Genomic DNA, 57,671 nt, shown 5'->3' with positions numbered 1-57,671 from the left:
GTCAACTACCGGGACCCGGTCCGGCCCGAGACCTGCCGCGAAGCCGTCGACCTGGCCGAGACGCTGCTGCCCGCCACCCCGGGGGTCACTCGCGCGGTCGTCCTCGTCACCGACCCCGCTCAGCTCGCCCTGTGGCGCTCACTGCTGACCGGAAGCGAACCCACCTCGGCCGCCCCGGTGGCGCTGCGCCGGCATGACCACCGCAGCCTGCGCGGCTGGGCCCAGCGCGTGGAGATGTTCCACACGGAGGACCGCCTGGACCGTCTCCACGAACTGACCGGTGGCTGGCCGCTTCTGGTGGACCGGGCCCACCGCCTGCACGAGGAACTGGGCGACCCCGACGAGGTTTTGCGCCGCCTGGCCGGCCTCCGCGCGGACCGGGCCGAGGCCCGCGCATTCGCTGAGGCGACCGGCGTGTACGCGGAGCCGCTGCTGGCCGCCGGGTACCGGGCCCTCGACGACGAGTTCAAGGACGGCCTCTTCGACATTGAGGGTGCGGTGACCGCTGTCGCGCTCAAGATCGATGACGAGGACGAGGCGCGGTGGATCGTCAACTGCCTAAAAATTTTGCAGGTGTTCGACCGTGAGGACACCCAGCTGCGCCTGGAACCGGTGCTCCGGGAATGCGTGGCGCTGGGCGGGTGAAAGAGCCGGTACGTGAACCGTGACCGGGCATGGCCGTGGCGATCACGGGCGTGCCGGTCGCGGTTCCGCAGTGGGCGGAGAACCTGTTCCGCCCACTGGTGCGGGCATATCAAGAGGTTGCGCGGTCTACCAGGGTTCCAAGAGCTGCCGGGACGGGTCGGTGTCGGGCCACCTCGCGAGCCCGTGAGTTCAGGCCCATAAGCCGGCCGGTCGTCCGGTCGACGAAGAAGACGAACGCCTTGGCCGTGTCGGCGAAGTTCGCCGCCGGGAGGCTGTGACCGCGATACGGAGGGTGCCGGCTGCCGTGTCGAGGGTGAGAGCGAGGCCGGAAGTCCCGGCCTCGCTCCCGGCCGTGCAGGGCCGCGTTGGCGGCGAGCTCGGCGATGAGCTGCTTCGCTTGTTCGGTGGCGGCGGGTGACACCTCCCCTGAGCGGAGCTCCTCGGAGGCGAGCAGCTGGCCAGGCGGGCGCCGCGGCGGGTGGAGGACAGCAGATGGGTGAACGTCCGGAGGGTGACGGGAGCTTGGGGTGCGGTGCTGTCTATGACGTGCCCGTAAGCTGACGCACCGTGGGCCCCATATCTGGATCAGGCACGCGCGTGCCCGTCACGCTGACCGCGGCGTCCATGCGCAGGTCGGCCACCGGGGCTCGCCACCCCAATGGGGCTCATGTCGTGGAAACCGCTTCGGTCTCTTCTCCTTCGCTCTCGCCACCGGCCGCGACGAGCCGCTTGTTGCGGCGGACGGAGGACCAGAAGGAGGCGCCGATCAGGACGACGCCGATCAGGCCGGTGATGATCTCGTTGATCTCGTACTGGATGGTGACCAGGAGGACGGCGGCGAGGGCGCCGATGGCGTAGTGGGCGCCGTGCTCCAAGTAGACGTAGTCGTCGAGGGTGCCCTGGCGGACCAGGTAGACGGTCAGGGACCGGACGTACATGGCGCCGATGCCGAGGCCGAGGGCCATCAGGACGATGTCGTTGGTGATGGCGAAGGCGCCGATGACGCCGTCGAAGGAGAACGACGCGTCCAGGACCTCCAGGTAGAGGAACATGAAGAACGCGGCCTTGCCCGCCAGCTTCACGGCCGACTTGGGCTTGCCCGCGCGTTCTGCCGCCTCTTCCGCCTCTTCCGCCTCGTGCTCGCGCTCCTCCTCTTCCTCGAGCTTGTCCTCGAAGAAGCCGGAGAGACCGCCGACGATCAGGTAGGTGATCAGACCGGTGATGCCGGAGAGCAGGACCGTCTCCGCCTTGTCGGCATGGGCGCCGCCGTGCTGGTGGGCGTGGGCGCCGAAGGTGATCGCGGAGACGAGCAGCACGATCAGAGCGATGCAGACCGACAGCATGTCGACCTTGCCGAGCTTGGCCAGCGGACGCTCCAGCCAGGCCAGCCACTTGATGTCACGGTCCTCGAAGATGAAGTCCAGGAAGATCATCAGGAGGAACATGCCGCCGAAGGCGGCGATCGACGGGTGGGCGTCCGTCACCAGTTGCTGGTAGCGGTCCTTGTTGGTGAGCGCGAGGTCGACGGCCTCGATCGGTCCGAGCGAGGCGCTGATGGCGACGATGACGACCGGGAAGACCAGGCGCATGCCGAAGACGGCGATGAGGATGCCGATGGTGAGGAAGATCTTCTGCCAGAAGGCATTCATCTTCTTCAGGATCCCGGCGTTGACCACCGCGTTGTCGAAGGACAGCGAGATCTCCAGGACGGACAGGATCGCCACGACGCCGAAGGCGGCCCACCCCCCGTAGAAGACCGCGGCCACCAGGCCGAGCGCGGTGACCGCGAACGACCAGCCGAAGGTTTTCAGAAGCACCGGTCAGTTCACCGTGCCCTCGGGGAGGAGGGCGATGCCGTCGTCGTCGGCGTGCAGGACGTCGCCGGGACGGAAGGTGACGCCGCCGAAGGCGACGGGCACGTCGACGGTTCCGGCGCCTTCCTTGGCGCTTTTTCGGGGGATGGTGCCCAGCGCCTTGATGCCGAGGCGGAGTCCGGCGAGGGCGGCGCTGTCGCGGACGGCGCCGTGGAGGACCAGGCCGGCCCAGCCGTTGTCCTGGGCGGCTCCGGCGATGAGGTCGCCGACCATGGCGGTGCGCAGGGAGCCGCCGCCGTCGACGACCAGGACGGCGCCTTCACCGGGCGTGCGCAGCAGGTCGCGCAGCAGGCCGTTGTCCTCGTGGCAGGAGACGGTGCGGACCGGCCCGGCGAAAGTCCGGTGGGCGCCGAACTGGCGGAACTGCAGGTCGCAGACGCGCAGGTCGGTGCCGTACCGGTCGACGAGGTCGGCGGTGGGGACGGGGGTGACCATCATGGGCTCCTTCTTCGCTGGGTGGCTGCCGTGCTCGCGGCTCATCCGGCCGTCAGGGGGATGGGGGCGCGAGCACGGCAGCCTGCTCGGGGGTGAGGGGGCGGGTGGTGTGTCCGCGCAGGAGGAGGTGCAGCTTGGCGGTCTCCTCCAGTTCCTCGATGGCGTCGGCGGCCTGCTCCATGGACGGACCGGCGATGACAGGCCCGTGGTTGGCGAGGAGGAGGGCGTGGTGGGTGCGTGCCGTCCGTTCGGCGAGCGGTTCCAGGCTCCCGTCGCCGGGGGCGTGATAGGGGAGCAGGGGGAGGGTGCCGACGCGCATGGCGTAGTAGGCGGTGAGCGGGGGCAGCGCGTTGGCGGGGTCGACACCGTCGAGGCAGGAGACAGCGGCGGCGTGGGTGGAGTGCAGATGGACGACGGCGTTGGCGGCGGGCCGTGCCCGGTAGAAGGCGGCGTGCAGGAATGCCTCCTTGGTCGGCCGTGGTCCGTCGAGGTGCTCGCCGCGCAGGTCCGTGCGAGACAGTTCGCCTTCCTCGACCGTGCCGAGGCTGGAACCGGTGGGGGTGAGCAGCAGGGTGCCGTCGGCCAGGCGGACGGACAGGTTGCCGGTGGAGCCGTGAGTGAGGCCGCGGGTGAACAGGGAGCGGGCGGTGCGGACGACGAGTGTGCGGGCGGCCGACTCGTCCGGGTAGGGGGTCACTTGGCCTCCGTGAGGGCGCGGGTGAACAGGTCGGGGGCGCCGAAGTTGCCGGACTTGAGCATGAGGGCGAGGTCACCGCTGTTGGTGGTGGCGTAGGTCCAGGGCACGCCGGGGTCGGCTTCCTCGCCGACGAGGACGGCGCGGACACCGAGGGCGGTGGTGACGGCGCCGGAGGTTTCCCCGCCCGCGACGAGCATGCGGCGGACGCCGCGTTCGACGAGGTGGGAGGCGAGGGTGCCGAGGAGTTCCTCGACCTGTGCGGCGGCCTCGGCGACACCGAGCTGGGCCTGGACGGCGGCCAGTTCCTCGGGGGAGGCGGAGGCGTAGACGAGCACCGGCAGTGCCGGATCCTGCTCGGCGTACCAGGCCAGGGCCTCGCCGGTGATGTCGCGGCCGGTGGCGGCGGCGAGGACGTCGAGGTGGAGGGAGGGCAGGCCGGCGGCGTAGAACTGGCCGATCTGCTCCAGCGTGCGGGCCGAGCAGCTGCCGGCCAGGACGGCGGCCCGTCCCTCGGACGGCTTCGGTTCGACGGATGACGGTCCGGTGGCGGGGTAGGCGTGCCCGAGTCCTTCGGCGAGACCGGCGGCACCGGCGACCACCGGCAGTTCGAGTGTGGCGGCACCGAGCACGGCGAGGTCGTCGTCGGTGAGGGCGTCGGCCACGACGTGCCGGACACCGGCCTGTTGGTGCGCAGTGATCGCCTCGCGGACGGCCTCGACCCCGCGCCGCACCGTGGCCCAGTCGACCAGGCCCACCGGGTAACGGGTCTGTGCGGACAGCAGGCGCACCAGCGCGGAGTCCGTCATCGGGTTGAGCGGGTGGTGACGCAGCGGTGAGTCGGACAGCAACTGGTCGTGGACGAACAGGTGGCCCTGGTAGACCGTGCGGCCGTTGGGCGGGGAGGCCGGGCAGTGCACGGTGACGACGCCTCCAGCGGCGTCAAGGAGCGCGTCGGAGACTGGACCGATGTTGCCCTGCGGGGTGGAGTCGAAGGTGGAGCAGTACTTGAAGTACACCTGGGCCGCGCCCTTGTCCCACAGCCAGCGCTGGGCGGTGAGGGAGTCGGCGACGGCCTCGTCGGCGGGCGTGGAGCGGGATTTCAGGGCGACCACGGCCGCGTCGCAGTCGGCCGGCAGGGTGGTGGTGTCGTCTGGGGTGCCGAAGACCAGGGCGGTGCGCAGGCCGGCCCGCCGGAAGGCGGCGGCGACATCGGTGCCGCCGGTGAAGTCGTCGGCTATGCAGCCGATGCGCAGGGTCATGGTCGGGCTCTCTCCTGGCTGTGCGTCGTGCGGCTTATGGGGCCCGGGGCGGGCGGCGTGAAACCCGCCCCGGACGACCGGGGGGGGGTTGCTACCGGGCAGCACCGATGGCCTTGATGACGGCGGCGGTGAACTCGGTGGTGGAGGCGGAGCCGCCGAGGTCGCGGGTGGAGGTGCCGGCGGCGATCGCGTCGGCCACGCCCTGCTCGATGATCTTTGCGACGGCGGCGAGCTTGTCGTCGCCGTGCTTGGCGCCGAGCCACTCGAAGAGCATGGCGCCGGAGAGGATCATGGCGACGGGGTTGGCGATGTTCTGCCCGGCGATGTCGGGGGCCGAGCCGTGGGACGCCTGGGCCATGGCGGTGGTGGCGGAGGAGTTGATCGAGGGCGCGGTGCCCAGCGAGCCCGAGATCTCGCCGGCTAGGTCGGAGAGGATGTCGCCGAACATGTTCTCGGTGACGATGACGTCGAAGTCCTGGGCCCGGCGCACCAGGTGGACGGTCATGGCGTCGATGTGGAAGTCGTCCACGGCGACGTCCGGGTAGTCCTTGGCGACTTCCTGGCACACCGTGCGGAACAGGCCGGTGGTGAGCTTGAGGACGTTGGCCTTGTGGACGATGGTGAGCTTCTTGCGGCGTGAGCGGGCCAGGTCGAAGGCGACGCGGGCGACGCGCTCGGTGGCCTCGCGGGTGATGATGCCGAGCATGATCGCGGTGTCCGGGGTGGGCATGAACTCCCCGGTGCCCGCGTAGGTGTTGCGGTCGGCGTAGAAGCCCTCGGTGTTCTCGCGGACGATGACGAGGTCGGCGTTGTCGCAGACGGCCTTCGCGCCCGGGAAGCTCTTGGCCGGGCGGATGTTGGCGAAGAGCTGGAAGTGCTTGCGCAGAGTGCCCGAGGGGTTGAGCGCAGACTTGTGCGGCTCCGGATAGGAGACCGAGTCGTGCGGGCCGAGGTACCAGCCGTCCAGGCTGGCGAGGGCGTCCTTGGTCTCCTCGGGAACGGGGGTGCCGTGGGTCTCGATGGCCGAGGCACCGAGCGGCAGGGTCACCCAGTCGACCGAGACACCGGCGGCTTCGGCTGCCGCGGTGGCGATCTCGACGGAGGACGGAACGATCTCGGGGCCGATGCCGTCGCCCTCGAGGATGCCGAGGCGGTAGGTCTTGCTGCTCATGGTGCGGGTTCCTCTCAGAACAGGGGGGTGGGGCGGGTCAGAAATGTGCGTTCGCGGCGTCGGTGAGCGCGGTCCAGGAGCGGGCGGCGGCCTTGGGGCTGTCGCCGTCCTGGGTGTGTTCCAGGGTCAGCCAGCCGGTGAAGCCCCCCTCGCGTAGTGCGTTGAACAGGGCGGGGAGGCGGGGATCACCGATGGTCAGCGGGCCTCGGGTGGAGGGCGAGGCGAGTTGCAGGCAGCCGGTGACGGCGGCGAGTTCGGTGACCGCCCGGACCACGTCGACACCTTCGGCATCGAGGTGGTGGGTGTCCAGTACCAGTCCGGCCGGGGCGTCAAGGGAGTCGATGAAGGCGAGGGCTTCCCCGGGGGCGTGCCACAGCGAGGTGTTGGCTCGCGACTGGGGCTCCAGCAGGAGCCGGCTGCCGCGGTCTGCCGCCTCCTCGGCCAGCTGCTGTACGGCGCGTTCGGCCCACAGGCGCTGCATGTCCTCCAGCCCCGGCAGGAAGGTGCCGCGGGTCTGCCCGAGGGTGACTGGCACACCCAGCTCGCCGGCGAGACGGGCCGCGCCCAGCAGGCGGAACAGGGCGTGACGGCGTACGTCGGGCGACGGGTCGGTCAGCGTCAGCCGGTCCTGTGCGCAGACCGGGCCGGTGCCGATACCCAGCACCTTCAGGCCGGCCGCCTCCACCGTGCGGGTCAGTTCCTCGGCGGCGTGCGCGCCGGTCTCGCGGACCTGCACCTCCACCCCGTCGTAGCCCAGCTCGGCGAGTTGGCGGACTGCTTCGGCCGGCGGCGCGGCGAAGCCGAGCGGCATCGGCGCGGAGCAGTCGTGACCGGAGACGGTGTAGGCCAGCGGCCACGGCAGCCCCGTACTCATGACGCGACCGCCGGTGCTCCTGCCGGAACGAGCAGGCCGCGCAGTTCGCGTGCGGCGGCGCCCGCGCCGTCCAGCACCGGCACGCCCAATAGGTCGGCCAGGACGTCGCGGGCCGGGGTGAGCGAGTACTGCGCCAGCAGCACAACGTCGGCGTCGGCGCCCCCGGCTGCGCGCAGGGCGTCCGCCAGATGCCGGGCGGCCTCCCCGGGGTGTGCCCCGGCGGCTTCCTCGCTCAGGGCGGTCACGATGTCGACCGGCCGGTCCGGGCGTACGGCTGGGACGAGCGCTTCGAGCTGGGCGACGGCCGCCGGTACGGCAGGCGGCGTCGAGGCGACGACGGCGATACGGCTGTACGGGCCGGCCAGGGCGGCCTTGAACATCGCCTCGTCGGACTTCAGGACGGGCGCCTTCCACAGGGTACGGGCGGTGTCCACGACTTCGCCGTAGGAGGAGCAGGTCAGCAGCAGGGCCTGGGCGCCGCCGTCCATCACGTGGCCGATCAGGCGGAGCATGCGCCGGCGCAGGGCGCCGGTGAGTTCGCCGGCCACGCGGGCGTCGTCCAGGAGACGGTCGTCCAGCACGTTCCAGACCGTGGCCTGCGGGAACTCTTGCGCGAACGCCTCTTCGGCGATGCGGTGCGCGGGCGGCACGGCGTGGATCATGGCGACCAGAGTCTGGGGTTCGATCACCGGGGTTCTTACCTCTTCCGGTAGGCGGGGACCGGCAAGGGTCCCGACCGCGGGCCTGCCTCCGGCCGACCTGGGACATGTTTCCCGATGGCGGGGGCGCGGGCCCGATATGGGGGACGGCGGCGTGGTGTCGCGGTGCCGTGCCGTCACTGTAGGCCGAACCGGTCAACCGGTCAACCGGTTGTTTCGATGCGAAGCCCGCGAGCGCCGGCATCCGGGGCCGGCTGCTCGCGGTTTCCCGTTACGCCTCGCGCTGTTCGAGTGCCTTCATCAGGCGGCGGGACGCGCCCTCCATGTGCCGGGCCATCGCCGCGCGGGCGGCTTCGGTGTCACCCTTCGCGACCGCCTCGAAGATCGGCACGTGGTCCGCATAGGCCACCTCGCGGGACCGCACGGCGCCCGTACGCTCGACCCAGCCGCGCTGGATCATCGCCCGCATTCCCTTGAGCATGTCGCGCAGCACCGTGTTGCCGGCCAGATCGCCGAGGGCGGCGTGAAAGGCCGTGTCCGCCTCGGCGAACTCGTCGTCCGGGCACTCCCGCATCGCCGTCAGCCGGGCCCGCAGCAGCTCGACGCCCGCCTCGTCGCGCGCCTGCGCGGCCAGCCCCGCCACGATCACCTCCAGCTCCGCCCGGGCCTGCACCATGTCGCGGGCGCCCCGCTCACCCAGGACCAGGCCCAGCTCGAACAGGCGGTAGAGCACGTCGGAGTCGGTGCCGCGGAAGTACGTCCCGCTGGACTGCCGGATCTCCAGCAGGCCGAGGAAGCCGAGCGACTTGATCGCCTCACGCACCGTGGGCCGGTTCACCCCCAGCATCTCGGTGAGCTGCCGCTCGGAGGGGATGCGGTCGCCGGGCTGGACCTCGCCGGACATCAGGTAGTCGATCAGGCGGCGGGAGACCTCGGCGGCCAGCGGCTCGCGCGGCTCGACCGTGATCCTGGCGAGTTCGGCCATCGATTTCCTCACTTCGGTATTGACGCGATGGCCAGATTCTAGTTACCTACCGGCAATCCGGTAAACCGGTTATCCGGAAGTAGGCGAGCCAATCCGCCATCCTTGAGCGCCCGGGTATCCCGGTCGTCCCAGCCATGCCGGGCGCACTGCTCACAACCGCATCGGGCCATCGCCCGCCGCGGCCGTGCGCCGGCCGAATCGCCGTACAGGAGCCCGCAGCCCCGTGACCGATCCGACGCACGAGCCGAGCAAGACACCGCGTGCGCTTCCGGTCGCCGCCTGAACCGACCCGCACCGACCCCACGCGCCGTCCTGCGCCGCCGTCCGACCGGCGGCTCTCAGCCCTGCCCCAAGGAGCAACGATGCTCGCCGTCCTCGGCTTCGCCACCCTGGGCAGCTTCATGCTGCTCGTGATGCGGAAATACCTCTCCGCGTTCACCGCCATCATGCTCACCCCGATCGCCGCCGCCGTCATCGCGGGCAAGGGCACGAAGCTCGGCGACATGATCATGAACGGCCTGGACACCGTCGCGCCCACCGCGGCGCTCCTGCTGTTCGCCGTCCTCTACTTCGGCCTGATGATGGAGTGCAAGCTCTTCGAGCCGATCGTCCAGGCCATCGTCCGGGCTTCCAAGGGCGACCCGGTTCGGATCGTGGTCGGCACCGCCGTGCTCTCCCTCCTGGTCGCCCTCGACGGCGACGGCACCACCAGCTACATGATCGTCTGTTCCGCGTTCCTGCCCATCTACCGGCGCCTGGGTATGAACCCCCTCATCCTGGCGACGCTGGCGGCCATGGCGCTGGGCACCATCTCCGGCACCACCCCCTGGGGCGGCGCGGCCACCCGCGGCATCAGCGTCCTGCACCTGAGCGCCACCGAGTACTTCGTCCACATGATCGGCCCCATGGCCCTCACCAGCCTGGCCATCATCGCCGTCGCCTACTGGCTCGGTCTGCGCGAGCGCCACAAGATCGACGGTGAGAAGCTCGCCGCCTACAAGCTGGAGATCGCCTCCGGCGAGGCGTTCGAGCCGGTCAAGGCGGACTGGCGCATGTGGTTCAACGCGGCGCTCACCCTGCTGCTGATGGTGCTCCTCATCGCCGAGGTCGCCGACCTCCTGGTGCTGTTCATGGTGGCGTTCGTGATCGCCCTGCTCGTCAACATCCGCGCCATCGGGGACCAGCAGGAACTCATCAAGCGGCAGGCCGCCAACGCCGTGCCGGTGATGATCCTCGTCCTGGCCGCCGGCGTCTTCACCGGCATCATGACCGACTCCGGCATGATCAAGGCCATGGCCGACGCGGCCCTCTCGATCGTCCCGGAGGGCTGGGGCGACATCATCCCGCTGTTCACCGCGGTCCTCGCGCTGCCGCTCGGCTTCTTCATGTCGAACGACGGCTACTGGTTCGGCGTCGTCCCCGTGCTCGCGGAGTCCGCCGCGCACTACGGCATCCCCGCCAACGAGATCGCCCGGGCCGGCGCCATCGGCCAGATCCTCCACATGATGGGCCCCACCAGCGCCCCGCTGTGGGTCCTCCTCGGACTGGTCAAGGCCGAGCTGGGCGACTTCCAGCGGCACGCCCTGCGCTGGGGCGTCCTCGTCTCCGTCGCCTACATCCTCTTCGCCGTCATCACCGGCGCCATCAGCGTCACCTGAGCCGCACCCTGTGCCTTGCGTCCTCGTGCCCGGTGGGCCGCACCCCATGTCGGTGCGGCCCACCGGGTTCGTGCCGGGGCCCGATGGTTCGTCACCCTTGACGAGCAGGGCGACGGCGGACGCCACCATGACGATCACCAGGAGACCGGCGACGCGTCGGACCCGCGCCTGCCCTTCGTGGTCCTTCGGGGGCATCGAGAAGTCCGGTCCGGGCCCCCGAGCACCTCATGGAGAACACCATGCACCACCACGACACCGACGCTCCCTGCTTCCGCCACTTCGAGCCCGCGGTCCTGCGCCCGGCCGAACTGTCCTCCTTCAGCCGAGGCGGCGGCGCCCGCACCGTCCCGCTGGTCACCCAGGCGGTCGGCGCCGAGGTCTTCCTCACCGGCCAGACCCTCTTCGACGGCGGCGCCGGCATCGCGCTGCACACCCACAACTGCCCAGAGAGTGTCACCATCCTCGAAGGCGACGCCCTCGTGGAGATCGACGGCACCGAGCACCACCTCACCCGCTTCGACGCGACCTACGTCCCCGCGGGCACGCCCCACCGTTTCCGCAACGCCTCCGCCACCGAGCCGATGCGCATCCTGTGGATCTACGGGTCGGTCGACGCCACGCGCACCATCGTGGAGACAGGCGTCACCGTACGGGTCGACGCCGAGCACGACAGGGCCGCCGCGACAGGCTGAGACCGACCCAACTCAGATCCGTGAGTTCATCCACGCATGGCTCAGGGAGACCGACTGGGTCGACAGTCAGACGGTTTCCGGATAGAGCAGGCAGTCGTCGGGACGAATGAGGAGGTTGATCTCCCGGCCTGTGTGCTGGATGGGGCTTTCGGCGTGGACGCGCAGGTCGCCGAGGCTGAGTTCATACTCGAAACGGGCACCGGTGTACGAGCACTGCTCGATCCTCGCTCGCAGGACGTTCACGCCACCGTCGTGCGGGGCGTCCACGCGGTCGGTGAGCGTGATGCGTTCGGAGCGCAGGCCCACGGTGGCGGACGTCCCCGCGGAGCCGGTGCCGGTTACCTTCAGGCGTTGGCCCGTCGTGCCCAATTGGACCTGGACGCTTCCTTCCTCTGCGGAGTCGACGCGGCCCTCCAGGAGGTTGCAGCGGCCGATGAAGCCGGCGACCTCGGGAGTGGCGGGGGTCTCGTAGATCTCGGTGGGGGTGCCGACCTGCTGGAGGCGGCCGTGCATGAACACGGCGATGCGGTCGGACAGGGACATGGCCTCGACTTGGTCGTGGGTGACGTAGACGGTGGTGATGCCGACCTCGCGCTGGAGGCCCTTGAGCCAGAGGCGGGCCTGGTTGCGCATCTTGGCGTCGAGGTTGGAGAGCGGTTCGTCCAGGAGCAGGACGCCGGGGGAGTAGACGATGCCTCGGGCGAGGGCGACGCGCTGCTGCTGTCCGCCGGAAAGCTGGTGCGGATAGCGGTCGCGCAGGTGGACCATGTCGACCTTGGTGAGGGCGTCGTCGATGAGGCGGCGCTGCTCGGCCTTGGGAACTTTACGGAGCTTGAGGGGCAGTGCGAGGTTGTCGGCGATCGTCATGTGCGGCCAGAGCGCGTACGACTGGAAGACCAGTCCGAGGTTGCGGCCCTCCGGGGGGACGGTGTGGCGCGGGGTGCCGTCGAAGAAGACCTGGTCGCCGACGCGGATGGTGCCCGAGTCGGGGGTCTCCAGGCCCGCGACGCACGACAGCGTGGTGGACTTGCCGCAGCCCGACGGGCCGAGCAGGGTGAAGAATTCCCCGTCGGCGACGGTGAAGTCGATGTCCTCCAGGACGGTGGTGCCGTGGAATGACTTCTTGATGTTCTCGACGACCAGCTCAGGCATGCTTCTTCCCCTTCAGGAGGAGACCGGCGAGGCCGGCGACGACGGCGGTGACGGCGATCTGGAGGGTGGCGAGGGCGGCGACGGAGCCGGTCTCGCCCTGGGTCCACAGGTCGATGGCGGTGGTGCCGATGACCTGTGACTCGGCTCCGGCGAGGAACATGGCGGGGGCGTACTCGCGGATCATCTGGGTCCAGATGAGCAGGAACGAGGCGAGCATCGCGGGCACGAGGAGACGGAGCATGATGCGGGAGACCGTGCGCCACCAGTCGGCGCCGGCGACGCGTGCGGCGTTGTCGAGTTCGGCCCCGAGCTGCATGGTCGCCGGGGAGATCGCGCCGTACGCCGACGGGAGCGCTCTGATGCCGAAGGCGATGATCAGCGCGAAGAGCGTGCCGCGCACCGCGTCGCCGCCGGGTATCCAGGTGAAGGCCCAGAACAGGCCGATGCCGACGATCAGGCCCGGGACCGCGTGCGGTGACTGCGCTGTCGTCTCCAGGAGACGGGCGAAGCGGAAGTCGGAGCGGCGTGCCACGAGGACGACCACCGTGCCGAACAGGGTCACGGCCACCGCCCCCACGAAGGCCACGGTGATGCTGTTGACGATCGACTCGGTGTACGGCGAGTAGTCGAAGATCAGACGGAAGTTGTCCAGGGTGAGCAGGTCGAACGGGTTCACCAGCGGAGTGAGCAGCGAGGTGAACGCGCGCAGGATCAGCGCGAGCATCGGCAGCAGCGCGCCGAAGACGACGTACAGACCGACGAAGGCGAAGCCCAGCCATTTCCAGGCACCGATGTCGAGCAGTTCGGAACGGGTCGCCTTGCCGCGCACCGACACGAACCGCTGGGCGTGCTTGAGCAGCCGCGTCTGGAACACGACCAGGGCGATGGTGGTGAGCAGCATGAAGGTGGACGCCGCGCCCAGCAGGCCGTAGTCCGGGTTGATCGAGTCGATGCCCTGCTCGTAGAGGAAGTTGGAGAAGAGGGTGATGCCGGCGGGCTCGCCCAGGATGAGCGGGATGGACAGGGTCTCGATCGCGGTGCCGAAGATCAGCAGACCCGCGTAGAGCATCGGCGGGCGCAGCATCGGCACCACGACCGAGCGCAGGACGCGTAGAGGTCCCGCGCCGACGCTCCGGGCCGCGTTCTCCAGCGAGGTGTCGGAGGCGGCCAGGGCATTGGCGCAGAACAGGTAGGCGATGGGGACCTGGGCGACGGCCTCGACGAAGGCCATGCCGGGCAGTGAGTACAGGTTCCAGGGCACCCAGCCGAAGCCCTCGCGCACCGCGCTGGTCAGGAAGCCGGCCGGGCCGTAGACGACGATCCAGCCGAAGGCCAGGACGAGCGGGGAGATGTAGATGGGCCAGCGCAGCACCTGCCCGAACAGGCGGGCGGCGGGGAAGCGGATGCGTTCCAGCAGGATCGCCATCGGCACCGCGATGGCGAGCGCGAACACGGTCGTCAGGACAGCGAAGAGCAGCGTGTCGAGGATGATCGAACCGAAGCCCGCCTGGGTGAACAGGTGGGTGTAGTTCGAGAGGGTGAAGGCGCCGCCTGCGGCATACAGGGGCTGGTTGCGGACCGACTGGTAGAGGATCGGTACGACGGGGGCGAGGACGAGCACGGCGGTGACGAGGAACGTCAGCCAGTGGATGGTGACTTCACGTCCGGCGCCGAACAGGCGTCGGTATCGGGGCGTGCCGAGCTCGCCCGCGCGTGGGGCGCGGGACTGGGCTGGTGGCGCCGGGGGTGTCTGGATGGCCATGGCGACTCCGTACGAACGAACGGGGTGGGGGCAGAGGCATCGGGCGGGGACGGCTCAGCCGGCCGCCTTCTGCCAGCGCGCGACGTACGCCTGCTGCACGCGCTCCGGCACCCGCACGGGCCGGTAGAGGTGGACGCGCTCTGCGCCGAGCCTGCGTCGCATGTCCTGGAGGCTGTCCATGACGTCCTGGCGCACGTCCGGCCGGTAGGGCACCAGGCCGCCCTCGGCGACCGCCGCCTGCCCTTCGGCGGAGAGCAGGAAGTCGAGGAAGAGGCGGGCCGCGTTGGGGTGCGGGGCGGTCTTCACGATGGACAGCGCGCGCGGCATGACGACGGTGCCCTCGGCGTAGTAGCTCCAGCCCAGCAGGCCCCCGCTGTGCTCGGCGGCCGGGACGGCGACGCCGCCGCTGAGATTGATGGAGAAGTCGTACTCGCCGGAGACGACCTTCTCCACGAGCGTGCCGGAGGAGTGGTCGGCGTGGGCGAACGGCAGCAGCCGCCGGAACGTGTCCCAGCCGCCCGCGACGTTCGAGGTGTAGCCCTGGTTGCTGGCGTAGCCGTAGGCGTTGGTCGGGTCGTAGACGCCGATCTTGCCGCGGAAGCGGGAGGGTCGTGCCTCGACGATCGCCGCCAGCGACCGCAGGCCGTCGGGGAACTGGTCGGGGGAGAGGGTCTTGCGGTTGTAGATGAGAGCGACCGGGTCCGTCGACATGGTCCATACGCCGGGCAGCAACTCGGCCCAGTCGGGCAAGTGGTCTCTCTCCGGTGAGCGGTAGTCGGCGGCGACGTCCCGCGTTGCGTAGTCGCCCCACAGCGGACCGGCGTTGTTGGCCAGCACGTCGGCGGGGGACGTACCGGCGGCGGATTCGCTGTAGTACCGCTCGTAGACGGCGGAGCCGCCGAGGTTGGTCGCGCGAATGTCGGACAGCCAGGGGTAGCGCCGGGTGAAGGCGTCGAAGACGGGCTGCCAGTTCGTCTGCGAGGTGTTCGAGTAGATCAGGAGCTTCCGCTCCCGCCGTGAGGCTTCGATGACGGTCTCGTAGGTGGCGGGGTAGTACGCGGGGGCGGTCGGCGAGGCGGCGTTCGCCTCGTCGGGGGTACAGGCGGAGAGCGTGCCGCCGAAGGCGGCGAGTGTGCCGACGGCCGCGGCGCCCCGCAGGAGTCGGCGGCGGGAGGGCCGGAGGGCTGGGCCCGGTGCGGGCGCCGGAGGGCTGGAGGACATGGCGGCTCTTCTCGTAGGGGGCACGACGGCGCTGTCAGCTGCTTCGAGAGGTCGGCGGGGCCGGGGCGCCGACGGAGCGGAGGGGTGGGCGGGGAGGCGGCTCGGTCACGGTGCCGCGACGGCGCGCCGCACCACGTACGGCAGGATTCCGCCGTGCCGGAGGTAGGCGAGTTCCTGGCGCGAGTGGAGGCGCAGACGGAGGCGGAGCGTGCTGCGTGAGCCGTCGGGGCGGGTGAGGGACAGTGAGACGGGATTGGTGCCGACGCACAGCTCGGCAAGGCCGTGGAAGGCGAGGTCCTCCTCTCCGGTGAAGACGTGGGCCGACGCACGGTCGCCGTCCTGGAACTCCAGGGGCAGTACACCCATGCCGATCAGATTGTTGCGGTGGATGCGTTCGTAGGACTCGGCGATCACCACCCGCACCCCCAGCAGTGCCTGGGCCTTGGCGGCCCAGTCGCGGCTGGACCCGGCACCGTAGTTGCGGCCTGCGACGACGACCAGGCCGAGGCCCGCGGCGCGGTAGGTCGGCGCCGCCTCGTGGACGGGCAGGACGGCCGAACGGTCCGCGGTGTACGCGTGGCCGCCCGTGAGGTTGCTCGCCGAGGGGAGGAGCCGGTTGCGGACTGCGGCGTTGGTGAACGCCCCCCGCAGCATGACCTCGTGGTTGCTGCGACGCGTCGAGTACTGGTTGAGGTCGCGCCGCGCGACCCCGCGGTCGGCCAGCCATCGTCCGGCGGCGCTGCGCGCCGGGATGGCACCGGCCGGGGAGATGTGGTCCGTGGTGACGTCGTCGCCCAGCACCATCAGCACCCGGGCCCGTTCGACGCGCAGCCGGTCGGGCGGTGAGGCGGGCAGGCCCGTGAGGTGCGGGGGGCGACGGATGTAAGTGGAGTCCGCGTCCCAGGAGAAGCGCACGCCGTCCGCGGCCTCGATCTCGTGCCACGCCCGGGTGCCCTCGCGCAGCCGGGCGGCGTTGGCCCGGAACATCTCGGGCCGTACGGAGGCGGTGACGCGAGCGGCGACCTCTTCGTCGGTGGGCCACAGGTCCTTGAGCAACACCGGGCTGCCGTCGGTGCCGGTACCGAGCGGTTCGCGTGCGAAGTCGTGCAGGATCGAGCCGGCCAGTGCGTAGGCGACGACCAGCGCGGGTGAGGCGAGGTAGGACTGGGCGATGCGCGGGTTGACGCGGCCGGCGAAGTTGCGGTTGCCGGACAGGACGGCCACCGGGTCGACGCGGGCCTCGGCGGTGAGCCGCTCCAGCTCGGGGTGGAGGGGGCCCGAGTTGCCGATGCAGGTCATGCAGCCGAAGCCGACGATGTGGAAGCCGGTCTCCGCGAGCGGGTCCAGGAGCCCGGCCGCGCGCAGGTAGTCCTCGACGACCCGTGAACCTGGGGAAAGGGAGGTCTTCACCCAGGGCCGTGCTCTGAGCCCGGAATGCCGGGCCCGCTCGGCGAGAAGGGCTGCCTGCACGATCAGGGACGGATTGGCGGTGTTGGTGCAGCTGGTGATGGCGGCGATGGCGACCGGTCCCTCGGGCAGCGGCGCTCCGAAGTGGGCGGTGTCCGCGGGCCGTCCGGCGGTAGTGCGGAAGGAGCCGGGCACTCGCGACAGCGGAAGCCGCTGGTGGGGCAGATCGGGGCCGGCCAGGCTCGGCTCCACCGTGGCCAGGTCGAGGTCGATGACGTCGTCGTAGTGCGGTTCGGGCCGGTCGGCGGTGCGCTTGAGGCCCTGCGCGGCGAAGTACGCGTCGACCAGCCGCACGTGTGCCTCGTCGCGGCCGGTCAGCTTCAGGTAGGCGGCGGTCTCGTCGTCATAGGGGAAGTAGACGCAGGTCGCCCCGTACTCGGGTGCCATGTTGGAGACCGCGGCCCGCTCCGCCCACCCCAGAGTGGCCGCGCCGGGGCCGCAGAACTCCACGAACCGGTCCACTACGCCCCTGGCGCGCAGCAGCTCGGTCAGGGTGAGGGCGAGATCGGTGGCGCTGACGCCGGACCGCAGCCGCCCCGTCAGGCGCACGCCCACCACCCGCGGGTAGGGAATGGTGACCGGCTCGCCGAGCATGGCGGCCTGTCCCTCCAGGCCCCCCACGCCCCAGCCGACGACGCCCAGAGCGTTGATCATCGGAGTGTGGCTGTCGGTGGCGACCAGCACGTCCGGGTGCAGCCACGGCAGGCCGCCCTCAGCCGCCTCCTCGCGCCAGACCAGGCGGGCCAGCACTTCCATGTTGACCTGGTGGATGATGCCCGTGCCCGGCGGTACGACCCGGAAGCCGCGCAGACTGCGCTCGGCCCATTTCACGAACGCGTAGCGCTCGCCGTTGCGGCGGAAGTCGATCGCCAGATTGCGCTCGACGGCGTCGGACAGTCCGTACTCCTCGACGATGACCGAGTGATCGACGGTCAGGTCCACCGGGACGGCCGGCTGGAGCCGTTCCGGGGCGCCGCCAAGTTCGGCGACGCTGTCGCGCAGGGCGGCGAAGTCGGCGAGGGCGGGCAGACACGTGGTGTCGTGCAGCATGATCCGGTTCGGGTACACCGGCAGTTCGCAGTCGCCGCGACCCGAGCGGGCGCGGGCGAGTACGTCGTCGAGAGCGGCGGGGGAGCGGCGGGCGACGTTCTCCAGCAGCACCCGGACCGAGTACGGCACCTCGGCGAGCCGCCCGGCAGGCAGCAGCCCGGCCAGTGGCTGGTACCGGTACGAGTGGCCGTCGACGGTCAGCACAGCGTTGGCGGTGGGGTCTGTACGCATAGTCCCTGCTGTCGTTCCGGAGGAGCCGACGGGCGCATGGCTCCGGGCGCGGCCCATATTGTCTCAAGCCGCAGATTGATACAACCACTGGAACGCGGAAACTTCACCGGCCGCGGTGTGAGGGAGGCAGGTCCTCGGTCGCGGGGTGGTCAGCCCTGCGTCTTGATGATGCGGACCTTGTCCAGATGATGGCGCAGGTAGGTGGCCGCCTCCTCCAGCTTCCCGTCCTCGACCAGGTCGAGCAGGTGCAGGTGCTCGCGGGCCTGGCCGGCCAGACGGGAGCGGTCGACCTGGTGGCGGTACTCGATGAGGCGGCGCAGCCGGTGCTGACGGCGGGCGGCGTCCAGGAGGAACTGGTTGCCCGAGAAGCCCACGAGCATCTCGTGGAACGAGGCGTTGACGCGGAACAACTCGGCCCGCGGGAGCAGCAGGATGTCCCCGCGCAACAAGGACTCCTGCTGCCCGCGGTGCAGGGCCGCGGCCTGTGGGTCGACCCTGAAGCCGGGCTCCAGCAGGGCGTTCGGCTCGATGACCATGCGGAACCGGTAGCTCTGGTCGTGCGCCTCGACCGTCGAGAGCGCCTGCTGGAACTCCCAGCCGCGCCCGCCGGCCTTGCGGCGCACCAGGTCCTCGGACTCCATGCGCGCCAGCACCCGGTCGGCCTGGCGTGGCGTCAGGCCGTAACCGCGACCGATGTCGGCCGCGGTGAACGGCCCGGTGAAACGGCCCCCGATGTAGTCGTCGGCGACCCGGAAGTACGCCTCCTCCTCCAGATCGGCAGCCCCCGCCAGGTCCGTTCCGGTCAGGCTGGCGGCGGCGCGGTTCAGGAAGTAACCCCGGTTCCGCTCACGCCTGAGGATGCCCACCTCGGCGAGGAAGGCCATCGCCTTGCGCGCAGGTGTGCGGGAGACGTCCAGCTCGTCCGCCGCCCACTGCTCGGTGACGTGCGCACCCTCTTCCAGGCCGCTGCGGCGCAGGAGGTCCACCAGGCGGGTGGCGGTGGAGGTGGTCAGATTCGGCCGCGGCATCAGGCTGCGCTCTTCGGACGGGGACGTCGGACGCTCCATCCTATGGGCTGGGTCCCGGCGTACGCGGTGATGGAGAGCTCATCTCGCACCAGCATTGTATTGAAACGCCTATTGATGCAAAGTGTCGTTCGGGGTGTCTATCCGGCTCTCCAGCCCGAGCTCACTCGATGAGAGGCAGCGCTTCCGACGATGCACACGACTCCCGTCCCCACCGCCGACCTCGCCGACCAGTACGGCGACCGGCTCCGTGTCTGTTCCCTGCAGTTCACCGGCTACGGGGCCGTGCGCTCCTTCGCGGGTCCGGTGCGGACCGTTTCGTGCCGTGAGGACAACGCCTTGCTGCACGAGCTGCTGCACATGCCCGGGGGTGGGGCCGTCGTGGTCGTGGACGGCGGCGGGTCCCTCGCCACCACACTCTTCGGTGCCCGGATGGCCACCAGGGCCCGCGACAACGGATGGGCGGGTGTCATCGTGCACGGCGCTGTCCGCGACAGCGCCTCACTCTCCGCGACACGGCTCGGTGTGCAGGCACTGGGGACCAATCCGCGGCGAGCGGGCAAGGCTGGGCGAGGAGAGGTGGACGTGCCCGTCACCTTCGGCGGTGTGTCGTTCGGCGTGGGTGACATCCTGCATGCGGACGAGGACGGAGTGGTCCTGCTCCCGGTCGATCACCTCTTCTGAGACGTGGTCTCACGTGGTGATCTTGGCAATTCCCTTGCAGCAGATCCGGGTGGCAGCAGGGCCGAGGGAAGCAGTGAAGTAGACGACATACTCTGTCCTTTGGCAGCTGCATCGCAGGACCATTGCTGAATCACTGCTTGATTTTCCACGGTACGACTATGCCGAACTTCCAGAGGTAGATTCCTGCCAGTGCCGTGATGATCACGAGCCCCGCCGTGGTGAGAATGATATTGCGCCGCCGTACCTTGGGGTCGAGTGCGCGCTGGGCGGCTTCGGTGACCTTGCGTCGGGTCCAGCGTAGGACGATCTGTGCCCAGGTGAATTCGGTCGCCCAGATGGCCATGCCTCCGAAGATCACCAGCCAGCCCGGGCCGGGCAGTACCAGCATCGCGACGCCGGCCCCGACTACGGCGAGACCAACGACGAAGATTCCGACCTGCCAGCCCGTGCGGAGCAAGCGTGACTTCCGGATGAACTCGGGGGCCCGCGAGCCCAGTCTCCGCTCCGCCGCCCGCTCGTCCCCTGCAACGGAATCAGCGGTCACCGTCACGGCAACCTTGTTCTGCTTGTCATTCTCCGCGTTCATGCAGCCCAACCTGTCGGAACCGAGACCTTCATCGGAATGGAGGTGTGCCCCCAAAGGGGCACACGTGAAAACGAACTTCGTGGTGGGGGCTGTCAGACGGCGGCGATATCGATGGACATCTCCTTGAACGCCTTGTCCATCATGGCCGTCATGACTTTCTTGCCGGCCCGGTTGGTCAGCACCTTCTGCATGGCGGTGCGTACGATCTTGTCCTTGCGAGTCTGGGGGACGAATGTCGGCAGGCCCTCGGTGCGTGCTGACTTCTGTTGGAGCGCCATGAAGGGGTGCAGCTTCTGGTCCCATTCGCGCAGGGCCCGGGGCGTGTTGCCGGGGTTGCGCTGGAGCAGGGTGCCCAGCAGGTCGGCGCCCGCCATCGCGGTGGAGGCGCCCATGCCGGAGTAGAGGGTCAGGCACCAGGCGGCGTCACCGAGCAGGACGACCCGGTCGGTGTGCCAGGTGTCCATCTCGATCTCGCGGAGTCGAAGATGTAGTCGTCGGCCTGCTCGAACTGCCGGAGCAGATGACCGAGGACGGGGCCGACGGGCTCTGGCCCGAAGGCGGCGCGCAGCGACTCGATGGGCGGACGGCGGAACTGGGCGTCTTCGTCGTCGGTGCGGTAGTTGAACAGCAGTCCGGGCTGGTGGCCGGTGAAGGGGAAGGTCCACACCGAGCGCCCTGGTTCGGCGAGGACGACGCCGTCCTGGGACCGGTAGCCGGGAACGGGCTCCTTCATGGTGGTGGCAGCGACGATGTGGTGCAGCGGGCGCATGAAGCGGTTGTCGGGGCCGAACGCGAGGTGGCGGACGGTGGAGCGCACGCCGTCGGCGCCGATGACGAGGTCGAAGTGCTCGGTGGTCTCCGCGATGTCCTCGCCAGTGGTGGTGCGCAGGGTGACGACGACTCCTGCGGGGTGTTCGCCGAGGGCGGTCGGTGTGGTGCCGTAGCGCATCTCGGTACGGAGGGCGACCGCGTCGTGGAGGGCGGTCTCGATGTCGCCGCGCAGGATCAGGCGTGGGCCGCCGGGGAGGTCGCCGTACCCCATGCCGGGACGGCGGCGTCCGTCCCGCTCCACGTCATAGGTGATGGTGGTGGGGTCGGTGCGGTTGCCGATGGCGTCGAGGATGCCCATGCGCTTCGCGGTGGCGCGGCCGGTTTCGAAGAGGCCGATGAAGTAGCCGGGGGCGCGGCGCTCGGAGGCTCGCTCGACGATCACGGGATCCCAGCCGATGTCGTGCAGGCGCATCGCCGTGGCGAGGCCGCCGATGCCCATGCCGACGATCAGGGCTCGGGGTGCGGGTTTGTTCAACGGGTGTCTCCTCTTCGGTGCAGGTCTGTGACTGCGAGGTCTTACGGCATGGGGCTGCCGGGGAGCATGGTGACGGTGGGTGCGGCGTCGAGGTCGTGAGGGCGAGGACGACCGTCCGGGACGGATCGGCTCTGGCCCCGCCCCCAGTCTGCTCGTGGCCCGTTCTGCCGAACTGTGGGGAGCGGTGGCTTGTTGGACCGGAGGCCGGCGCCGACGGTCCGGGGGCGAGGTCAGCGGGGGCAGGTAGGGTCACTGCCCGGAGTCGAGGCGTGATGCCACTTCGGTGGCTGCGCGCTGGCCCGAGAGGATGGCGCCGTTCATGGTGCCGGAGGTCTCGTCGGCTGTTTCGGTGCCGGCCCAGTGGACGCGTCCGACCGGCTCGCGCAGGAACGGTCCGAAGGTGGTCCACGTTTTCGGCCCGACTGCCGGGTTCGGCCCGCCGGGTGCGAAGCTGTCGTTGCCCCAGGAGAAGTCGGTGTAGTCGATGGCATGGCGCGCGGGCGCACCGTACAGGTGGATGAGGTGCCGCATGACGCGCCGGCGGCGCTCGGCCTCGTCGTATGCGTCGAACCCGCGCGCGTCACAGAAGACCATGAGGATGCCGGGGCCACCGGCGTCCGGGCTGACGTCGAAAGCGAGGAAGGCGGTCTCGTCGTCGGACATTCCTTCTCCCGAGAGACCTTCGTCCCGCCAGAAGGGGCGGTCATAGGCGACGAAAGCCTTGCTGAGAGCTCCGAGTCGCCAGCTGCGTGAGAGCCCGTAGTGACGCTCCGGGAGTGCGGGCGTGAACTCGATGGTCGATCGGTGTGTCGGCGATGCCGTCACGATGACGTACCGGGCATCGATGGTGTGGTTGCTGGTCTCGACCGTGACGCGTTCTCCGGCCGTGGTGATGTGCTCGACCGGGGAGGCGAGGAGCAGGCGGTCTTCCAGCGTGCCGGCGAGCCTGCTGACCAGCGTGTGCATCGTTCCCAGCAACCGGTCCTGCTGGTCGCCGCCCTCGACGGCGAGCATGTGTTCGATACCGCCCAGGTTCTTGATGTACCGCATCACGTTGAACAGTGAGACCTCGCCTACGGGTGCACCCCAGTGCACGAGGCTGAACACGTTCATGAACTTCCGGGTGTCCTTGAGGGCGTGCTTCAAGGTCAGCCACTCGCCGAGCGACATCGAATCGAAGTGCGCGGCGTGGTGGTGCTCCCAAGGAGAAGAGACGGGGAGGCCGTCGACCATTTTCTGCAGGACCCCCATGATCCGCGTGAGGTCGAGCATCGCCCAGGGTGCCATGGACGTGGCGCTCTCGATCTTGCGCTTGCCTCCGAAGGACATGACGCCCTTGCCCGGCTGGGACTGGGCCACGAACTCGCAGTCGAATCGGCGTGCGAGGTCGCGTACCGCGGTGTGACCCGGTGCGACCCAGGTCGCGCCGGCGTCGACGGGGACGCCCGCGACCTCGACCGTGTGGATCCGTCCGCCGACGCGGTCACGGCCCTCGACGACGACGACGTCGTGCCCGGCTCGGGAGAGCTGGTCCGCTGCAGTGAGCCCTGCGAGCCCGGCACCGACGACAACGACGTCGGCGGATCGGGTGCTGACACTGGTCATGGTCGCGCTCCGTTCGTATGCGGCCTGCCGGCCGTCTGCCTGGTCCAAATACTGTACTGACGTGTCAGTGTAGTTCTCAAGGTGAAGTCGCTCACCGGTACGAGGGGTGGGTGAACCGCAGAGACCTAAGGGGAAGCAGTCCGCGCGGGAGGCCCCCGGCTGCCGTCGCCCACACGAGGTGAGGCGTGTCGCTCGCTCGGGCGACGGTGGGCGGCCGTCCCTGGCCTCGGTCGGCCTGCGCGGATGCATCTCGGGTCAGAGAAGGCGGAGGTACGCGCATAAGAACCCGCAGGGCGGTGTGTTCAGCGAGCGCGGAGCTCACGGGCTGGGACGTTCACGCGGCGAGGGTCACCGCCAAGCTGCACCTGGCCGTCGAGCCAGGCCGGAACGTCCTGTCGATTGTGGGGACGGCGGAACAGCGCGGGGACGCGCAGCAGTTCGAGCTGGTGCGGGAGAGGGTTCGCGTGCCCCACACCGGTCCGGGCCAGTCATGTTTCCCCTCGATCGGTTCTGCGCGGAACGGGCGTCCTCCGTAGGGACCGCGCCCACCTGCGCCGCCGCGAGAATCGCTGCACGATCCTGGACGTGGCTGATCAAGCGCGCAAACGGCCGGAAGCTCGGCTCACGCGGTGGCCGACCTCCAGACTTCGGCCCAGCGGACTGTCGTCGGCGCCAGGCAGTCGAGTGCGGGATCAACCGCCTCAACGATTGGCTGTGACTCTCGGCCGTCACACGACATGATCCGCGTTTGCGCTGGTCGGATGGCCGCCCGAGGCACAGATCGCAAGGTCATCGCTCAACGCGTAGACCGGCCGGACGCTGCGACACTTGGGCAGCGCCGGGCTGGGACATCGACGCAGTGCTATGTGCCGGGCGTAGTGAGCTTCTCCAACTCGGTTCGCAGGGCGGCGATTTCGGACCGGTCGGGCCTCAGCCCCCATCCGGCCATGAGGCCGGCGCCGTCGACGGCGTTCAGGATGACGGTGCGTGCTCCCACGGAGAGTCCGTCATCGGCCATCTTGGCCTTCCAGCGCGCACCGTCCTCGGAGGCGATCTCCGAGACTCCAGGAGTCACGGCGAGGGCAGCCAGGAGGAAAAGCCGCTCGCCGACCAATTCGATCGCGTCGCCTTCCAGCGATGCGCGGATGAAGGCGCGCGCCAGGCGCCCGGGCTCCTGGCCGTCCTCGATACGGTCCTGCACTGCCTGGTGGAACTGGGCGAGCACGTCCTGGGTCAGCGCGAGCCACAGCGCGTTCTTCGAGCTGTAGTGGTAGATCACCGCTCCACGAGTCAGCCCGGCCGCGACTGCCACGTCATCGAGGGTCGCCCGGGCCCCCTGTGCCACGACGACGCCCCTTGCGGCGTCCAGGATCAACCGCTTGGTGTTCTCGGGCCCTCGTCCTGCTGTGCGTCCCATTGATCTCTTTCATGCAGTAGCGACATCGTTCGGCGACCAGTGTGCCCGGCTGCAACACGACCTCATGACGCTGGTGGCCTGCCAGGCAGGAGGCTCAGGCCCGGAGGGCGGCCTGCCTGCGAATGCTGCGCCTCGTCAGCGTCGCAGGGATGGCGGACACCAGGTCGCCGACCCCTCCGGCGAGGGTGGCCATGCGGCTGCGTCCCTCGGTCCTGGTACTGAACTCCACGGCCCGCGCGGTGATGCTCTGCGCCGCTTTGGCGAAGGGCCGGACCTCGGCCTCGAACCGCGCGAACGCGAGAGTGACGTCATCGGTGTCCCGCAGGGACTCGGCCAGTGCCTTTGCGCCCGGCAGTGACGCGTGCGCGCCCATGCCGGACACCGGGTCGATGCAGTGCGCCGAGTCGCCGAGGAGCACGACCCGACGGGTGTACCAGCGCGGCAGCCGCACCTGGGAGAACCGGGTCAGTTTGGTGTCCTCGGGCTTCCGCGCTGCCGCCGCGACAGCGCGCATGTCCGGGCCCAGGCGTCCGACCATGTCGCAGACCCGCTCGACCAGCATCGGCTCGTCCGGCACGGTCGAGCCCGGCACGGGAACAACCGCCATGACCGACGTCTGGTCGGTGTCCAGGAACGGCCAGATCATCGACAGCATCCCCTCACGGGAGGCGACCACCGCACGCCCGTCGGGCAGCGGCACGTCGGCGTTGATCCATACGTGTGTCAGGCCATTGCGGTACACGCTGTGCGCTTCGGATGCCAGCGTCAGCCGACGCACCGCGGAGTGCAGCCCGTCCGCCCCGACCACCACATCGAACGACTCTGCCGAACCATCACTGAACCGGGCAAGGACGTCGTCGCTACGGTGCTCCAGCGCCTCGAGCCCGACTCCCAGTCTCTTTTCGACTGCTGCGGGCAGGTGTGCGAAGAGCCTCGACAGCAGAACCGAACGGCGAGCGAGGCGCCATTCGCTGTCACCGTCGATCTTGAGCTTGCGGACCTTGCGCGTGCCCCACCGCACCGACATCGCCGGCGCCGCGAAGGTCACCTCGTCGACGATCTGCTGGCCGCCCATGAGCCGCAGTACCCGCGTCGCTTGAGCATCCAGCTGCAGCAGATAGCTGCTCGGGTACGGCTCGGCCTCCTTGTCGATGAGCACGACCTCCCATCCCTCACGCTCCAGCCACCACGCCGCGGCACACCCGGCCATGCCGCACCCCACGACGAGAGCCCGTCGGTGGCGGACGGGCTCCACAGTCCCGAAGTCCATACGCGCCCCAAAACCAAAACTAGTCTGACTTGTCAGTCTAGTTTATGGTGGAGACGATGACTGTCAATGCCGGATTCGACCCGCGCCTGGCGGCTTGGCTGCATCGAGAGGGGCGTGGCGTCCTTCAAGGTCATCGACCTGCAATGAGAGACGGTATTGTATCACATGAGACAGACATGTCTCACATGGGTTACTGTTGACTCATGAGCTTCGATCGTGATCAAGTGCTGCGTGCCGCTGCCGATCTGCTGACGCGCAAGGCCACGGCGACCACGGAAGAGGTCGCCCGGGCTGCCGGGATCAGCAGGGCGACGCTGAACCGTCACTTCCCCGGGCGTGACGTCCTGGTGCGCGCCCTGGAGGATCTCGGTATCGCCGAGTGCGAGGCGGCTCTGGACGCGGCCCGCCTGGCGGAGGGGACGGCAGCCGACGCGGTGCGTCGCCTGGTTCGTGCCCTCGAGCCCTGCACAAGCCTGCTCGCTTTCCTCTACTCGGAAAACCAGCTCTTCGAGGGCGAGGGGCAGCACGCGGGCTGGTCCCGTATCGATGAGCGGCTCACCGCCCTGTTCCGGCGTGGTCAGGCCGATGGCGAGTTCCGGATCGACCTGAGTGCGGTGTGGCTCACCGAGGCCCTGTACGGCCTGTTGGCCGCCGGCGGCTGGGCTGTCATCGAGGGGCGGGTGGCCCGCAACGACTTCACTCACATGATCGCCGAGCTGCTGCTCGGTGGCACGATGCGAAGGGACGCATCATGATCCATCCACTGCGTACGGCTGAGCAGGGCGGCACGCAGCAGGCACCGGGCCGCTGGATCGCGTTGGGCGTCCTGGTCTTGGCCGTGCTGCTCGTCGCGGTGGACGCCACGGTTCTCGGCCTGGCCACGCCCTACCTGAGCGAGGACCTGCAGCCTTCAGGTACCCAACTGCTGTGGATCGGCGACGCCTACTCGTTCGTGATCGCCGGCCTGCTCATCTCCATGGGGAGCCTGGGCGACCGCATCGGCCGCAAGCGCCTGCTGCTGATCGGAGCGACCGCGTTCGGCCTGGTCTCGATACTCAACGCCTACGCGCTAACCCCTGAGATGATGGTCGTCGCCCGGGCGCTGCTCGGTGTCGCCGGCGCCACGCTGATGCCCTCCACGCTCGCGCTGATCCGCAACCTCTTCCACGACCCGCGTGAACGCAGCCTCGCCATCGGCATCTGGAGCGCCGCCGCCTCGGCGGGCATGGCGGTCGGCCCGATCGTCGGCGGTGTGTTGCTGGAGCACTTCTGGTGGGGCTCGGTCTTCCTGATCAACCTGCCCGTGATGGCACTGCTGGTCATTGTCGGCGTCAAGATGCTGCCGGAATCGCGCAACCCCTCCCCGGGGCCGTGGGACATGCCGAGTGTCTTCCTGTCGTTGATCGGCATGGTCGGTGTCGTCTACGGCATCAAGGAGGCCGCGGCCGAAGGGTTCGCCTGGCTCACCCTCGCCGCAGGAGTGCTCGGTGCGGCCGCCCTCTACGGCTTCGTCCGGCGCCAGCGCACCCTGCCCGTCCCGCTGGTGGACGTCCGGCTGTTCCGCAACCGCGGCTTCAGCGGCGCCGTCCTGGCCAACGTACTGACCATTCTCGGGCTCTCCGGTCTGCTGTTCTTCCTCTCCCAGTACCTGCAACTCGTCCAGGACCGGCGGCCCATCGAAGCGGGCATCGCCGAGCTGCCGGCCGCCGCGGGCGCGGTCGTGGCCGGTCTGGTCGCCGGCGCCGCGGCACGGCGCTTCTCGGTGCGCGCGGTGGTCTCCAGCGGCCTGGCCGTCATCGGCCTGTCCCTGGCCGCGCTGACCACGATCACCCAGACCACCGGTTACCCGCTGATCGGAACCACCCTGCTGCTTGTCGGGTTCGGAGCCGGACTGTCGTTCACGATCACCTCGGACATCATCCTCACGGCCGTCCCCAAGGAACAGGCCGGCGCCGCCTCGGCGGTCTCGGAAACGGCCTACGAGCTGGGCACCGCTCTGGGCATCGCCCTGCTGGGTTCCGTGGTCACCAACATCTACCAGGACTTCACCGGACCGGCCGGGACCCCGGAGGCGGCACACGAATCGCTGGCCGGAGCCGTCGTGGCCGCCGTGCACATGCCCGCCGAGGCGGTCGCAGCGCTGCTGCATGCGGCACGCGAGTCCTTCGTCGACGGTGTGGCACTCGCCGCCGGCGTCGGCGCCGTGCTGCTCCTTCTGGCGTCTGCCGTCGCCTGGTTCCTGCTGCGCGGCCAGAAGCTGACGAACGAACCCGTCCAGCACTGACCGGCGGATTGAACAGCGGACGCAGTATCTGCCGCAACAGACAGAAGCTGTGCCGGTAATGCGGGCTCTGGTGCTTGGGCCCGCATTACCGGTGGCTCCGACGCAGGGGCGAAGTGGACGGGCTGGAACCTCGTCCTGGTCGAGAAGCACCGCCCACGGCTCCTTCGCGCAGTGGAAGCGCCTCGCCCGCCGGCCGACTTCGTATCACGCCCGACCCGCCGACCGCGACAAATCCCACCAGCCCCCTTGTCCCATGCCCTGCCCCCTGACGACACGACACGGAAGAGACGATGAGCAAGCGTCCCGCCAAACCCCAGACCGACGCAGGCCGAGAGTCCCCGCTGTCGCGGCGGGCCGCCTCCTACGCCGTCTGGTATCTACGGGTAGTTGCGTTCATCAACTTCCTCAGCGCCGTATGGGTCTCCCTCGGCCAGGACTTGCGGCGGCACAACCAACAGGACCTGTTCACGCCGTACCTGCTGACCGCCGGATTCGCCTCCGGCGTGGTCACGGCCTTCCTCGCGGTGACGATGCGGCGCTGCAAACGCGCGGCATGGATCCTCAACCTGGCGCTCAGCGGGCTCTTCCTGGCGCTCGTCTGCTTCGCCATGATTTTCCCGCAGTGGCGGCGGCACCCGCAGAACTGGATCTCACTTCTTCTCACTGCCGCGTTCGTCGTCGTGCTGCTGGCAGGACGGCGAGAGTTCTACGCCAAGGGAGACCGCTCCAACCCCAAGCTCGCCGCCGTCGTGGCCGTCAGCGGTCTGGCCACGGCTTCCCTGCTTGCCTGGTTGCTGGTAACCGCCACCAACCAGTCGCCCCACGCGGGCCATCCCACCATCACAGAGCGCTGGCGCTACGGTACGTGGCAGCTGATCACGGTCACGGTGGACAAGTCGCGCTTCCCGGGGATCGCCGTCCCGCACTGGGCCAACGTCACCATCAACATGCTGGGCACCGCGCTCGTCATCGCTGTCGCCTACGCCGCGTTCCGCGCCCGCCGCGCCGTCGACCCGCTCACCAAGAACGATGACAAACAGCTGCGGACACTGCTCGAGCTCCACGGAGAGCGCGACTCCCTCGGCTACTTCTCACTGCGCCGGGACAAGAGCGCGGTGTGGTCCCCGACCGGGAAGGCCGCAGTCGCCTACCGCGTGGTGGGCGGTGTGTCGCTGGCATCCGGGGACCCGATCGGTGACCCGGAAGCCTGGCCGGGAGCCATCACCCCGTGGCTTGCCGAAGCACGCGCACACGGCTGGGTGCCGGCCGTCATAGGCGCGAGCGAGGAAGCAGGCACCGTCTACGCCCGACACGGCCTGGACGCACTCGAGCTCGGCGATGAGGCCATCGTCGACGTCGCCGACTTCACTTTGGAGGGCCGCGCCATGCGAACCGTGAGGCAGGCCCACAACCGGGTGCGGCGAGCCGGGTACACCGTGCGCATCCGGCGCCACGAGGGCATCACCGCCGACGAGATGGCGCGTCTTGTCGAGCGTGCCGACGACTGGCGCAACGGTGCGACCGAGCGCGGATTCAGTATGGCGCTGGGCCGGCTCGGGGACCCGGAGGACGGGCGGTGCGTGATGGTCGAGTGCCACGACTCCGACGGCATACTGCGGGCCCTGCTGTCCTTCGTGCCCTGGGGCCCTCACGGGCTCTCCCTCGACCTGATGCGGCGCGACCGCGACTCCGACAACGGCCTGATGGAGTACATGGTCATTGAACTGCTGCGCCGGGCAGGCGAGATCGACACCACCCAAGTGTCGCTGAACTTCGCGATGTTCCGCTCGGTGTTCGAGCGCGGAGCACGGCTCGGCGCCGGACCGGTACTGCGCCTGTGGCGATCGCTGCTGAGCTTCTTCTCCCGCTGGTGGCAGATCGAGTCCCTCTACCGCGCCAACGCGAAGTACCGCCCGATCTGGGAACCACGCTTCCTGCTCTTCGAGAAGAGCGCAGATCTGCCTCGCATAGGACTGGCATCGGCCCGCGCGGAGGGCTTCCTGGAGGCCCCTGGACTACCGAAATGGCTCCACCGCCGACGCCTGCAAGTCCAGCGCTAGCGGACGAGGCTTCGCTCAGGAAGGAGCACACGATGAGTCGTTTACGGTTCACCTGATACATTTACGTCTCACTTGGAATACCGTTGACTCATGAGTTATGAGTCGGAACGAGAGCCGCGTCGTCACCGACCTGCTCACACCCACCACCGCACCTGCGGAACGTGTCGCTCAGGCCCTGCCGCCAACCTGGCAGAACTCGCATCAACGACGAGTGCACGACGACCCCAGAGCTCCGGACGCCCGCGGATGTCAGCCGTGACCAGCGCCCAGCCCAAAGTCGCTTGCTGAGGGGAAGACCATGAACCACCACCCCAACGACATCGAGCCGCCTTGCGCAGGCACCCTCGGCCCGCACAGCATGAAGGCGAAGTTCCTGGCCCGCACCGGTGACCCTGTGGCCAAGCTCATCGCGCCGGGCTTCCGGGGTGACGCCTGTGCGTTGTACGAGCAGATGCGAGTTCAGGGGTCAGTCCACCGCAGTCGCACGGGATTGTTCGCCGTCGTCTCGTACGACGGCTGCCACCAAGTCCTCCAGGATCCGCGCTTCTCGACCTGCGCATCACTCACCCACCCCGCGGACACCTGCGCGCTCGCGTGCTCGGCGCCGGCCCGCACTGAGGGGCGCCGCTCATCTGCGAAGCGATCCGACGAGGCGTACGCCATCGCCGAACCGCTGCTGCGCCCGGCGCTGCACCAGGCCGCCACACGAATCGACACCGTCGCGCACGACCTGCTTCGCCGGCACGCTGAAGCCGACTCCATAGACCTCGTGGACGACTTCGCCTATCCACTCGTTGTTGCCTGCCTCGGTGAAGTGCTCGGTATTCCGTCAGCGGACTCAGCACGCTTCGCCGACATGTGCGATGTCATCGGCAGATCCGTCCACGGGACGCCCTCAGCAGCCCGGACCGAAGCGGTCAAGGACGCGCATGAGGACCTGGCAGCCCTGGTCATTCGATTGGAGCGTGAGCGGCGACAGAGCCCTGGAGGCGACCTGATCAGCCGACTCACCGCTCCCCATAGCGGAAACGGAAGAGGGAACGACCTGACCAGGCTGATCGACCACGTGCAACGGCGTGACCGCCAGGAGACACCATCGACGAGTCCGGAGCGGTCGGGCATCGTCCCTGACAAGCCGAGTCTGGAAGAGACCGCCGCAGTCTGTAGGACTCTGATCGCCTCCGGTCTGGACATCGCGGTCTGTCTGATCGGTAACGCGGTGGCCGCGCTGGCGGCCCGCCCTGAGCAATGGCAGACACTCAGGACAGCACCGAACCTCGCGGCCAAGGCGGTCGACGAAACCCTGCGCTTCGATCCTCCGCGCCGGTTCTTCCTGCGTATCGCCTCCGAGCAGGCCGAGGTGGGAGGTCGCCCCCTGCCACCTCGCAGCGGCGTTCTGCTTGTGCTCGCCGCGGCCCACCGCGACGGTCTGCGATTCCCCTACCCTGCCCGCTTCGACCTCGCACGGAGTTCCCAGCCCAGTCACCTCACTGCGGACAGTGCCATGAGACTTGAGATCTCATTGGCTCGGCTGGCGGGAGAGATCGCCCTGTGGACCCTGGCCAGCCGAATGCCACACCTGCGACCGGTGGGGCGGGCGGTCCGCAGACCTGGCGGAGCAGTCAGCGGCTTCACCCGTCTGCCGTTCCGTGTGTCCGCAACTGGATGAAGGGAGTCTCGCCGCGCGAGACGAACGGGCTCATCGGCAGACAGGCGGCCGATGAGCCCGGGGCGCCTCCGCCGCCGTGGATGGCGGACCAGGCCGCAGCGTTCCCCGGCCATCGCCACCAGGGTGCCGTCGACCCGGACACCCAGGTAGGTGCCGAGTTCACGGGTACGGGGCCAGAACGGCCCCGGCTCGGTCCGCGCGGCGAGATCCAGCATGTCGGGCACGCTGTCCGCGCCCAGTTCGACCACGTCGGTGTCGGACTCGGAACGAGGTCGGCCGAGGCAGCCGTCGCCGGGCCAGGTCATCTGACGGCCGTCAAGGCTGAAGACCGGCTCCCAACCCGACGGCGGAACGGCCGGAGAGCTGTCGGCGAAGGCGCCGGGACCGAGTAGGCCGGCCAGGTCGGCCCAGTCTTCCGGGTCCGGGTCGACGGACACGGAGGAGAAGGTCGCCACGTCGGTGGGATAGGTGGCCGCTCGACCGAACCTTCGGGCGAGATGCGCGTGCCGACCGCCGAGCGACTGACCTACCGGGTCGTCGAGTGCGGGCTCGTCGTCTTTCGTCATCGTGCCGTTTCTTTCCTGGTGAGCGCGGTGGTCGAAGGGTGGGCGCGGTGGACGAAAAGTTGGGGGCGGGACCGTCGGTCAGCGTCCCGGACGCGGTGTCTTCGACGCCCCGCGAGGGCCGAACGGGCCGGTGTCGTTGGCGGTAACGCCAGGGGCGGGGCCCGTGGCCCTATGGGTGAGCCGCACCCAGGTACGAGCGTTCCCCCAGTCTCACACCCGAGGCCGGGGCTGTTGCCCACGGGGCCTGCCTGCTGACTGTGGAGGAGCGGACTACCGACTTGAGCCCGAGCCGGGGCGCCTGCCCTAGCGCCGTTCCCCACGTTGATGGTCTGTTGACCCTGACGCTCGTTTGACGCTCAGGGCAACCCACGCGCCGCACGGCGGGCCGGAAAACCTGCCTTGACCTGGCCTTTCTCGTCGTAGTCGCGGACCGACCTCTTCCCGATGACGCAGCACATGGAGTGCGTGGCGATTCTGGAGCCTGCCGAGAAGGGTTCCTGACCTGCGGTTTTGTTGTCCGGGTGGGTTGCTCGCCCCTGCGGCACCGCGCAGGCGGTGCGAGTGACCATCCCGGCCCCATGGTCTGGGTGCCGAGAACGCCCGACCGCGCTGCTGATACCGTTCAGGTATCATCTCCATATGGCGATGACACTCCGGCTCCCCGATGACCTCGACGCGAAGCTCACCGAGCGGGCTCGTCGGGAGGGCCGCAGCAAGCAGGAACTCGCCATCGAGGCCATCCGCGACGCTCAGGACCGGGCCGAGCTGAAGGTCGATGACGTTCTGGCCGAGCTGATGGACAGCGATGCGGAGATTCTGGACTACCTGAAGTGACGAACGCGCGCTACCTCCAGGTCGACGAAGTCCTGGCCATCGCCCGCACGGTCAACGGTACCGAGCACGGCGTGCGCGACATGGGCCTTCTGGTGTCGGCACTCGAGCGGCCCCGCACGCATGTGTTCGGGGCCGAGTTGTATCTCACGCTGCACGAGAAGGCGGCGGCGCTGCTGCACTCCGTTGCCCGCAACCATGCGCTGATCGACGGCAACAAGCGCACCGCCTGGCTCGCCATGCGCGTCTTCCTGCGGTTCAACGGCGTGAGCGCCGGTGCCGTCCCGCCGCCCGTCTCCGTGGCCGGCCCATTCGTCGAGGACGTCGCGCAGGACAGCGTCGATGTGCCGGTCGTCGCCAAGCGCCTGTCGGCCTGGTTCCCAGTCTCCTGACGTTCGACCTCGTGAGGTCCGGGGCCCGAGAGCGGTGTTGATCGCGTCCTGGGCGGCGGGCATGTCCGAGGTTCCTGACGCGCCGCTGTCTCGGCGGCCGTGGCGTGCACGGTGGCGCGTACTGTCTCCTCCCCATGGGGAGGCCCACGCCACAGGGGCCGGCAACCGATCGTGTCCACGGCTTCGAAGGCGACGCCGGTGGAGACGCCCCGCAGTTCGTTCATGAGCTTCATGCCGGCCTCGAACATATTGTGGCCGCGCAGCGCGGGCAGGAGCGCGGGCAGGAGTTGGTCGCGCAACTGCGCGTACGCGCTGGGGTCGCCGGCACAAGAACGGACGCTCTGCCGCCTGTTCCCCCGTCGGCTCCGGAACCCTCCTCTCGCTCCGGAGGTCCCCGGTCCGGTGACGGCAACGGTCGCGGGTGCCCGGGAGAAGGGGGTTCAGGAGAACCTGGCCTTGAGCCGGCGTTCCAGGTCTTCCAGGGACTCGCGGCGCGTTTCGGGCAGTACCCACCGGGTGAAGGCGAAACCCAGAAGGCTGAGGACCACGAAAGACCCGAAGGCCGCCTGCGGGCCGTACCGCTCGATGACGTTGGGGAAGGCCAGGGACACGACGAGATTCGCCGTCCACTGGAAGAAGACGGACAGACCCATCGCGAAGCCGCGTACGCGCATGGGGAACAGTTCCGACAGGGTCAACCACGTCACTGTGGAGATGAAGCACTGCTGGAAGAAGATGAAGATCACCATCGCGCCCAGCACCGAGACGCTCATCACCGTGCCACTGAGCACGGTGATCAGGGCGACGATCAGCAGGTGGGCGGCCGCCGCTCCGATCTGCCCGGTCATCAGCATCGGTCTGCGGTCGACACGACTGACCAGGTACATGCCCACCAGCGTCGCGACGACGCCCATTCCGCCGACGGCGATCTCGCTGGTGACCGAGGCGTTGGCGCTCAGCCCCGTCCGGGAGAGCAGAGTCGGAGCGTAGTAGACGACCGCGTTGACGCCCGCCAGTTGCTGGCACAAGCTCACACCGATACCGACGACCACCAGGTGCCTGACCCAGCGGATGGTCAGATAACGGCGGGGCTTCATCCTGGCGTCGTGACGGTGGGCCCGGGAGACATCCAGGATGTGGCCGTATTCCTCTTGCGCGGCCTGCGGTTCGCGCAGCGAGTGCAGGGTCCGGTCGGCCTCGTCGAACTGCCGGTGGCTGACCAGCCAGCGGGGCGACTCCGGGAGGAAGCGGCTGCCGACGAACAGTCCGATGGCCGGGATCAGTGCCACGCCGAGCATCCAGCGCCAGACCTGGTCATCCTCGCTCACCCCGGCGATGGCGGCGTTGACCACGCTGGCCGCGAGTTGTCCGGTGACGAGCATGATCTCGTTCTGGTTGACCAGTCGGCCCCGTCGGGACAGTGGGGCGATCTCGCCGATGTACAGCGGCACCACGGCCGACACCGCGCCGACGCCGAGTCCGAGTACGATCCGCGCGGCAACCATGACCTCCATGCTGGTCGCCAGCGCGCTGCCCGCCGTGCCGATGAGGAACAGCACGGCCGCCCAGTTGATCACCCTTCGGCGCCCGGCCGTGTCGGAGACGCGCCCGGCGAAAGTGCCACCGAACGCGGCACCCAGCAGCAAGCAGCTGACCACCACCGACTGTTCGGTCGCGTCGAGGTGCAGATCGGAGGAGATGTAGATCAGTGCCCCGGAGATCACGCCGGTGTCGTAGCCGAACAGGAAGCCACCGATGGTGGCGATCCCGGCCACACGGTTCTGCCTGCGGCGCACGGCCTTGGGGTCACCCTTGGGGTCACCGTGCGGCGGGGTGCGGCCCGTGGGGTCCCTCACGCACTCCTCCCGCTTCGTCCACCCGGCATCGGTGCATACACGCACGCATACGGCCCGGCAGCCGTGAGCAGGCCGCCTTCACACACCATCGTGTCGGCCGGCCGGCGATAGAGCATCATCTGACCGGGCATTCGAGTGTCCGCCGTGACGGGCAGCGTCTCGGTCGCACCGAGCGGAGGGTTCGGCCAGAGGCCGCCCGCCCCTGCCGACGTGCGGCCCTCTTGACGAGCCCGAGCGTGCGGTGGTGCTTGTGGCAGCCGGTCCCGGCTACGGCAGCGGGAACGCCGAACACCCTGTGAACGTGGCCGCCGGAGTCTGCCCACGGCCGATGGGAACCTGAGGGCCATGGCCGTCGCCGTGCACCGCGTCGCACGCCCGCCGAGGTCGGACTGAGGCACCGGGAGGCCCGGCGGTGCGTCCTGCGGGCACGCTCGTGCGCCGCCCGGAGCGGCTCCGCCTTCCGAGTCGCGGGGCGTGGAGCGCGGGGTCAGGATGGAGGCTGCGCGGGAAGGCGCCGCCACTCTCGTCCAGCCGAGCGAACCGGAGAGGCCATGTCCCGTCCTCGTCAGCAGCAGACCCCGCCCGGCGTCACCTCCGCACTGGAGCCCCGGCCCGACCACGGTGAGGAGAGCTACCGGGGATCGGGACGGATGGCCGGGAAAGCCGCGGTGATCACGGGTGGGGACAGCGGTATCGGGCGTGCGGTGGCGCTCGCTTATGCCCGGGAGGGCGCGGACGTCCTGGTCTCGTATCTCGACGAGCACGAAGACGCCGAGGAGACGCGGCGGTGGGTGGAGGACGCCGGGCGCACCTGCGTGCTGGTGCCCGGTGACGTGGCCGATCCGTCTCATTGCCGGTCTATCGTGGACACGGCCGTGCGGGAGTTCGGCCGCGTCGACGTACTCGTCAACAACGCCGCTTTCCAGATGACGCACGACTCCGTCGAGGACATCCCCGACCAGGAGTGGGACCGCACTCTGGCGACCAACATCAGCGCCTTCTTCCACCTGGTCAAGGCCGCTGTGCCGCACATGCGGCCCGGCTCGGCGATCATCGGGAGCACGTCGGTCAACTCCGACAGCCCGCCACCGCAGCTGCTGGCGTACAACGTCACCAAGGCCGGCATCGCCAACATGGTGGGTACCCTCTCCCAGATGCTGGGGCCGAAGGGCATCCGCGCCAACAGCGTGGCGCCTGGACCGATCTGGTCGCCGCTCATTCCGGCGACCATGCCTCCGGAGCAAGTGGAGAGCTTCGGGTCCCAGGTTCCGCTGGGGCGGCCAGGGCAGCCGGCCGAGCTCGCGGCTGTCTATGTACTGCTCGCCTCTGACGAGGCGAGCTATGTGTCCGGGGCCCGGGTCGCGGTCACCGGCGGCCAGCCGGTCCTGTGACCTGCCCGGACGGCCTGTATCCGCTGCGGATGACGGTCATCGCCAAGCCGCTGGTCTTCGGCGGCCACGCGATCGCCCGCCGTCTGGGCAAGGCCGGCATCCCGGACTGGAGCGTCGCCGAGACGTGGGAGTGCAGCGATGTCACGGGCAGCGGCACCGTGGTGACCAACGGTCCCCTCGCCGGCCGGCCCCTGCGCCGGGTGGTCGCCGACCACCCGGAGGCGTTGATGGGGGACGGCTGGGTGGGGGAGTACTTCCCGGTACTGACGAAGTTCATCGACGCGGCCGGCTCCCTCCCCGTGCACCTGCACGCCGACGACGAGGCCGCCCAGCGCCTGGAAGGGCAGCCCAACGGCAAGACCGAAGCCTGGCACATCCTCCACGCCGCGCCCGGCGCGACGGCGCTGTGCGGTGTGAAGGAGGGGGTGACGAGCGACCGGCTGCGCGCAGCGCTGGAGGCGCAGGACTTCGACGCCGTCCTGCGCCGGCTGCCGGTGCGGGCCGGGGAGACCGTGTACGTGCCAGGCGGCACCCTGCACAGCTTCGGCCCCGACACCCTGGTCTACGAGATCGAACAGACCTCCGACATCCAGCAGCACGCCATGCGCTGGCAGATGGAGGACGGGTCCCGGGTGAGCGACGCGGAGTTCGGCTCCCATCTCGACATGCTCATGCGGCAGGTCGATCTGGAGACGAGGCCGGACTTCACCCCGGGGCTCGCCGTCGCCGTCGGTGACGGAGTGGAACGGGTCTTCCTGTGCGCGGGGCCCTACTTCGCTCTCGAGCGCTGGCACGCCGGCACCGAAGAGCCTGTGCGGCACTCCTTCGCCACGGCGCAGATCCTGTCCAACGTCGGAGGCCCCGTGCGGGTGCGGTCGGGGGAGTGGCGCGAGGAGCTGGGCCCGGCGGAGACGCTGCTGCTCCCCGCGGCCTGCGGCCACGTCGAGATCACAGGCCCGGCTGACGTCCTGTTCGGCTACCTGCCCGACCTCGACCGCGATGTCCGCGGCCCGCTGCTCGAAGCCGGCTACCCGCCCCGCGTCATCGACTCCCTCGGCCCACGCGCGGGCCCCCTCGAAGGTGAGTGACGCCCAGCCACAGTGGAGCCGGCACCGACCCGCGACGAGCGCCCCGAGCCGCGTACGGCCCCGGAGGGGACCACGCTGCCCGAGCCGCCGGCTCGCGAGGCGACCGGCCTGATCCCCTGGCGCGGAGCGAGCGGGCGGAAGTTTGCCACCGCCACCGGCCATCGGCCACCTGCCACAGACCACCGGTCACCGGCCGCCATGTGTGGGCTGTGGTTTACCGCGCGGTCGGTCTTGGAACAGGTAACGGGCCGCCGTGAGAGCTGATCGCGTACGGCGGCAGCCGCTCAGCCGGCCGGCATCGGGCAGCACGGTCAGCCAACAGGAGAGACGCGTGGCTCAGGGCTTTTCCCAGGAACCCGGCACCCACGGTCCGATGGAGGACCTCCCCGCCAAGGGCCTGCGCAGGGTGCGGTTGTGGGCTTGGACCATCGCCGTCGGAGGGTTCCTCTTCGGTTTCGACACCGGCGTCGTCTCCGGTGCCCTGCTGTTCATGCGGGAGGAGTTCGGACTCGACTCCGTCCAGCAGAGCAGCGTCGTCAGCGTGCTGCTCATCGGCGCGATGATCGGCGCGCTGGGAGCGGGGCGTGTCTCGGACCGCATCGGCCGGCGCTGGACGCTTGCGCTCGAGGGTGCCGTCTTCGTGGTCGGAACCGTGATCATCGTGACGGCGAACGGCTACGGGATGCTGATCGTGGCCCGTGTGGTGCTCGGCCTGGCGGTGGGCGGCGCCTCGGCGACCGTTCCGGTGTACTTGTCGGAGATCTCACCGCCGCCGATCCGGGGCAGGGTCCTCAGCCTGAACCAGCTGATGATCACGATCGGCATCCTCGTCTCCTACCTCGTCGACCTGGCCTTCTCGAGCGCTGAGGACTGGCGGGCGATGTTCGCCGTCGGCTTCGTTCCCGCCGCCGTGATCGTGGTGGGTGCGCTCACCGTGCTGCCCGAGTCGCCCCAGTGGCTGATCACCCATGGCCACATCGACCGGGCCCGCAAGACGATCGGGGCGGTCACCACCGAGGAGCGGGCCGACGAGCTGATCGAACGTGCCCGGCACAAGCGGGAGGAGCAGCAGCGCGGCGGCGAGGACCAGCAGGGCGCCCGTGCGCTGGTGGCGCGGCACGCGCGGCCGGCACTGATCGTGGGTCTCACGCTGGCCGCCGTACAGCAGTTCGGCGGCATCAACACGATCATCTACTACGCTCCGACCGTCATCGAGCAGACCGGCCTCAACGCCTCGAACTCGATCTTCTATTCGGTCTTCATCGGCCTCATCAACCTCGTGATGACCCTGGTCTCGATCCGGCTCATCGACCGTGTCGGCCGCCGCCCGCTGCTGACCTTCTCGCTGCTGGGCATGTGCGTGTCCATCGCGCTCCTCGGCCTCGCCTTCGTGGCGGACCTCGGGTCGGTCCTGACGCTGATCTTCATGGTCCTCTACATCGCCGTGTACGCCGTGGGCCTGGGTCCGGTCTTCTGGGTGCTGATCGGCGAGGTGTTCCCGTCGCACGTACGGGCGGTCGGCTCCAGCGCCTCCACAACCGTCAACTGGCTGTCCAACTTCGTCGTGAGCCTGGTCTTTCTGCCGTTGGCCACCGTGATCGGCCAGGGCGAGACGTTCTGGATCTTCGCCGTCATCTGCCTACTGGGCCTGCTTTTCACCGCCCGGTACGTGCCCGAGACCCGCGGCCGGGACTTCGACGAGGTCGACCAGGAGCTGCGTTCCCGCTTCGGCGACCGCCACCCCGCGGGGCAGTGAGCAGGGCGTGTGACCGTACGGGCCGGAGCACTGCTGGGTACGACGGCGCGGGCGGCAGGCACCGCGTTCACCGGAGCCTGGCGTCGGGTCGGCGAAGGGCTGTGGCCGGTGCTCCAGCAGACCGGTGCGGCGACCCTGTCCTGGTGGATCGCCCGCCATGTCGTGGATCATCACCAGCCGATCTTCGCGCCGATCACCACCCTCGTCGCCCTCAACGCGGCCCGCGGGGAGCGGGGCAGCAACGCGGTGCGGTTCGTCCTCGGTGTCATCGCCGGTGTCCTCGTCGCCCAACTCGCGATCAACGTCCTGGGGCACGGCTACGTGACACTGGCCGCGGCCACCCTCGTGTCCATGCTCATCGCCCTCGCTGTCGGCGGTGAACGCGTCACCCTCGCGCAGGCGGCGGTGAGCGCGATTCTCGCCATCGCCGTCGGAGGGCCGCAGAACGGACCGGCACGCGCCACCGACGCCCTCCTCGGCGGCGGTGTGGCACTGGTCTTCAGCCAGGTGCTCTTCCCGAGCGAGCCGATCGCCCTGTTGCGGCGCGCGGAGACCGCGGCGCTCAAGGGCCTGGCTGACGCGCTGCGGCTCACGGCCCGCGCCCTGGCGAACGAGCGGGGAGGCTTCAACGACTGGACGTGGGGACACGTGCGCGACGCCTACACGGAGCTGGCAGCTTTGAGTGACATCCGGTACCGCACGGGGACGGCCGCTCACCGGTCGCCGCCGTGGTGGGGGCAGGGCAAGCTCATCGTCAGAGAAAGCGCGCACGCCGCCTGGCTCGATCTGCTCGGCAACAGCTGCCTGACCCTCACCCGGACGAGCCGGTCGCTCGCCCTCGACGACCGCCAGGTGCTGACACCCTTCGTCAGCGAACTCGCCGGCACGTTGGAGCGGCTGGCGGCGGCGCCCGGCGACCGCGATGTCCGGCAGCGCGAGGCCGAGCGGGCCATCGCCCTGGCAGGTCGCGTGCCCTCTCCCGGCGTGGCCGGGCACGCGGAGTTCGCCGTCGCCTGCACGACCGTACGCATGGTGGCCCGCGACCTCCTGCTCTTCACCGGCATCGGCGAGGACACGGCCGACCGGGTCGTCCGCGAGGGCAAGGGCTGCGTGCGGGTGAGCGCCCCGCCGGTGATGCGCCGGACGCCGTTCCGCGCATGGTGGCGCCACGGACGATGACCAGCGGACCAGTGGACCGGCGGACCAGTAGACCGGCGGACCGGCGGACAGCAGCGGGTCGGCGCCGGCCCGGCCCACCCGCCGCGCCGCCGCACGACCGCTCCAGCTCCTCGATGGCGAGGAGCCGCTGTCTCCGCCCCTGTCAGCACGGGTCGCCTCGGTGCCCGGCGGGCCTGGTCCACTCAAGGCCGGGCGTCGGGTTCCAGGACGGCGTGTTCGATCTCGTTCGCGGAGCCGTGCGCAGGCAGCACCGGTGAGCGCTCCGGCGCCGATGCCGGGCCCGCCGGGCTCCGCAGCAGCCGGCCGAGTCCCAGGGCCGTTTCGGTGAATCCGCAGCGTGCGGGCAAGGCAGGGGGGACCGCGCGGCCTCGTCGAGGAAGCATGGTCGACTCGCGGGCCTCGAGCCGCCACGGCAGTGTTCAGGGAAGGATCTACGCGTGAGTGACGAGCCTGAAGAGGGTGCAGGGTCTCCAACGACCTCCGATCTGGTGGTGGAGCGGCTGCTGAAGTGGGGCGTCGACACCGTTTTCGGTATCTGCGGAGACCAGATCAACGGTTTCTTCGAGGCGTTGCGCGTCCATCCGCGGATGCGGTTCGTGCATGTGCGGCACGAGGAGAGCGCCGCGCTGGCGTGTGTGGGCTACGCGAAGTTCACCGGCCGGCCGGCGGCGTGCGTGGCCACCGCCGGTCCTGGAGCGGTCCATCTGCTCAACGGTCTCTACGACGCGCGGATCGATGGCGCGCCGGTGATCGCGATCACCGGCCTGTCGTACCACGACACGGTCGGCGCACACTTCTTGCAGGACCTTCCCTCCGACCGGCTGTTCGAGCATGCCTGCATGTTCTCCGAGCGCGTCATGGGCCCCACGCACGCGGTGACGGCCACGGACCTGGCAGTGCGCAGCGCCCTGATGAACCGCACGCCCTCGCACCTGGCGATCCCGATCGATGTCCAGTCCTTCACCCTGGAGCAGGACACGGCCTCGCCCAAGAACGTGCCGGGGCATCTGTCGCTGGCTCCGCAGCCGTTCACCGTGATCCCGCCCGAGGAGCAGTTGCGTCAGGCCGCCGAGGTGCTGAACAGCTGCGAGCGGGTGGCGATCTGCGCGGGGGCGGGTGCCCGCGGCGCCGGAGACCTGCTCGAACAGGTCGCGGAGGTGCTGGGCGCGCCGATCGTCAAGGCCGGACTGGGCAAGGACTGCGTGCCGGACGACAGCCCCTACACCACTGGTGGCATGGGGCTGATCGGGACCCGCGCCTCCCACGAGGCGTTCGAGAACTGTGACGGGCTTCTCATCGTCGGTTCCTCCACCCCCTACTACGAGTTCTGGCCCGAGCCGGGCCAGGCCCGCGGCGTGCAGATCGATCTCAACGCCGACCGCATCGCCATGCGCTATCCGGTCGAAGCCGGGCTGGTCGGTCACGCCGACGCGGTCCTGGAGCGGCTGCTGCCCCTGCTGGAGCGGAAGGAGGACAGGTCGTTCCTGAAGCAGGCGCAGGACACCTACCGCCGGTGGTGGGATCTGATCGGTGAGCAGGCCGCGGACTCCGGCAGCCCGATGCGTCCGCAGGTGGTGACCTGGGAGCTGTCCAAGGCGCTGCCGGACGGGGCGATCGTGACCGGCGACGCGGGGACGGTGACCGCGTGGGGCGGCCGACTGCGGCTGCGCAGGGGGATGCAGTATTCGTTCTCCGGAACCCTGTGCACCATGGGGTCCGCGCTGCCCTACGCCATCGGAGCCCAACTCGCGCACCCCGACCGCCCGGTGATCGCCTTCACCGGCGACGGCTCGATGAGCATGGGCATGGGCGAACTGGCCACTCTGGCCCAATACGAGCTGCCGATCAAGGTCGTCTTGCTGCGCAACAACTCCCTGGCCCTGGAGGTGTGGGAGCAGACCGCGCTGCTGGGCAACCCCCAGATGGGCTGCGAGCTGCACACCATCGACTTCGCCGCCGTCGCCCGCGCATGCGGCCTCAAGGCTTTCCTGCTCGACGACCCCTCCGCCGCCCCCGACGTGTTCGCCGAAGCGATGACCACTGACGGCCCATGCCTGATCGAAGCCGTCACCGACCCCGACGAGGCACCCTTCGGTGAGAGTCTCCAGCCTGCCCACGCCCAGCACCTCGCCCAAGCCTTCGACAGGGGCGAACCCACCGCCCAAGCCATGGCACGCAACCTCCTCCAACGCGACCGCGTCGCCCTCTCGCCCGCCCTCCAGCAGCACTACGACGAACTCGCCCGCTTCCGCTGACACCGTTCCCCGGGGGCCGGTCCCGGGCGCCGTAGCCCCTGGAGCAGTAGGGCGATCAGCCGGCGGGGGCCGTAGTCAGGATCGTCGTCGTGTCCGATGCAGAGGTTGCCGATGCCCCGCAGCAGTTCGTAGGGGTGGGTGCCGGGGCGGATCTCGTCCGCTTCGGCTGCGGCGTCGAGCAGCCGCGTGGCAACGGGGAGCAGGCGGTCGAGGAAGTAGGCGTGCAGGGGGGCGAAGCGGCTGCTGTCCGATTGCAGTGCCTGGGCGAGGCCGTGGCGGGTGAACTACCTCGAACCGCGCATCAAGGAGGGGGTACTCCTGGCCGCGCCCGGCCGGGGCGGTGACACCCTCAACGGGCCGATGGCCGACCAGGTGCGCACCTTCCGCACGCTCGACTTCTCCACGATGGTCCAGCCCGCGCTGGTCGTGGCCGGCGACCAGGACGACTCCCGGCACTTCACGGACATGGGACCGGCCTGGCACCAGGACCCCTACCACCTCGCCCCCGGTACCAAGACCCTGTTCACCGTCTTCGGCGCGGGGCATCTGCTCGGCGGAATCCAGGGGTACGACGCGGCCGAGAGCGCGCAGCTGTCGGACGAGAACCCCGCGCACGTCGCAGCGATCGCCCGGCTCACCGCGGCCTACCTGCGCGCGCGATTCGGCCGCGGCGACAGCGCCTGGCAGCAGGCGCAGAGCGAGCTGACGACGGGCCCTGACGCGGTCGGGCGCGTCGAGTCCAAGTAGCCACCGGCCCTTCCCCGCAGCGGCAACCAGCGCTTCCCGGCCTCAGCGAGCGTGGCTCCCGCCCATGGGCAAGGCGCACTCGGCATGTCCCGGATGCCGTCCTCGCGGCCGCGTGCTGTGCCCCCACGGGTTCCGCGAGAGGGCCGCAGCGGCGGTCCCCGTCCTCGCCAAGCACGGCACCAAGGCCGACCTCCTCGGCCGCATGGTGCCGATCTTCCGCAGTCCGATCTCCGTGCCGGCGGGCGTCGAGCGCATGCCGCTGCCGACCTTTCTGGTACTGACCGCCCCGGGCAGTCTGATGTGGAACGCCGTACTGGTCATGTCGGGTTACCGGCTGGGCGAACAGTGGGACACCGTCGGGGACTACGTCGGCGTCCTCAGCAAGGGCGTCCTCGTCCTGGTCGCCGCCGCACTGGCCTGCTACGTCGTGGTCCGGCTGCGCCCGCGCGGCACCGCCGTACGCCGTGACCGCGTACCCCGTGGCCGCTTCCACCGCCGACATCGCGCCCGGCCCCGTCCTCGCCCGGGCCGCACCCTGGCGTCCCGGCCGCGCCGCGGGCCGCTCCCGGCGACCGTGCGGGGAATCCGGTGGACGTGCGCATAGCGCCCCGATGGCCCGGCTGACCCCTCGTCACTCGGACGTGGCGGGAGCGGGGGAGGGAGGCGGGCTCATCGGCAGGCTGCGAGGTGGCGCCGGGCCCAGTCGGTGAAGGTGCGGGGCGCACGGCCGGGGACTCGCTCGATCACACCTACGACACCGGCCCGGCGCGGTAGAGGGATCATGCGTACGCGCGGCACGTCCGCGCCCCGCGCGCACTTCACGAGCTGGGTGAATCCGTGCGGCTCACGTGTCGGTGGATCCGCACAGTCGTGCCAGTTCGTGGGTCAGCGTGGTGGTGAACTCCCGCGGGTGGTCGCGCAGGTAGAAGTGGCCGCCGGGGAAGATGTGCCGGGCGAAGTCGCCCTTTGTGTGAGGGCGCCAGGCGTCCGCCTCGTCGAGGGACACCCGCGGGTCGGCGTCCCCGACGAAGACGCTGACCGGGCAGTTCAGCGGGGGTCCTGCGGGGCCCGGATAGGTTTCGATGGCTCTGTAGTCGGCCCGCAGGGCGGGCAGGAACATCTCGCGGATCTCGGGGTCGTCGAGCAGCACGTCGTCCGTGCCGCTGAGCCGGCGGATCTCGGCCACCAGCCCCGCGTCGTCCTTCTGGTGCACCGTCTCGACGGTGCGGATGGACGGCGCACGGCGGCCGGAGGCGATCAGCCCGAGCGGCGCTCCGGTTCCCGACCGCTCCATGCGCCCGGCCACCTCGAAGGCGACGATCGCGCCCATGCTGTGGCCGAGGAGGACGAGGGGGAGGCCGGGCAGGCCCTCTCGCAGCACCGGGTGGACGGCGTCGGCCAGTTCCTCGACGGTGGTCAGGCACGGTTCGGTGCGCCTGTCCTGGCGGCCCGGGTACTGGACGGCGTAGGCCTCGACGGTGGAGGGCAGCGAGTCCGCGAACGGGAAGAAGAAGTTCGCCGAACCTCCGGCGTGCGGAAGGCAGACCAGCCGGGCACGGGCGTCCGCCGAGCGGGTCAGCCGGCGCAGCCACAGATCGGTCCTGAGGTCGGCCGGGGCGCGGTGGGGCCGGCTGCCGGATGCCGTTGTCATGCGGTACTCCGTGGAAGTCGTCTGGTGGTGGGGTGGGGTGGGGTGCGGTCGGGGGAAGCGGTATCGGCGCTTCAGTGGCGGGCACGGTGCCGGTGCGTGTGCCGCCGGTCGGTGCCACCGGCCGGCGACGCGCGGCCACCCGGGCGTGAAGGCACACGGCCACCCGGGCGTGAAGGCACACGGCCACCCGGGCGTGAAGGCACACGGCCACCCGGGCGCGAAGCCGCGTGGTCATCGGGGCACGAAGACGCGGGAGTTGTCACCGACCAGCAGCTTGTGGCAGCCCGAGTCGGCGGAGTCCCGCCTGATGTCCGCGGACTTGCCGATGATCGAGCCCCGCAGTTTGCCCACGCCCTGCACGGTGGACCGGTCGAGCAGTACGGAGTCCGCGACGTCCGAGGCCTCGATCCGGCAGTGGGCGCCGACGGCCGAGTACGGTCCCACACGGCAGTTGACGAGTGTGCTGTGCCGTCCGATGATCGCCGGGCCTTCGACGACGGATGCCCGGAGCGTGGCGCCTTCCTCGACGACCACAGGGCCGAGCAGCCGGCTGTGTTCGTCGACGGATCCCCCGACGGCGGGCGTGAGCGCCTGGAGGAGCACCTTGTTGCACGCCAGCAGATCGGTGAGGGTGCCGGTGTCCGCCCAGTAGCGGGAGAAGTGGTGGGCCGTGACCGTGCGGCCGCGGCTCACGAGCCACTGCACGGCGTCGGTGATCTCCAGCTCGCCACGGGCGCTGGGCCCGATGGCGCGCACCGCCTCGTGGATCTCGGAGGTGAACACGTACGCGCCGGTGATCGCCAGGTCGCTGCGCGGGTGCTCGGGCTTCTCCTGGAGCGCGATCACGCGGCCTTCGGCGTCGAGTTCGGCGATTCCGTAACTACCGGGGTCGGTGACCTTCCTGACGGCGAGCTGTGCCGTGGGGCGCCGGGCGCGGAACGCGTCGAGGGTGTCGGTGATGCCTCCTTGGAAGATGTTGTCCCCGAGGTACATCGTGAAGTCGTCGTCGCCCAGGAAGTCGCGGGCGATGAGCACGCAGTGTGCCAGGCCGCGGGGCGCGTCCTGGGCGATGCAGGTGACGCGGGCGTCGAACCCGGGCCGCTCGCGCACCGCCCGGCTGACCGGCCCGTCGGCCTCGCTGACGATGAGGCCGATGTCGTCGATCCCCGCGGCGGTGAGTGCGTCGAGGGCGTGGAAGAGCACGGGCTTGCCCGCGACGGGGACGAGTTGCTTGGGCGTGGTGTGACTGAAGGGGCGGAGCCTGGAGCCGGCGCCGCCGGAGAGCACGAGGGCCTTCACATGCACCTCTCAGAGCAGCTTGTCGAGGGAGGCGGCGACCGCTGCCGGCGAGGGCTGTGCGGCGATCTCACGGCTCAGCCGGTCCGCCGACTCCCGTACCGCGGTGTCGGAGAGCGCGTGCTCGAAGACCGGCCGGAGGGTCTCGGCCGCGGTGTCGGAGGTGTCGGCCACGATGCCGGCGCCGGTGTCCGCCACCATGCGGGAGATCTCCGCCCGGTCCACGGTGGTGGGCATCAGCACCTGGGGGACGCCCAGCGCCGCGGCCGTCAGCATCGTGCCGGAGCCGCACTGGTGGATGATCGCGTCGCAGGTGGGCAGCAGCGCGTGCAGGGGCAGCCCTTCGACGATCCGCACGCGCTCGGGGGAGGCGGCGGGCTCGACGAGTGCGCGGTCGGCGCCGCGGACGACGACGACGGTCTCGACGTCCAGCTTCTCCAGCCCCGCGAGGATCTCGGGCACCAGGAAGTTGTGCGTCCCGACCATCTCGGTGTGCGTCGACCCCCACGTGACGCAGACCCGCGGCCGCGCGGGCGGCTCGGCCAGCCACGCGGGCGCGGTGCCGGGCCCGTTGTAGGGCACGTAGCGGATCGGCATCCGGCCGGGGATGCCGGGGGCCTGGAGGCTCTCTGGGCAGGGGTCGACGACCGCGGTCGAGTACCGGCCCTGCGGCTCCAGCCCGTAGCTCTCGAACAGCCGCCGCAGGTCGTCGGGCCAGGGCAGGCCGCCGCCGCGTACGCCGCCGAAACCGACCTTGTCGTTGACCTCGGGCGCCCACAGGTGGTGCACGAGCGGTACGGAGACGGTCTCGGCCAGCAGGGGCGCGGCGAGGACGAGGGGGTCGGCGACGATGAGGTCGGGCTGCCAGCTCCGCGCCAGCGGGACCAGGTCCTCGAGCATGGCCTCGGCGCTCTTGAGGAACGGGTCGCTCCTGAGCTGGATGAGCCGCCGGCGCTCTTCGGGGGTGCGCTCGGTGCCGGCCCGGTGGCCGCCTGTCGCCTCGATGAGCCGCCCGAGTTCGGTGAGCGCCTCTTTCCAGTGCTCCACGAAGTCGTACCGCTCACCGACGGGGGTGACGGTCATACCGGACTGCTCGATCGCCGCGAACGCGTGCTGCTGGCCGGCGATCCGTACCTCGTGGCCGGCCGACCGGCACGCCCAGGCGAGGGGCACCAGGTGGAGGTAGTGCGTCGACAGGCCGAGCGGGATGAACAGGATCCGCATGCTGGTCTCTCCTAACTGACGTGGTGTCGGCCCGTTGCGCCGGTGCCGCCGCTCGGCCGCTCCGGCGCGGCGGAGGAGCTCCCCGCGGCGGCTTGTGCGGTGGAGCCCTCGGCGGCGTCGAGGGCCTCGACCTCCGCGACGTACCGGTCGATGGCCCGCTTGTAGTAGGTGTCCCCGAAGCCCAGCTCGTCGATCTCGGGGACCAGCCGCCGGAGTTTGTCCAGCGAGACCAGGCACACCGACGCGTCGCCCTCGACGATGTGCTTCTCCAGGATGGGTAGCTGGAGCCGCTCGGACATGTGCTCGATGATCGCTTCGGGTGGCACGGTCACGCCCGAGGCGACGTTCACCACCTCGCCGTCGACGCCCGCGGTCAGCAGGCGGTCCACGATCGTCATGGCGTCGGAGACGTGGATGATGTCCCGGGACGAGCCCCGGTGTATGCGCACCTTGCGGGAGCTGACCGCGCCGAGCAGCGCGGGCATGAGCTGGTGCGAGGACTGGTGCACACCGAAGGCGTGGCTCAGGCGGATGACGAGGTGGCGCACGCCTGAGGCCCGGATGACGGTCTCCAGCAGCAGCTTGTTGCGGCCGTGCGCGTTGCCCGGGAACACCGGGTCGTCCTCACGTCCCCGGCAGCCGCGGGTCGCGTCGTACATGCCCGCGCTCGCGGTCGAGAAGTAGAGCAGAAGCTGGTCCTTCTCCTGGCAGCGCCGGATCGTCTCGTAGACCAGATCGGCTTCACGCTGGTAGTCGTCCGCGCTCACGCCGTCCACCTGGGACACCCCGGACGCCAGAGCGACCACGTGCGGGTGTCTGTGCTCCATGGACCCCAGGTGCCGCGCGATGAAACCGCGACCGATGATTTCCACTAGCTTGTCTCCTTTGCGCCGTTCACAGGCGGATGGCGGTGCGCAGCGCTCGATTACGGATGTCGTCGACCAGAGCCGCCTGACGCCTCAGCTCCTCGCCGTGCGCGGTCATCGACGCCCCCTCCCGCACGGCCCGTGCGAACGCACGCATGAGCTGTGCGGGCTGGTCGTCGGGGGTGAGCGGCAACTCCTGGGTGTCGTTGCCACGCCGCACGAGCAGCGTGGGCCGGAACGCGGGGGGAGGGGTGAAGGCCCTCTCCAGGGTGAGCGCCCCTTCGCTGCCCCACAGCGCGTAGGAGGAGCGGTACGACGTCTCGAAGCTGAACGAGAGCTGCGCGGGCACGCCGCCTCCGGAGCACAGCAGCGCTGACCCACCGAGGTCCACGCCGCGAGCGGTGTCCATCCGCAGTGTGCTTCCCCGCACCGTGAGGTCCTCACCGAGGAACATGCGGGCCGCCCGCACGGTGTAGACGCCGACGTCGAGGAGCGCGCCGCCGCCGAGGTCCGCCTCGTGGCGCACGTCGCCCGGCGGGCGGGGCGGGATACCGAAGGCAGCGGTGAAGAACCGCGGCTCGCCGATGCCGCCCTCGTCGACGAACTGGCGCACCTGCGCGTGCTGCCCGTGGTGCGGGAACTGGAAGCCGTCCGTCAGCCAGCACCCCCGCCGTACCGCCTCCTCGACCAGGTCCTCCGTCTGGGCGAGCCCCGTGGCGAGGGGCTTCTCCACCAGCACGTGCTTACCGGCCTCCAGAGCGCGGCGTGCCCAGGCGTGGTGCAGCCCGGTCGGCAGCGCGATGTAGACGGCGTCGACGTCGTGGCGCTCCAGTACCTTCCCGTATCCCTCGACGGGCTCACCGCCGAACTCCTCGGCGTACCGTGCGGCCTTCGCGCCGTCACGGCTCCCGAGGACGGTGAGGAGGACCTCGTCGGTGCGGCGGACGGCCGGCAGCGTGTTGCGCCAGGCGAACTCGGCGCAGCCCAGCACGGCCAGTCGCAGGGGCGGGGGTGTCGCGGTCTCGGCGTCCACGGGGCGTCACGTCACCACAGGGAGTGCACGCAGGCGAGCAGACTGCGTGCTTCGACGGTGAGGTAGTGGCTGTGCCGCACCAGCTCCGTGAGCTGCTGCACTGTCAGCCAGCAGTAGTCCTCGGGCACGTCCCGGGGGAAGTCGTCGCCCACTTCGACCACCTGGTACCGGGTTTCGGCGTGCAGGAATCGGCCGCCCTCCTCTGACATCACGGTGTCGAAGCGGACCTGCGCGGGGTCCGCGCAGGAGACATGGCTGTGGAAGGGCTCGGGGCCGCTGGACAGCACCGCGTCGAACGCCGGCGGGCGCCGCACCGTCGGACCGATCTCCACACGGCCCAGCAGACCCGGCTCGGGACGTGCCCGAACGAGCAGATGGACGACGCCACCGACCCGCTTCGCCACGAATACGGCGAGGCCCTGCCGCCGGGGCTCCAGCAGCGGCTGGGTCCAGCGCGTCACCTCGCGGTTGCCCGCGCGCACGCCGCGTGCCACGATCGCGAAGTTCTGCTCGTCGTCGTCCGCCAGCGCGTCCGCGGTGCGGGAGAACCCGGCCACCTCGTCGAGCGGAACCAGCCGGGACGTCCACGCCGTGCGCGTCTTCATCTCCGTCAGCCAGCTCACGACGTCGGTCAGGGTGTGCAGCGCCTCCGCCTCCGCCTCGCTCCCCGCCTCGTCGCCGACCGGCCCGTACGAGCGCAGCAGCGCCGCACGGAAAGGGTCCTCGACGGGCACGAGCGCCTTCGGGGGCCGGGCCAGCGGCAGACAGCCCAGCACCGTGCGGGTGTTCATGTTGACGAGGTTCTCGCACCGCATCAGCTGCCACACCTGGCTCAGCGGCAGCCATACGAAGTCCTCGTGCAGCGGAACGTCCCCGGTCGCCTCGACGACCATGTTCCGGTTCTGCTTGTGCCAGCACCAGAAGCCCTGCTCGGACTGGAGCACGTCGACGAGCACCCGCCCGCGGCCCGGCCCGCGGAAGTGCTCCAGGTAGCGGGTCTGCGCACCACCGTGCACCCGGGTGTAGTTGCTGCGGGTCGCCTGCACCGTGGGCGACAATTGCAGGGTGCTGACGTTGCCGGGCTCCATCTTGGCCTGGAGCAGGCAGTGCAGCACCCCGTCGATCTCCTTGACCAGCACGCCGAGGATGCCGACCTCCGGCTGGTGGATGATCGGCTGCGACCACTGCCTGCCGTCGCCTGAGTCCACACGCATCCCGCTGACCTCGAAGAACTTGCCGCTCTCGTGCACGAGATTGCCCGAGCCCGGGGCGAAGTACCAGCCGTTGAGATCCGCGAAAGCCAGGGGCGTCACCTCGAACACCCCGGCGCTCAGCCGCTCCGCCCACCACCGGTGGAAGTCCGCGAGAGCGGTGGGCTTGAGGTCCGTCAGAGCCGACGCGGTGAACCGGACAGCGCTGCGGTCCAGTGCGGCCATCAGCGCAGCCTCGCCATGACGAGCTGCTCCAGCACCCGGACGGCCTCCGCGGGCGACGGCTGCCGCGCGTTCTCCTCCTGGACCGCCCGCGCCGCCGCACGCCACCGGCCGTCGTCCACCATGTCCGACGCCGCCTCGACGACGGCCGGGATGTCGATCGGCCGGGTGCGGTGCGCCACGCCCGCGCCGGCGGTGGCGATCCGTTCCGCGTTGACGACGTGAGCCGGGTCCTGCGGCATCATCACCTGCGGCGTACCCGACGTCACCACCGTCAGCGAAGTACCGCCGCCGCCGTGGTTGACCGCCGCCGCGCAGGACGGGACGACGAGCTGCAACGGCAGCTCCTCGACGATACGGACGCCGTCCGGCACCTGGCCGAAGTGGGGCCGGTCCGTCGCCTTCACGGTGACGACGACCTCGACACCGCGCTTCACCAGCGCCTTGGCGATCGCCGCCGCCGGGTACTCCTTCTCACCTGACGTCACCGTGTTGGTCATGCTCCAGGACACGCACACCCGTGGCCTGCCGACCGGCTCGCGCAGCCAGCCCGGCATCTGCGTCGCGCCGTTGTACGGCACATAGCGGAAACCCACACGGTTCGCCGCCGGGCGCGTCAGCAGACTCGGCGGCGTGGGATCGACGTTGACCATGGCGGGGTCGGGGCGCGGCTCGGCTCCGAAACGCTCGAAGAGCGCCAGCAGCGAAGCGGGCCACTCATCCACCGTAAGACCGCTGCCGAGGGCCCGGTGGAACGTCGGCAGCAGCGGGCCGGAGAGATGACGTACCAGGGGCGCGCCGGTGACCTCGGAGAGCAGGGCGCCGACGAACATCACCGGGTCGGTGACGATCAGGTCGGGGCGCCAGCTGCGCGCCAGCCCCACCAGGTCGTCGGCGATCTCGGACGCCATGGCGACGAACGTCTCGCGCCGCAACTCCTTGAACCGCTCACGGGCCTCGTCTGGCATGGACTCCAGGTCGCCGTAGTCGGCCAGGCTCTTGCCCGTCTCGCTGCGCAGCGCGTCGACCGAACCCTTGATGTTCGACAGCACGTTGGTGGGCTCACCCACGGGCACGGCGGTCAGCCCCGAGCTGTTGACCAGACCGAGCACGGACGGCTGGGCGGCGACCCGCACGTCGTGGCCGGCCACACGGAAGGCCCACGCCAGCGGAACCATGGTGTAGAAGTGGCCAGCCGCGGCCAGCGGGACGAACAACACACGCAATGTGAACTCCACATGTGGGCTGCCACGGTTCCGGCGCGAAAAACGTCCCCTCCGTGACAGAGTTTTCTCATCCGACCTCGGCAAATGAACGGTTCCGAGGACACCAGGCAGTCCTAACCTCGCGGTAGTTCCTCGCCAACCCGCCCCTAAAATCCCGCTGACGCGCACCCGGCGGAACCCCGTGCCTGACCCGCGCCGCCACACGCCCGGACATGCCCTGGAGCACCCTCCAGCGCAGGGGAACCGCACGGCCGTCCGGTGCCAGGGCACCGCTTTGATTCCGCGCCGAAAAGGGCGGGCCCCTCAGCTTTAGAGGACGCCAAGGGGCTCCTTAGCAATTGTCCAGAGGGTGGCAGAACAGCAGAGGAATGCCATGACAGCTTTCCCCGGGGCCATGCGGACCGTGCCGACGGGGGGACAATGGAAGGTCGGCTGAACGATGACGAACGAGCGGGATTCCGCGGTGACCGGAGCCCACTGTGACGACGACGCCCTCGCCATCATCGGCCTCTCCTGCCGGCTTCCGCACGCCCCCGCGCCGCACGCGTTCTGGCGGCTGCTGGCCGGTGCCAATGCGGCCGTCTCCGACTCGCCCGCCCAGACCTTGGCCCTGCGGTACCCCCAAAACCCCGGCACACAAGGCCCCGACAGCGGCGAGGTCCGGCTCCGCCACGCCGCCCTGCTGGACCGCGTGGACGGATTCGACGCCGACTTCTTCGGCATCTCGCCCCACGAGGCCCTCGTCATGGACCCGCAGCAGCGGCTGACACTCGAACTCGGCTGGGAGGCACTGGAGGACGCCGCCGTGCTGCCCGCGGCGCTGCACGGCAGCCGCACCGGCGTCTTCGTGGGCGCGGGCGCCGACGACTACGCCACGCTGACGGCCCAGTACGGCGACACCTCCTCCACCCACCACACGATGACCGGCACCAACCGCGCCATCATCGCCAACCGGCTCTCGTACACGCTGGGCCTGCGCGGCCCCAGCCTGACCGTCGACGCCGCCCAGGCCTCGTCCCTCGTCGCGGTCCACATGGCGGGCGAGAGCCTGCGGTCCGGGGAGTGCGACCTCGCCCTCGTGGGCGGCGTCCAACTGATCACCCACCCCCACAGCACCGCCAAGGCCGCCCACTTCAACGCCCTGTCACCCAGCGGCCGGTGCCACACGTTCGACGCCCGAGCCGACGGCTACGTACGCGGGGAAGGCGGCGCCTTCGTGGTGCTCAAGCCCCTGAGCCGCGCACTCGCCGACGGGGACACCGTCCACGGAGTCGTGCGCGGGTCGGCCGTCAACAACGACGGCGCGACGGACGGGCTGACCGTGCCGGGAGCCGAAGGCCAGCAGGACGTCCTGCGACGCGCGTGCGAGCGCGCGCGCATCTCGCCTGACGAGGTCCAGTACGTGGAACTGCACGGCACCGGCACCCCCGTCGGCGACCCGATCGAGGCAGCGGCCCTGGGCGCCGTGTACGGGGCGGCCGAACGGGACCACGCACTGCTCGTGGGGTCGGTCAAGACCAACATCGGCCACCTGGAGAGCGCCGCGGGCATCGCCGGACTCGTCAAGGCGATCCTGAGCATCAGGCACCGCGCGGTGCCCGCCAGCCTGCACTTCCACGAGGCGAACCCCCGCATCCCCCTCGAACGGCTCAACCTGAAGGTGCAGACCTCGCTCGGCGCCTGGCCCGCGCAGGACCGGCCATTGACGGCCGGTGTCAGCTCGTTCGGGATGGGCGGAACCAACTGCCACGTCATCGTCTCCGAGCCTCCCGCGCGGCGTCCCGGCCATGCCGCGAACGCACGACGAGGGGCCGAGGCAGGTCGGAGCGGCGACGGAGCCGCCCGCCCACTCGTGCCGTGGACCGTTTCCGCACGCACGGACGCCGCGCTGCGAGCACAGGCCGCCCGGCTGCGCGACCACCTCACGGCCACTGAGCGGCCCGGCCCGTACGGGGGCGGGGGGCCGGACGACGTTCCGGGCCAGACCGCCGACGTCGCGGCGATCGGCCGCGGTCTGGCGCTCACCCGCACGGCGTTCGAGCACCGCGCCGTGCTCATCGGCGCCGACCACGGCGCCCTGATGCCACAACTCGACGCCCTGGCGGACGGGCAGCGCGACACGAACACCGTGCGGGGCCGGGCCGCCAAGACGCCCAGGATCGCGACGGTCTTCACCGGAGAAGGCGGCCCGAGCGCCGACGACGTGCACGCGCTGGAAGAGCAGCTGCCCGGGTTCGCGCGGGCGCTGGAGGACGTGCGCACCGGACTCGAACCGCTGCTTCCCCACCCGCTGTTCGCAACTGCGCCGCGCCAGCCGCACCCGGACACCGCCGGCTCGCTGACGGAGCGGTTCGCGGTGGAGACCGCGCTGTTCCGCCTCTTCGAGCGCTGGGGTGTGCGCCCGGACGTCGTAGCGGGCCGGTCCGTGGGCGCGGTCACCGCCGCGCACGTCGCGGGCGTCCTGTCCGCCGCCGACGCACTCAAGCTGATTGCCGCCTGTGGGCGTCCCGAGGCGGACGGCACGGAGGATGCCGACGGCACCGAGGAGGCCGACGGCACCGAGGACACGAACGGTACAGGGAACGAGGACCGTTCGTTGAGGGGCGAAGTGGCCCGTGCGGTGGAGGAGGTCTCCTTCGCGGAGCCCCGCCTGCCGGTGCTCTGCGCGGCCACGGGGCGTGCTCTCGACGCCGCCGAGCACGCGGCGGCCGAGTACTGGTTGCGGAACCTCGGGCACGGCGCACGGAACGGTGACGCGGCACGGGAGACCCCGGAACTGGGGGCACCGGAGTTCGCGGGGCGTGCCGGCGGGGAGCGGGAGTGGGCCGACCTCGGCTGCACCGTACGCCTGGAGCTGAGTGCCGAGGACGTACGTGCGGTCCCGACCGCCGGCCACGACGAAGAGGGTGCGCCGGCCGACGCGAGGACGCGCGGACCCGACGCCGATCAGCTACTGGCCTCCCGGGTTCTGCGGGCCGTAGGCATGCTCCACGTGCTCGGCGGCGAGGTCGACTGGAACACCGTGCTGCCGTCACCGCCAAAGGACGCGCTTCCCGTCACCCTGCCGACGTACGCGTTCCAGCGTCGGAGCTACTGGCCTGAACTGCCCAGCGAGACGCCTCAGGGGGAGGACGAGCACCAGACGTCCTCTTCCACCGCCGCACTCTCCGATGCCCGCTCCTCCGACACCCACTTCTCCGCAACCGCGCAGGACGCGCCGGTGGAGCGGCTGTCGGCCTGGCGCCGGCGGCTGGCCTCGCTGACCGCTCCCGCACAGACGGAGGCCGTGCGGGAGCTGCTGCACTCCCAGATGGCCCTCGTCCTCGGCCATGTCACCGCAGCGGCCATAGACCCCGACAGGACCTTCAAGGAGCTGGGTTTCGACTCGATCTCCGCCGTCCAGCTGCGCGACCGGCTGGCGGCGGCGACCGGGCTGGAACTCCCCAGCGCACTCACCTACAACCACCCGAACCCGCAGACCCTGGCCGAACGCATCCGCAGCGAACTGGTGCGCGCGGAGACCGACAAGGAAGCCGCCGGTGCCGGCGCCGACGAGGACAACGCCGCCCGCGCCCGCGCCGACGCGTCCACGGGCGCGGCCGTCGCGGACGAACCGGTCGCGATCGTCGGCATGGCCTGCCGGTTCCCTGGCGGGGTCCGCTCCCCGGAGGAACTGTGGCGGCTCGCCGCCGAAGGCCGCGACGCCATCGGCGCCTTCCCCACACGCCGCGGCTGGAACATCGAGGACCTCTACGACCCCGCCGGGAGCACGCCCGGCAAATCCGGCACCCGCCACGGCGGCTTCCTCTACGACGCCGACGAGTTCGACGCCGAGTTCTTCGGCATCAGCCCGCGTGAGGCGCTGGCGATGGACCCGCAGCAGCGGCTGCTGCTGGAGGCGTCGTGGGAGGCGCTGGAGCGGGCCGGAGTGGATCCCGCGTCGCTCAAGGCGACAACGGCGGGGGTGTTCAGCGGCGTCATGGCCCAGGACTACGGTCCACGCCTGCACGAGGCGGAGGACGCCCTGGGCGGCTACCTGCTGACCGGCAACACCGCCAGCGTCGCTTCGGGCCGGATCGCGTACACCCTCGGGTTGCAGGGCCCGGCCGTCACGGTGGACACGGCGTGTTCCTCCTCTCTCGTCGCACTGCACCTGGCCGCGGCCGCGGTGCGGCAGGGCGACTGCTCGCTCGCCCTGGCCGGCGGAGCCACCGTGATGGCCAACCCCGGCATGTTCGTGGAGTTCAGCCAGCAGGGCGGTCTCGCACCGGACGGCCGCTGCAAGCCGTTCGCCGCCTCGGCGGACGGCACTGCCTGGGCCGAGGGCGTCGGGCTGCTCGTCCTGGAACGGTTGTCGGACGCGCAGCGGAACGGCCACCCGGTGCTGGCCGTCATCCGGGGCAGTGCCGTCAACCAGGACGGCGCGAGCAACGGTCTGACCGCTCCCAACGGCCCGTCGCAGGAGCGCGTCATCCGTGCGGCGTTGACCAACGCCCGGCTGAGCGAGTCCGACGTTGATGTCGTGGAGGCACACGGTACGGGCACCACACTCGGCGACCCGATCGAGCTGGAGGCCCTCCTCGCGAGTTACGGGCAGAACCGCCCCGCCGAGCGGCCGCTGTGGCTCGGCTCGCTGAAGTCGAACATCGGTCATACGCAGGCTGCTGCGGGTGTGGCGGGTGTGATCAAGATGGTGGAGGCGATGCGGCACGGTGTGCTGCCGCGCACTCTGCACGTGGACGAGCCCACCCCGCACGTCGACTGGTCGACGGGCGCGGTGCGGCTGCTGACCGAGACGACCGCGTGGCCGGAGACCGGGCGTCCGCGGCGGGCGGCGGTCTCCTCGTTCGGGATCAGCGGCACGAACGCCCACCTGATTCTCGAAGCCCCGCCCACCCCGGCAGAGCCGACCGAGCCAGTGGTGTTGGCGTTGTCGGCCGAGTCCGAGCCGGAGCTACGTCGGAACGCTGCGGAGCTTGCGGACTTTGTGGGGGAGCATCCGGAGCACGGGCTTGCTGAGGTTGCTGGTGTGTTGGGTCGGCGTGGTGTGTTTGGTTGTCGTGCTGCGGTGGTGGGTGTGGGGCGTGGTGAGGTGGTGGGGGGTTTGCGTGCGGTTGCTGAGGGGGGTTCTGGTGTTGCTGGG

Annotated in this window: 43 protein-coding genes and 4 pseudogenes (1 of these 47 running past the window's edge); 18 read left to right on the top strand and 29 right to left on the bottom strand. The window is 70.2% G+C overall.

What is annotated here, in order from left to right:
• Window positions 1-645, top strand: partial view of a hypothetical protein gene (locus tag DQ392_RS33030; protein WP_114019383.1) — the end only. The gene continues 5,427 nt to the left of window position 1, outside the view; 645 of the gene's 6,072 nt are visible here — the last part of the coding sequence; the start codon falls outside the window, past its left edge; it ends in the stop codon at window positions 643-645.
• A gap of 665 nt (window positions 646-1,310) precedes the next feature.
• Here the strand turns inward: DQ392_RS33030 and DQ392_RS33025 are convergent.
• From DQ392_RS33025 to DQ392_RS32990, 8 genes are all read right to left on the bottom strand, one after another.
• Entirely contained in the window at window positions 1,311-2,462 is a 1,152-nt protein-coding gene (locus tag DQ392_RS33025; protein WP_114019382.1) for a DUF475 domain-containing protein, read from the bottom strand.
• A gap of 3 nt (window positions 2,463-2,465) precedes the next feature.
• The gene (gene rraA, locus DQ392_RS33020) at window positions 2,466-2,957 is read right to left on the bottom strand and encodes a ribonuclease E activity regulator RraA (protein ID WP_114019381.1); all 492 of its coding nucleotides are present in this window, start codon (window positions 2,955-2,957) and stop codon (window positions 2,466-2,468) included.
• Between the two features lie 49 nt (window positions 2,958-3,006).
• Entirely contained in the window at window positions 3,007-3,651 is a 645-nt protein-coding gene (gene otnC, locus DQ392_RS33015) for a 3-oxo-tetronate 4-phosphate decarboxylase (RefSeq protein ID WP_114019380.1), read from the bottom strand.
• Window positions 3,648-4,910, bottom strand: coding sequence for a 3-oxo-tetronate kinase (otnK, locus tag DQ392_RS33010; protein ID WP_114019379.1), 1,263 nt, complete (start codon window positions 4,908-4,910; stop codon window positions 3,648-3,650). The genes otnC and otnK overlap by 4 nt, the downstream gene beginning before the upstream one ends.
• A 91-nt stretch (window positions 4,911-5,001) precedes the next feature.
• A complete protein-coding gene (locus DQ392_RS33005; RefSeq protein ID WP_114019378.1) occupies window positions 5,002-6,081 on the bottom strand; it encodes an isocitrate/isopropylmalate dehydrogenase family protein in 1,080 nt (359 codons plus the stop codon).
• A 37-nt stretch (window positions 6,082-6,118) separates the two neighbouring features.
• Complete coding sequence (locus DQ392_RS33000) at window positions 6,119-6,955, bottom strand: sugar phosphate isomerase/epimerase family protein (RefSeq protein WP_245982281.1); 837 nt, start codon at window positions 6,953-6,955, stop codon at window positions 6,119-6,121.
• Window positions 6,952-7,644, bottom strand: a complete 693-nt coding sequence (locus DQ392_RS32995) for an aspartate/glutamate racemase family protein (RefSeq protein ID WP_245982279.1) — start codon at window positions 7,642-7,644, stop codon at window positions 6,952-6,954. The genes DQ392_RS33000 and DQ392_RS32995 overlap by 4 nt, the downstream gene beginning before the upstream one ends.
• A 241-nt stretch (window positions 7,645-7,885) precedes the next feature.
• Window positions 7,886-8,599, bottom strand: coding sequence for a FadR/GntR family transcriptional regulator (locus DQ392_RS32990; RefSeq protein ID WP_114019377.1), 714 nt, complete (start codon window positions 8,597-8,599; stop codon window positions 7,886-7,888).
• Window positions 8,600-8,961: 362 nt separating this feature from the next.
• Here DQ392_RS32990 and DQ392_RS32985 point away from each other — a divergent pair, with 362 nt between their 5' ends.
• Both DQ392_RS32985 and DQ392_RS32980 read left to right on the top strand, forming a co-directional pair.
• Window positions 8,962-10,257 (top strand): CitMHS family transporter, encoded by a 1,296-nt coding sequence (locus DQ392_RS32985; RefSeq protein ID WP_114019376.1) that lies wholly within the window; start codon window positions 8,962-8,964, stop codon window positions 10,255-10,257.
• Window positions 10,258-10,496: 239 nt separating this feature from the next.
• Window positions 10,497-10,949, top strand: a complete 453-nt coding sequence (locus DQ392_RS32980; protein ID WP_114019480.1) for a cupin domain-containing protein — start codon at window positions 10,497-10,499, stop codon at window positions 10,947-10,949.
• A 66-nt stretch (window positions 10,950-11,015) separates the two neighbouring features.
• Here DQ392_RS32980 and DQ392_RS32975 read toward each other — a convergent pair whose 3' ends face one another.
• The 5 genes from DQ392_RS32975 to DQ392_RS32955 form a co-directional block, all read right to left on the bottom strand.
• The gene (locus tag DQ392_RS32975) at window positions 11,016-12,101 is read right to left on the bottom strand and encodes an ABC transporter ATP-binding protein (RefSeq protein ID WP_114019375.1); all 1,086 of its coding nucleotides are present in this window, start codon (window positions 12,099-12,101) and stop codon (window positions 11,016-11,018) included.
• Window positions 12,094-13,863, bottom strand: a complete 1,770-nt coding sequence (locus tag DQ392_RS32970; RefSeq protein WP_114019374.1) for an ABC transporter permease — start codon at window positions 13,861-13,863, stop codon at window positions 12,094-12,096. Before DQ392_RS32970 ends, DQ392_RS32975 begins: the two co-directional genes overlap by 8 nt.
• A 54-nt stretch (window positions 13,864-13,917) precedes the next feature.
• Window positions 13,918-15,084 (bottom strand): ABC transporter substrate-binding protein, encoded by a 1,167-nt coding sequence (locus tag DQ392_RS32965; protein WP_114019373.1) that lies wholly within the window; start codon window positions 15,082-15,084, stop codon window positions 13,918-13,920.
• Between the two features lie 105 nt (window positions 15,085-15,189).
• Window positions 15,190-17,832, bottom strand: coding sequence for an aconitate hydratase AcnA (gene acnA / locus DQ392_RS32960; RefSeq protein ID WP_114019372.1), 2,643 nt, complete (start codon window positions 17,830-17,832; stop codon window positions 15,190-15,192).
• 149 nt (window positions 17,833-17,981) lie between these two features.
• On the bottom strand, window positions 17,982-18,860 hold the full coding sequence (locus DQ392_RS32955; RefSeq protein ID WP_114019371.1) for an FCD domain-containing protein: 879 nt from the start codon (window positions 18,858-18,860) through the stop codon (window positions 17,982-17,984).
• A gap of 189 nt (window positions 18,861-19,049) precedes the next feature.
• On the opposite strand from DQ392_RS32955, the gene rraA (DQ392_RS32950) reads away from it, so the two are divergent.
• Window positions 19,050-19,541 (top strand): ribonuclease E activity regulator RraA, encoded by a 492-nt coding sequence (gene rraA / locus DQ392_RS32950; protein ID WP_114019370.1) that lies wholly within the window; start codon window positions 19,050-19,052, stop codon window positions 19,539-19,541.
• A 130-nt stretch (window positions 19,542-19,671) separates the two neighbouring features.
• Here the strand turns inward: rraA (DQ392_RS32950) and DQ392_RS32945 are convergent, their stop codons facing one another.
• The 6 genes from DQ392_RS32945 to DQ392_RS32925 all read right to left on the bottom strand — a co-directional run bounded on the left by DQ392_RS32945 (window position 19,672) and on the right by DQ392_RS32925 (window position 25,725).
• Window positions 19,672-20,127 (bottom strand): TIGR02611 family protein, encoded by a 456-nt coding sequence (locus DQ392_RS32945; protein ID WP_114019369.1) that lies wholly within the window; start codon window positions 20,125-20,127, stop codon window positions 19,672-19,674.
• A 92-nt stretch (window positions 20,128-20,219) separates the two neighbouring features.
• Complete coding sequence (locus DQ392_RS35645; protein WP_245982277.1) at window positions 20,220-20,591, bottom strand: Rossmann-fold NAD(P)-binding domain-containing protein; 372 nt, start codon at window positions 20,589-20,591, stop codon at window positions 20,220-20,222.
• Window positions 20,534-21,433: an FAD-dependent monooxygenase gene (locus tag DQ392_RS32940; RefSeq protein WP_245982275.1), complete on the bottom strand. Its 900-nt coding sequence runs from the start codon at window positions 21,431-21,433 to the stop codon at window positions 20,534-20,536. Before DQ392_RS32940 ends, DQ392_RS35645 begins: the two co-directional genes overlap by 58 nt.
• A 249-nt stretch (window positions 21,434-21,682) precedes the next feature.
• A complete protein-coding gene (locus DQ392_RS32935; protein WP_114019368.1) occupies window positions 21,683-23,038 on the bottom strand; it encodes a flavin monoamine oxidase family protein in 1,356 nt (451 codons plus the stop codon).
• Window positions 23,039-23,900: 862 nt separating this feature from the next.
• On the bottom strand, window positions 23,901-24,455 hold the full coding sequence (locus tag DQ392_RS32930; protein ID WP_114019367.1) for a TetR/AcrR family transcriptional regulator: 555 nt from the start codon (window positions 24,453-24,455) through the stop codon (window positions 23,901-23,903).
• Window positions 24,456-24,549: 94 nt separating this feature from the next.
• Entirely contained in the window at window positions 24,550-25,725 is a 1,176-nt protein-coding gene (locus DQ392_RS32925; RefSeq protein ID WP_114019366.1) for an FAD-dependent oxidoreductase, read from the bottom strand.
• 203 nt (window positions 25,726-25,928) lie between these two features.
• Here DQ392_RS32925 and DQ392_RS32920 point away from each other — a divergent pair, with 203 nt between their 5' ends.
• From DQ392_RS32920 to DQ392_RS32905, 4 genes are all read left to right on the top strand, one after another.
• On the top strand, window positions 25,929-26,480 hold the full coding sequence (locus DQ392_RS32920; protein ID WP_114019365.1) for a TetR/AcrR family transcriptional regulator: 552 nt from the start codon (window positions 25,929-25,931) through the stop codon (window positions 26,478-26,480).
• A complete protein-coding gene (locus DQ392_RS32915; RefSeq protein WP_114019364.1) occupies window positions 26,477-28,009 on the top strand; it encodes an MFS transporter in 1,533 nt (510 codons plus the stop codon). The genes DQ392_RS32920 and DQ392_RS32915 overlap by 4 nt, the downstream gene beginning before the upstream one ends.
• Before the next feature lie 290 nt (window positions 28,010-28,299).
• The gene (locus DQ392_RS32910) at window positions 28,300-30,069 is read left to right on the top strand and encodes a phosphatidylglycerol lysyltransferase domain-containing protein (RefSeq protein ID WP_114019363.1); all 1,770 of its coding nucleotides are present in this window, start codon (window positions 28,300-28,302) and stop codon (window positions 30,067-30,069) included.
• A 298-nt stretch (window positions 30,070-30,367) separates the two neighbouring features.
• A complete protein-coding gene (locus DQ392_RS32905; RefSeq protein ID WP_114019362.1) occupies window positions 30,368-31,738 on the top strand; it encodes a cytochrome P450 in 1,371 nt (456 codons plus the stop codon).
• A 98-nt stretch (window positions 31,739-31,836) separates the two neighbouring features.
• On the opposite strand, the pseudogene DQ392_RS35640 reads toward DQ392_RS32905, so the two are convergent.
• Window positions 31,837-32,304 (bottom strand): annotated as a pseudogene (locus tag DQ392_RS35640) (GNAT family N-acetyltransferase); the annotation flags it as partial.
• Window positions 32,305-32,943: 639 nt separating this feature from the next.
• On the opposite strand from DQ392_RS35640, the gene DQ392_RS32895 reads away from it, so the two are divergent.
• Complete coding sequence (locus tag DQ392_RS32895; protein ID WP_007445201.1) at window positions 32,944-33,138, top strand: ribbon-helix-helix protein, CopG family; 195 nt, start codon at window positions 32,944-32,946, stop codon at window positions 33,136-33,138.
• Window positions 33,135-33,527, top strand: coding sequence for a type II toxin-antitoxin system death-on-curing family toxin (locus DQ392_RS32890; RefSeq protein ID WP_114019361.1), 393 nt, complete (start codon window positions 33,135-33,137; stop codon window positions 33,525-33,527). Before DQ392_RS32895 ends, DQ392_RS32890 begins: the two co-directional genes overlap by 4 nt.
• A gap of 440 nt (window positions 33,528-33,967) precedes the next feature.
• Here DQ392_RS32890 and DQ392_RS32885 read toward each other — a convergent pair whose 3' ends face one another.
• Window positions 33,968-35,383, bottom strand: a complete 1,416-nt coding sequence (locus DQ392_RS32885; protein WP_181856672.1) for a sugar porter family MFS transporter — start codon at window positions 35,381-35,383, stop codon at window positions 33,968-33,970.
• 551 nt (window positions 35,384-35,934) lie between these two features.
• Between DQ392_RS32885 and DQ392_RS32880 the strand changes: the two genes are divergently transcribed.
• The 5 genes from DQ392_RS32880 to DQ392_RS32860 all read left to right on the top strand — a co-directional run bounded on the left by DQ392_RS32880 (window position 35,935) and on the right by DQ392_RS32860 (window position 43,052).
• Entirely contained in the window at window positions 35,935-36,774 is an 840-nt protein-coding gene (locus tag DQ392_RS32880; protein WP_114019359.1) for an SDR family oxidoreductase, read from the top strand.
• Window positions 36,775-36,803: 29 nt separating this feature from the next.
• Complete coding sequence (locus DQ392_RS32875) at window positions 36,804-37,862, top strand: class I mannose-6-phosphate isomerase (RefSeq protein ID WP_114019479.1); 1,059 nt, start codon at window positions 36,804-36,806, stop codon at window positions 37,860-37,862.
• Between the two features lie 331 nt (window positions 37,863-38,193).
• Window positions 38,194-39,618, top strand: a complete 1,425-nt coding sequence (locus tag DQ392_RS32870) for a sugar porter family MFS transporter (protein ID WP_114019358.1) — start codon at window positions 38,194-38,196, stop codon at window positions 39,616-39,618.
• A gap of 9 nt (window positions 39,619-39,627) precedes the next feature.
• Window positions 39,628-40,797 (top strand): FUSC family protein, encoded by a 1,170-nt coding sequence (locus tag DQ392_RS32865; protein ID WP_114019357.1) that lies wholly within the window; start codon window positions 39,628-39,630, stop codon window positions 40,795-40,797.
• Between the two features lie 437 nt (window positions 40,798-41,234).
• Window positions 41,235-43,052: a thiamine pyrophosphate-dependent enzyme gene (locus tag DQ392_RS32860; RefSeq protein WP_114019356.1), complete on the top strand. Its 1,818-nt coding sequence runs from the start codon at window positions 41,235-41,237 to the stop codon at window positions 43,050-43,052.
• Here DQ392_RS32860 and DQ392_RS35635 read toward each other — a convergent pair.
• Window positions 43,025-43,333: pseudogene (locus DQ392_RS35635) on the bottom strand (hypothetical protein); the annotation flags it as partial. The gene DQ392_RS32860 and the pseudogene DQ392_RS35635 overlap by 28 nt on opposite strands.
• Here DQ392_RS35635 and DQ392_RS32850 point away from each other — a divergent pair.
• Window positions 43,332-43,799 (top strand): annotated as a pseudogene (locus DQ392_RS32850) (chlorophyllase); the annotation flags it as partial. The pseudogenes DQ392_RS35635 and DQ392_RS32850 overlap by 2 nt on opposite strands.
• 166 nt (window positions 43,800-43,965) lie before the next feature.
• Window positions 43,966-44,265 (top strand): annotated as a pseudogene (locus DQ392_RS34910) (DedA family protein); the annotation flags it as partial.
• A gap of 378 nt (window positions 44,266-44,643) precedes the next feature.
• Here DQ392_RS34910 and DQ392_RS32840 read toward each other — a convergent pair.
• The 7 genes from DQ392_RS32840 to DQ392_RS32810 all read right to left on the bottom strand — a co-directional run bounded on the left by DQ392_RS32840 (window position 44,644) and on the right by DQ392_RS32810 (window position 52,522).
• Window positions 44,644-45,450 (bottom strand): thioesterase II family protein, encoded by an 807-nt coding sequence (locus DQ392_RS32840; RefSeq protein WP_114019355.1) that lies wholly within the window; start codon window positions 45,448-45,450, stop codon window positions 44,644-44,646.
• 231 nt (window positions 45,451-45,681) lie between these two features.
• Window positions 45,682-46,749: a glucose-1-phosphate thymidylyltransferase gene (locus DQ392_RS32835; protein ID WP_114019354.1), complete on the bottom strand. Its 1,068-nt coding sequence runs from the start codon at window positions 46,747-46,749 to the stop codon at window positions 45,682-45,684.
• A 9-nt stretch (window positions 46,750-46,758) separates the two neighbouring features.
• Window positions 46,759-47,970 carry a nucleotide disphospho-sugar-binding domain-containing protein gene (locus tag DQ392_RS32830; RefSeq protein ID WP_114019353.1) on the bottom strand — a complete coding sequence of 404 codons (1,212 nt, stop codon included), beginning with the start codon at window positions 47,968-47,970 and terminating at the stop codon, window positions 46,759-46,761.
• 11 nt (window positions 47,971-47,981) lie between these two features.
• Window positions 47,982-48,842 (bottom strand): NAD-dependent epimerase/dehydratase family protein, encoded by an 861-nt coding sequence (locus DQ392_RS32825; RefSeq protein ID WP_114019352.1) that lies wholly within the window; start codon window positions 48,840-48,842, stop codon window positions 47,982-47,984.
• 22 nt (window positions 48,843-48,864) lie between these two features.
• The gene (locus DQ392_RS32820) at window positions 48,865-49,869 is read right to left on the bottom strand and encodes a Gfo/Idh/MocA family protein (protein WP_114019351.1); all 1,005 of its coding nucleotides are present in this window, start codon (window positions 49,867-49,869) and stop codon (window positions 48,865-48,867) included.
• 11 nt (window positions 49,870-49,880) lie between these two features.
• Entirely contained in the window at window positions 49,881-51,305 is a 1,425-nt protein-coding gene (locus tag DQ392_RS32815) for an NDP-hexose 2,3-dehydratase family protein (protein ID WP_114019350.1), read from the bottom strand.
• Complete coding sequence (locus DQ392_RS32810) at window positions 51,305-52,522, bottom strand: nucleotide disphospho-sugar-binding domain-containing protein (RefSeq protein WP_114019349.1); 1,218 nt, start codon at window positions 52,520-52,522, stop codon at window positions 51,305-51,307. The genes DQ392_RS32815 and DQ392_RS32810 overlap by 1 nt, the downstream gene beginning before the upstream one ends.
• A gap of 445 nt (window positions 52,523-52,967) precedes the next feature.
• Between DQ392_RS32810 and DQ392_RS32805 the strand changes: the two genes are divergently transcribed.
• Window positions 52,968-57,671 (top strand): type I polyketide synthase (locus tag DQ392_RS32805; RefSeq protein ID WP_114019348.1); only part of this gene is annotated, 4,704 nt, incomplete at its 3' end.

Source organism: Streptomyces reniochalinae, assembly GCF_003323735.1.
In the GTDB taxonomy this organism is placed as follows: domain Bacteria; phylum Actinomycetota; class Actinomycetes; order Streptomycetales; family Streptomycetaceae; genus Streptomyces; species Streptomyces reniochalinae.
Note: the sequence above shows the minus strand (reverse complement) of the source record. Positions and strands in the feature narration are given on the sequence as shown.

Coding starts and splice junctions, on each gene's coding strand:
- DQ392_RS32915 (WP_114019364.1), top strand. CDS start 26,477: ATGATCCATCCACTGCGTACGGCTGAGCAGGGCGGCACGCAGCAGGCA.
- DQ392_RS32930 (WP_114019367.1), bottom strand. CDS start 24,455: ATGGGACGCACAGCAGGACGAGGGCCCGAGAACACCAAGCGGTTGATC.
- DQ392_RS32965 (WP_114019373.1), bottom strand. CDS start 15,084: ATGTCCTCCAGCCCTCCGGCGCCCGCACCGGGCCCAGCCCTCCGGCCC.
- rraA (WP_114019381.1), bottom strand. CDS start 2,957: ATGATGGTCACCCCCGTCCCCACCGCCGACCTCGTCGACCGGTACGGC.
- DQ392_RS32875 (WP_114019479.1), top strand. CDS start 36,804: ATGACGGTCATCGCCAAGCCGCTGGTCTTCGGCGGCCACGCGATCGCC.
- DQ392_RS32815 (WP_114019350.1), bottom strand. CDS start 51,305: ATGGCCGCACTGGACCGCAGCGCTGTCCGGTTCACCGCGTCGGCTCTG.
- DQ392_RS32830 (WP_114019353.1), bottom strand. CDS start 47,970: ATGCGGATCCTGTTCATCCCGCTCGGCCTGTCGACGCACTACCTCCAC.
- DQ392_RS32985 (WP_114019376.1), top strand. CDS start 8,962: ATGCTCGCCGTCCTCGGCTTCGCCACCCTGGGCAGCTTCATGCTGCTC.
- DQ392_RS32980 (WP_114019480.1), top strand. CDS start 10,497: ATGCACCACCACGACACCGACGCTCCCTGCTTCCGCCACTTCGAGCCC.
- DQ392_RS33005 (WP_114019378.1), bottom strand. CDS start 6,081: ATGAGCAGCAAGACCTACCGCCTCGGCATCCTCGAGGGCGACGGCATC.
- otnK (WP_114019379.1), bottom strand. CDS start 4,910: ATGACCCTGCGCATCGGCTGCATAGCCGACGACTTCACCGGCGGCACC.
- DQ392_RS32975 (WP_114019375.1), bottom strand. CDS start 12,101: ATGCCTGAGCTGGTCGTCGAGAACATCAAGAAGTCATTCCACGGCACC.
- DQ392_RS32925 (WP_114019366.1), bottom strand. CDS start 25,725: ATGGACTTCGGGACTGTGGAGCCCGTCCGCCACCGACGGGCTCTCGTC.
- DQ392_RS32935 (WP_114019368.1), bottom strand. CDS start 23,038: ATGACCAGTGTCAGCACCCGATCCGCCGACGTCGTTGTCGTCGGTGCC.
- DQ392_RS33000 (WP_245982281.1), bottom strand. CDS start 6,955: ATGAGTACGGGGCTGCCGTGGCCGCTGGCCTACACCGTCTCCGGTCAC.
- DQ392_RS32910 (WP_114019363.1), top strand. CDS start 28,300: ATGAGCAAGCGTCCCGCCAAACCCCAGACCGACGCAGGCCGAGAGTCC.
- DQ392_RS32945 (WP_114019369.1), bottom strand. CDS start 20,127: ATGAACGCGGAGAATGACAAGCAGAACAAGGTTGCCGTGACGGTGACC.
- DQ392_RS32880 (WP_114019359.1), top strand. CDS start 35,935: ATGTCCCGTCCTCGTCAGCAGCAGACCCCGCCCGGCGTCACCTCCGCA.
- DQ392_RS32840 (WP_114019355.1), bottom strand. CDS start 45,450: ATGACAACGGCATCCGGCAGCCGGCCCCACCGCGCCCCGGCCGACCTC.
- DQ392_RS32895 (WP_007445201.1), top strand. CDS start 32,944: ATGGCGATGACACTCCGGCTCCCCGATGACCTCGACGCGAAGCTCACC.
- acnA (WP_114019372.1), bottom strand. CDS start 17,832: ATGCGTACAGACCCCACCGCCAACGCTGTGCTGACCGTCGACGGCCAC.
- DQ392_RS32955 (WP_114019371.1), bottom strand. CDS start 18,860: ATGCCGCGGCCGAATCTGACCACCTCCACCGCCACCCGCCTGGTGGAC.
- DQ392_RS32905 (WP_114019362.1), top strand. CDS start 30,368: ATGAACCACCACCCCAACGACATCGAGCCGCCTTGCGCAGGCACCCTC.
- DQ392_RS32990 (WP_114019377.1), bottom strand. CDS start 8,599: ATGGCCGAACTCGCCAGGATCACGGTCGAGCCGCGCGAGCCGCTGGCC.
- DQ392_RS35645 (WP_245982277.1), bottom strand. CDS start 20,591: ATGGACACCTGGCACACCGACCGGGTCGTCCTGCTCGGTGACGCCGCC.
- rraA (WP_114019370.1), top strand. CDS start 19,050: ATGCACACGACTCCCGTCCCCACCGCCGACCTCGCCGACCAGTACGGC.
- DQ392_RS32920 (WP_114019365.1), top strand. CDS start 25,929: ATGAGCTTCGATCGTGATCAAGTGCTGCGTGCCGCTGCCGATCTGCTG.
- DQ392_RS32970 (WP_114019374.1), bottom strand. CDS start 13,863: ATGGCCATCCAGACACCCCCGGCGCCACCAGCCCAGTCCCGCGCCCCA.